51 protein-coding genes, 3 tRNA genes and 1 pseudogene (1 of these 55 running past the window's edge) are annotated in these 57671 nt (G+C 39.7%); 32 read left to right on the forward strand and 23 right to left on the reverse strand.

All coding sequences use genetic code 11. The annotated features are described in order from the left end of the window. Positions 1-538, reverse strand: a 538-nt coding sequence (locus PR800_RS07010; RefSeq protein ID WP_272530467.1) for a hypothetical protein, incomplete at its 3' end; no start/stop codon positions are given. A gap of 113 nt (positions 539-651) precedes the next feature. On the opposite strand from PR800_RS07010, the gene btuC reads away from it, so the two are divergent. The 11 genes from btuC to PR800_RS07065 all read left to right on the forward strand — a co-directional run bounded on the left by btuC (position 652) and on the right by PR800_RS07065 (position 11632). Next, positions 652-1653: a vitamin B12 ABC transporter permease BtuC gene (gene btuC, locus PR800_RS07015; protein ID WP_166265437.1), complete on the forward strand. Its 1002-nt coding sequence runs from the start codon at positions 652-654 to the stop codon at positions 1651-1653. Positions 1654-1658: 5 nt separating this feature from the next. Continuing rightward, positions 1659-2432 (forward strand): vitamin B12 ABC transporter ATP-binding protein BtuD, encoded by a 774-nt coding sequence (locus PR800_RS07020; RefSeq protein ID WP_229597570.1) that lies wholly within the window; start codon positions 1659-1661, stop codon positions 2430-2432. Between the two features lie 119 nt (positions 2433-2551). Continuing rightward, positions 2552-3697: a UDP-4-amino-4-deoxy-L-arabinose aminotransferase gene (gene arnB / locus PR800_RS07025; RefSeq protein ID WP_166265310.1), complete on the forward strand. Its 1146-nt coding sequence runs from the start codon at positions 2552-2554 to the stop codon at positions 3695-3697. Then, complete coding sequence (arnC, locus tag PR800_RS07030; protein WP_102140636.1) at positions 3697-4689, forward strand: undecaprenyl-phosphate 4-deoxy-4-formamido-L-arabinose transferase; 993 nt, start codon at positions 3697-3699, stop codon at positions 4687-4689. Before arnB ends, arnC begins: the two co-directional genes overlap by 1 nt. Beyond that, the gene (arnA, locus tag PR800_RS07035; protein WP_102140637.1) at positions 4689-6674 is read left to right on the forward strand and encodes a bifunctional UDP-4-amino-4-deoxy-L-arabinose formyltransferase/UDP-glucuronic acid oxidase ArnA; all 1986 of its coding nucleotides are present in this window, start codon (positions 4689-4691) and stop codon (positions 6672-6674) included. Before arnC ends, arnA begins: the two co-directional genes overlap by 1 nt. Then, positions 6674-7567: a 4-deoxy-4-formamido-L-arabinose-phosphoundecaprenol deformylase gene (gene arnD, locus PR800_RS07040; protein WP_166265307.1), complete on the forward strand. Its 894-nt coding sequence runs from the start codon at positions 6674-6676 to the stop codon at positions 7565-7567. Before arnA ends, arnD begins: the two co-directional genes overlap by 1 nt. A gap of 7 nt (positions 7568-7574) precedes the next feature. Then, positions 7575-9233 (forward strand): lipid IV(A) 4-amino-4-deoxy-L-arabinosyltransferase, encoded by a 1659-nt coding sequence (gene arnT / locus PR800_RS07045; protein ID WP_195698585.1) that lies wholly within the window; start codon positions 7575-7577, stop codon positions 9231-9233. After that, positions 9230-9577: a 4-amino-4-deoxy-L-arabinose-phosphoundecaprenol flippase subunit ArnE gene (gene arnE, locus PR800_RS07050; RefSeq protein ID WP_102140640.1), complete on the forward strand. Its 348-nt coding sequence runs from the start codon at positions 9230-9232 to the stop codon at positions 9575-9577. Before arnT ends, arnE begins: the two co-directional genes overlap by 4 nt. Next, entirely contained in the window at positions 9574-9981 is a 408-nt protein-coding gene (arnF, locus tag PR800_RS07055) for a 4-amino-4-deoxy-L-arabinose-phosphoundecaprenol flippase subunit ArnF (RefSeq protein ID WP_102140641.1), read from the forward strand. Before arnE ends, arnF begins: the two co-directional genes overlap by 4 nt. 82 nt (positions 9982-10063) lie before the next feature. Further along, positions 10064-10552, forward strand: coding sequence for a C40 family peptidase (locus PR800_RS07060; RefSeq protein ID WP_102140642.1), 489 nt, complete (start codon positions 10064-10066; stop codon positions 10550-10552). A 63-nt stretch (positions 10553-10615) separates the two neighbouring features. Further along, entirely contained in the window at positions 10616-11632 is a 1017-nt protein-coding gene (locus tag PR800_RS07065; RefSeq protein WP_166265298.1) for a lipoate--protein ligase, read from the forward strand. A 236-nt stretch (positions 11633-11868) separates the two neighbouring features. Here the strand turns inward: PR800_RS07065 and PR800_RS07070 are convergent, their stop codons facing one another. The 5 genes from PR800_RS07070 to ppsR form a co-directional block, all read right to left on the reverse strand. After that, the gene (locus PR800_RS07070; RefSeq protein WP_004910390.1) at positions 11869-12240 is read right to left on the reverse strand and encodes a helix-turn-helix domain-containing protein; all 372 of its coding nucleotides are present in this window, start codon (positions 12238-12240) and stop codon (positions 11869-11871) included. Positions 12241-12997: 757 nt separating this feature from the next. After that, a complete protein-coding gene (locus PR800_RS07075) occupies positions 12998-14047 on the reverse strand; it encodes a hemin-degrading factor (RefSeq protein ID WP_272530471.1) in 1050 nt (349 codons plus the stop codon). A 114-nt stretch (positions 14048-14161) separates the two neighbouring features. Beyond that, positions 14162-16318: a TonB-dependent receptor domain-containing protein gene (locus PR800_RS07080; protein WP_272530472.1), complete on the reverse strand. Its 2157-nt coding sequence runs from the start codon at positions 16316-16318 to the stop codon at positions 14162-14164. Between the two features lie 372 nt (positions 16319-16690). Beyond that, positions 16691-17740: a 3-deoxy-7-phosphoheptulonate synthase gene (locus PR800_RS07085; protein ID WP_102140646.1), complete on the reverse strand. Its 1050-nt coding sequence runs from the start codon at positions 17738-17740 to the stop codon at positions 16691-16693. A gap of 123 nt (positions 17741-17863) precedes the next feature. Beyond that, a complete protein-coding gene (gene ppsR, locus PR800_RS07090) occupies positions 17864-18727 on the reverse strand; it encodes a posphoenolpyruvate synthetase regulatory kinase/phosphorylase PpsR (protein WP_272530474.1) in 864 nt (287 codons plus the stop codon). A gap of 262 nt (positions 18728-18989) precedes the next feature. On the opposite strand from ppsR, the gene ppsA reads away from it, so the two are divergent. After that, the gene (ppsA, locus tag PR800_RS07095; protein ID WP_102140648.1) at positions 18990-21368 is read left to right on the forward strand and encodes a phosphoenolpyruvate synthase; all 2379 of its coding nucleotides are present in this window, start codon (positions 18990-18992) and stop codon (positions 21366-21368) included. Between the two features lie 704 nt (positions 21369-22072). Here ppsA and ydiK read toward each other — a convergent pair. Next, on the reverse strand, positions 22073-23188 hold the full coding sequence (gene ydiK, locus PR800_RS07100; protein ID WP_166265289.1) for an AI-2E family transporter YdiK: 1116 nt from the start codon (positions 23186-23188) through the stop codon (positions 22073-22075). 255 nt (positions 23189-23443) lie between these two features. Here ydiK and ydiJ point away from each other — a divergent pair, with 255 nt between their 5' ends. From ydiJ to PR800_RS07145, 9 genes are all read left to right on the forward strand, one after another. After that, on the forward strand, positions 23444-26497 hold the full coding sequence (gene ydiJ / locus PR800_RS07105; protein WP_102139711.1) for a D-2-hydroxyglutarate dehydrogenase YdiJ: 3054 nt from the start codon (positions 23444-23446) through the stop codon (positions 26495-26497). Continuing rightward, on the forward strand, positions 26497-26910 hold the full coding sequence (gene menI, locus PR800_RS07110; protein WP_272530475.1) for a 1,4-dihydroxy-2-naphthoyl-CoA hydrolase: 414 nt from the start codon (positions 26497-26499) through the stop codon (positions 26908-26910). The genes ydiJ and menI overlap by 1 nt, the downstream gene beginning before the upstream one ends. A gap of 413 nt (positions 26911-27323) precedes the next feature. Next, positions 27324-27692 carry a Fe-S cluster assembly scaffold SufA gene (sufA, locus tag PR800_RS07115; protein ID WP_102139709.1) on the forward strand — a complete coding sequence of 123 codons (369 nt, stop codon included), beginning with the start codon at positions 27324-27326 and terminating at the stop codon, positions 27690-27692. Positions 27693-27708: 16 nt separating this feature from the next. Next, positions 27709-29208 (forward strand): Fe-S cluster assembly protein SufB, encoded by a 1500-nt coding sequence (sufB, locus tag PR800_RS07120; RefSeq protein ID WP_102139708.1) that lies wholly within the window; start codon positions 27709-27711, stop codon positions 29206-29208. A 45-nt stretch (positions 29209-29253) separates the two neighbouring features. Beyond that, the gene (sufC, locus tag PR800_RS07125) at positions 29254-30000 is read left to right on the forward strand and encodes a Fe-S cluster assembly ATPase SufC (RefSeq protein WP_004263776.1); all 747 of its coding nucleotides are present in this window, start codon (positions 29254-29256) and stop codon (positions 29998-30000) included. Then, positions 29975-31282, forward strand: coding sequence for a Fe-S cluster assembly protein SufD (sufD, locus tag PR800_RS07130; protein ID WP_206275852.1), 1308 nt, complete (start codon positions 29975-29977; stop codon positions 31280-31282). Before sufC ends, sufD begins: the two co-directional genes overlap by 26 nt. 5 nt (positions 31283-31287) lie before the next feature. Continuing rightward, complete coding sequence (sufS, locus tag PR800_RS07135; RefSeq protein WP_272530476.1) at positions 31288-32526, forward strand: cysteine desulfurase SufS; 1239 nt, start codon at positions 31288-31290, stop codon at positions 32524-32526. Between the two features lie 33 nt (positions 32527-32559). After that, positions 32560-32976 (forward strand): cysteine desulfuration protein SufE, encoded by a 417-nt coding sequence (gene sufE / locus PR800_RS07140; RefSeq protein WP_239979300.1) that lies wholly within the window; start codon positions 32560-32562, stop codon positions 32974-32976. Positions 32977-33224: 248 nt separating this feature from the next. Then, positions 33225-34289, forward strand: a complete 1065-nt coding sequence (locus PR800_RS07145) for a L,D-transpeptidase family protein (RefSeq protein ID WP_272530479.1) — start codon at positions 33225-33227, stop codon at positions 34287-34289. Between the two features lie 96 nt (positions 34290-34385). Here PR800_RS07145 and PR800_RS07150 read toward each other — a convergent pair whose 3' ends face one another. The 6 genes from PR800_RS07150 to PR800_RS07175 all read right to left on the reverse strand — a co-directional run bounded on the left by PR800_RS07150 (position 34386) and on the right by PR800_RS07175 (position 38688). Beyond that, positions 34386-34622 carry a major outer membrane lipoprotein gene (locus tag PR800_RS07150; RefSeq protein ID WP_004263789.1) on the reverse strand — a complete coding sequence of 79 codons (237 nt, stop codon included), beginning with the start codon at positions 34620-34622 and terminating at the stop codon, positions 34386-34388. Positions 34623-35033: 411 nt separating this feature from the next. Continuing rightward, complete coding sequence (gene pykF / locus PR800_RS07155; RefSeq protein WP_166265271.1) at positions 35034-36446, reverse strand: pyruvate kinase PykF; 1413 nt, start codon at positions 36444-36446, stop codon at positions 35034-35036. A gap of 418 nt (positions 36447-36864) precedes the next feature. Beyond that, a tRNA-Val gene (locus tag PR800_RS07160) sits at positions 36865-36941 on the reverse strand. A 31-nt stretch (positions 36942-36972) separates the two neighbouring features. Beyond that, positions 36973-37049, reverse strand: a tRNA-Val gene (locus tag PR800_RS07165). Between the two features lie 30 nt (positions 37050-37079). After that, a tRNA-Val gene (locus PR800_RS07170) sits at positions 37080-37156 on the reverse strand. Positions 37157-37314: 158 nt separating this feature from the next. Then, positions 37315-38688, reverse strand: coding sequence for an MATE family efflux transporter (locus tag PR800_RS07175; RefSeq protein WP_102139702.1), 1374 nt, complete (start codon positions 38686-38688; stop codon positions 37315-37317). A gap of 275 nt (positions 38689-38963) precedes the next feature. On the opposite strand from PR800_RS07175, the gene PR800_RS07180 reads away from it, so the two are divergent. Then, positions 38964-39629 (forward strand): riboflavin synthase subunit alpha, encoded by a 666-nt coding sequence (locus PR800_RS07180; protein WP_102139701.1) that lies wholly within the window; start codon positions 38964-38966, stop codon positions 39627-39629. Positions 39630-39843: 214 nt separating this feature from the next. Here PR800_RS07180 and PR800_RS07185 read toward each other — a convergent pair whose 3' ends face one another. The 3 genes from PR800_RS07185 to punC form a co-directional block, all read right to left on the reverse strand. Then, positions 39844-40116 carry a putative quinol monooxygenase gene (locus tag PR800_RS07185; protein WP_102139700.1) on the reverse strand — a complete coding sequence of 91 codons (273 nt, stop codon included), beginning with the start codon at positions 40114-40116 and terminating at the stop codon, positions 39844-39846. Positions 40117-40140: 24 nt separating this feature from the next. Further along, positions 40141-40899, reverse strand: coding sequence for a helix-turn-helix transcriptional regulator (locus PR800_RS07190; protein WP_239979294.1), 759 nt, complete (start codon positions 40897-40899; stop codon positions 40141-40143). Between the two features lie 309 nt (positions 40900-41208). Next, on the reverse strand, positions 41209-42435 hold the full coding sequence (gene punC, locus PR800_RS07195; RefSeq protein ID WP_102139699.1) for a purine nucleoside transporter PunC: 1227 nt from the start codon (positions 42433-42435) through the stop codon (positions 41209-41211). 122 nt (positions 42436-42557) lie between these two features. Here punC and punR point away from each other — a divergent pair, with 122 nt between their 5' ends. Beyond that, the gene (gene punR, locus PR800_RS07200) at positions 42558-43463 is read left to right on the forward strand and encodes a DNA-binding transcriptional activator PunR (protein ID WP_102139698.1); all 906 of its coding nucleotides are present in this window, start codon (positions 42558-42560) and stop codon (positions 43461-43463) included. Between the two features lie 9 nt (positions 43464-43472). Here punR and purR read toward each other — a convergent pair whose 3' ends face one another. After that, positions 43473-44498 (reverse strand): HTH-type transcriptional repressor PurR, encoded by a 1026-nt coding sequence (gene purR / locus PR800_RS07205; RefSeq protein ID WP_166265265.1) that lies wholly within the window; start codon positions 44496-44498, stop codon positions 43473-43475. A gap of 442 nt (positions 44499-44940) precedes the next feature. Continuing rightward, a complete protein-coding gene (gene sodB / locus PR800_RS07210; RefSeq protein ID WP_102139696.1) occupies positions 44941-45519 on the reverse strand; it encodes a superoxide dismutase [Fe] in 579 nt (192 codons plus the stop codon). Positions 45520-46007: 488 nt separating this feature from the next. On the opposite strand from sodB, the gene PR800_RS07215 reads away from it, so the two are divergent. After that, on the forward strand, positions 46008-46355 hold the full coding sequence (locus PR800_RS07215) for a Grx4 family monothiol glutaredoxin (protein WP_102139695.1): 348 nt from the start codon (positions 46008-46010) through the stop codon (positions 46353-46355). A 102-nt stretch (positions 46356-46457) separates the two neighbouring features. Here PR800_RS07215 and rnt read toward each other — a convergent pair whose 3' ends face one another. Both rnt and gloA read right to left on the reverse strand, forming a co-directional pair. Next, entirely contained in the window at positions 46458-47102 is a 645-nt protein-coding gene (gene rnt, locus PR800_RS07220) for a ribonuclease T (RefSeq protein WP_102139694.1), read from the reverse strand. Between the two features lie 127 nt (positions 47103-47229). Continuing rightward, on the reverse strand, positions 47230-47637 hold the full coding sequence (gene gloA / locus PR800_RS07225; protein WP_036958666.1) for a lactoylglutathione lyase: 408 nt from the start codon (positions 47635-47637) through the stop codon (positions 47230-47232). Positions 47638-47804: 167 nt separating this feature from the next. Between gloA and PR800_RS07230 the strand changes: the two genes are divergently transcribed. Both PR800_RS07230 and slyA read left to right on the forward strand, forming a co-directional pair. Further along, the gene (locus tag PR800_RS07230; protein WP_102139693.1) at positions 47805-48044 is read left to right on the forward strand and encodes a DUF1289 domain-containing protein; all 240 of its coding nucleotides are present in this window, start codon (positions 47805-47807) and stop codon (positions 48042-48044) included. A 532-nt stretch (positions 48045-48576) separates the two neighbouring features. Beyond that, the gene (slyA, locus tag PR800_RS07235; protein WP_094961765.1) at positions 48577-49011 is read left to right on the forward strand and encodes a transcriptional regulator SlyA; all 435 of its coding nucleotides are present in this window, start codon (positions 48577-48579) and stop codon (positions 49009-49011) included. A 450-nt stretch (positions 49012-49461) separates the two neighbouring features. Here slyA and PR800_RS07240 read toward each other — a convergent pair whose 3' ends face one another. Continuing rightward, positions 49462-49929 (reverse strand): glycine zipper 2TM domain-containing protein, encoded by a 468-nt coding sequence (locus tag PR800_RS07240; RefSeq protein WP_036958672.1) that lies wholly within the window; start codon positions 49927-49929, stop codon positions 49462-49464. Positions 49930-50461: 532 nt separating this feature from the next. Between PR800_RS07240 and anmK the strand changes: the two genes are divergently transcribed. The 4 genes from anmK to pdxY all read left to right on the forward strand — a co-directional run bounded on the left by anmK (position 50462) and on the right by pdxY (position 54791). Continuing rightward, positions 50462-51583: an anhydro-N-acetylmuramic acid kinase gene (gene anmK, locus PR800_RS07245; protein WP_181489844.1), complete on the forward strand. Its 1122-nt coding sequence runs from the start codon at positions 50462-50464 to the stop codon at positions 51581-51583. A gap of 20 nt (positions 51584-51603) precedes the next feature. Beyond that, positions 51604-52257, forward strand: coding sequence for a pyridoxamine 5'-phosphate oxidase (gene pdxH, locus PR800_RS07250; RefSeq protein WP_102139692.1), 654 nt, complete (start codon positions 51604-51606; stop codon positions 52255-52257). Between the two features lie 161 nt (positions 52258-52418). Continuing rightward, a complete protein-coding gene (tyrS, locus tag PR800_RS07255; RefSeq protein ID WP_102139691.1) occupies positions 52419-53693 on the forward strand; it encodes a tyrosine--tRNA ligase in 1275 nt (424 codons plus the stop codon). Positions 53694-53927: 234 nt separating this feature from the next. After that, positions 53928-54791, forward strand: coding sequence for a pyridoxal kinase PdxY (pdxY, locus tag PR800_RS07260; RefSeq protein WP_272530481.1), 864 nt, complete (start codon positions 53928-53930; stop codon positions 54789-54791). 54 nt (positions 54792-54845) lie between these two features. On the opposite strand, the gene gstA is transcribed toward pdxY, so the two are convergent. Then, a complete protein-coding gene (gene gstA, locus PR800_RS07265) occupies positions 54846-55451 on the reverse strand; it encodes a glutathione transferase GstA (RefSeq protein ID WP_166265428.1) in 606 nt (201 codons plus the stop codon). Between the two features lie 304 nt (positions 55452-55755). On the opposite strand from gstA, the gene PR800_RS07270 reads away from it, so the two are divergent. Next, positions 55756-56622 carry a DUF817 domain-containing protein gene (locus PR800_RS07270; protein WP_210848775.1) on the forward strand — a complete coding sequence of 289 codons (867 nt, stop codon included), beginning with the start codon at positions 55756-55758 and terminating at the stop codon, positions 56620-56622. Here the strand turns inward: PR800_RS07270 and PR800_RS07275 are convergent. Further along, a complete protein-coding gene (locus PR800_RS07275) occupies positions 56619-56789 on the reverse strand; it encodes a hypothetical protein (RefSeq protein WP_195698595.1) in 171 nt (56 codons plus the stop codon). The genes PR800_RS07270 and PR800_RS07275 overlap by 4 nt on opposite strands. Positions 56790-56848: 59 nt before the next feature. On the opposite strand from PR800_RS07275, the pseudogene PR800_RS07280 reads away from it, so the two are divergent. After that, a pseudogene (locus PR800_RS07280) lies at positions 56849-57671 on the forward strand (IS3 family transposase); its annotated part runs 57 nt beyond the window's last position; the annotation flags it as partial.

The following is a 57671-nucleotide window of genomic DNA, read 5'->3' on the forward strand; positions in this document are numbered from 1 at the left end:
TAGCACCGCTCTTCCTGAAGATACCTTCTTGTTTAATATGTGTCGGGCTACTTAGTAAATCAAAAATCATCGTATTCATGGAATGAAATTCTGTTTTTTTATCCTCGGGTACGTCAGGATACTGGTTGATTAATTTCTGATTTTTTAAGTAGATCCTTTCGGCATCACAAGCCTCTTTTTTAACTGAGCTATGGTTTGACAAATTACTTATTTTAAGTTCGCTGTATTTCTGGGGCTGCTCAGTATGAGTTGGCACAAGATGTTGATTTACAGAGTTGGCAAGGGGGGGGTTATTGACAGATAGTGGTAAGCTTGTAGTATTTTTAACGTATACTGGGTTATCTATAATCTCAATTTTGTCAAACATATGTCTTAGCATGAATGTGAATTTTTGATAAGTAGATATAAAAAAATTCATTCCTGTATTTTTAATGGCCTTTATCGAATGAGTAAAAGACGTATTTTTTCTTTGCTCAGACGATTGTGCTTTATTAGGGTGTATAGTATTTGCATCATTATTTTTTTTAGAAAAAATCATATGTATTACTCCAAAGTAAAAAAAATCAAAATGAGTTTAGATTCATTCATATGCTATCTCTTACATAAAAAGCTATAATTCCTTAACCTAATGAAAAAACATTTATTATCATGATAACTAACCAACTGGAGCGTTTGAAAAAAATACAGAAGGTAACAGATTTACGCTTGATTATTATGGTGGTTATCAGTCTGTGTATCGTATCCGTTTTTTACCTTTGTGTTGGGGAAATATGGTATTGGCCAAACCAATTGGTAGGGGAAAGTGCCCAGCTTTTTGTTTGGCAAATTCGTTTTCCGCGCCTATTAGCCGTGATAATTGTCGGTGCTTCTCTTGCAGTCACAGGCGCTATCATGCAAGCCTTATTTGAGAACCCATTAGCCGAACCAGGATTATTGGGAGTAAGCAATGGTGCGGGTGTTGCTGTGGTATTTACGGTACTATTGTCTTCAGGCGTGACGCATTATTGGCTATTAAGTATTAGCTCAATTATGGGAGCACTATTTTTTACTTCCATATTGCTCTATTTTGCTCGTCGTAAGAACTTGAATAACTCCAGTTTATTGCTTGTCGGTGTTGCACTCGGTGTGATTAGTGGTGCCTGTATGACATGGATGGTGTATATGAGCAGTAATCTTGATTTGCGACAGTTATTGTATTGGATGATGGGAAGTTTTAGTGGGATTGGTTGGCATCAAATTGGCCTTGTTATTGGCTGTTTACCATTTTTAATTTGGGCACTTTTTCAAGGAAATATACTAAATTATCTTTCATTGGGAACGGTACAAGCCTATCAATTAGGTATCTCAATTCATAAATGGCGCGTTATATTAATTATTATTAGTGGTGTATTAATTGGTCTTAGTGTGGCGATAGCGGGGGCAATAAGTTTTATTGGTTTAGTTATTCCTCATATATTGAGATTAAGCGGTTTAACAGATAACCGCGTATTATTAATTGGTTCTGCTGTGGCGGGGGCGTTAGGGTTATTAACTGCAGATTTACTGTCTCGGTTATTAATTGCCAATGCTGAAGTTCCTATTGGTGTTATTACGGCAACGCTAGGGGCACCGATATTTATTTTCTTGTTAATTCGTCACCAACAATGGCGGTAAAAGTGATGGATAATAAACTGATTATTGATATTAAAAATATTACCATCGATACTCGACTAGTTAATGTTTCAACTCAAGTGCTGGCTGGACAACAAATTCATCTATTGGGTGCTAATGGTGCGGGGAAAAGCACATTGTTAGCTGCAATAAGTGGCTATTTACCTGTGGATGGCGATATTTTAATAGGTGGAAAAAGTATACGGCAGTATCGTATTGCTCAATTGAGCCAACAACGTGCTTATCTTTCACAATTGGTTAACTCCCCCCCTATACTTAAAGTTTTTCAATATGTTGGCCTGTTTTCGCCTAACACAATATTTTCTACAGGTATTTTTGAACGATTATGTACAGACTTTCAACTCACATCACTATTAAGTAAGCCTATTAGCCAACTTTCTGGTGGAGAATGGCAGAGAGTTCGAATTATAGCTGCATTTTTGCAGGTCTGGGACAGCCAGCAATGCGAAGGAAAATTTATATTATTGGATGAGCCAACCAATAATTTAGACATTATTCAGCAATCAATGCTTGATAAATGGATTAAATATTTTTGTGATTGCTTAGGAACCGTTATAATGAGTGGTCATGACCTTAGTCATTCGTATAAAAATGCATCTTGTATTTGGATGATGAAACAAGGGCAGTTAGTTGCAATAGGGAAACCAGAGTGCGTCATGACAGAAAAAAAATTATCTGACATATTTATGTCTGAAATTAAGTTAGCGCACAGCACATCTCACCGAGTATGGCAGGTTATAAATTTAGTCGATGCGCAATGAGTTGTTTGTATCACACCTTTTTGCATGATAATACCGCAATGTTTGCAGGTGTTGAGGTTCGGTTAAAGTATAATTAACTAGAATATTCTATTCACAATGAAAACTAGGCTATAAACAATATGAGCAATTTCTTACCATTTTCAAAACCGGCAATTGGTGATGAAGAGGTCAAAGCAGTAGAAAACGTTCTGCGTTCAGGCTGGATAACAACGGGCCCACAGAATCATCAGCTAGAAGACGATTTTTGTAAGCGCTATGGCTGCAAACATGCAATTGCATTGTCATCAGCAACAGCAGGTATGCATGTTGTATTAATGGCATTGGGTATTGGTCCTGGTGATGAAGTTATTACACCTTCTCAAACTTGGGTGTCAACAATCAATATGATTGAGTTGCTTGGGGCAACACCTGTCATGATTGATGTTGATCGCGACACACTGATGATCCAACCTGAAACGGTGGAAAATGCGTTAACGGAAAAAACCAAAGCAATTATTCCAGTACACTATGCTGGGGCACCTTGTGATTTAGACGCGTTACGCTTAATTGCTCAAAAAGCGGGTGTGGCTTTAATCGAAGACGCTGCGCATGCCGTTGGTACACGATATAAAAACGAGTGGATTGGTGAAAAGGGAACGTCTATTTTCTCATTTCACGCGATTAAAAACGTGACCTGTGCGGAAGGTGGGTTAGTTGCAACAGACGACGATGAGCTCGCTCAGCGTGTGCGCACACTTAAATTCCACGGCCTAGGCGTTGACGCATTTGATAGGCAAATGCAAGGCCGCAAACCACAAGCTGAAGTTGTTGAGCCCGGTTTTAAATATAATTTGTCTGATATCCATGCCGCAATAGCCGTAGTGCAGTTATCACGAGTAGAGCAATTGAATCAGCGTCGTGCTGAGCTTACGGCTCGTTATCGTGAGTTACTGAAAAACTCCCCTTTACAAATGTTGAGTGTCCCTAGTTACTCACATTTACATGCGAATCACTTATTTATGGTACGTGTTGATAAAGCCGAATGTGGCATTGATCGCGATACATTCATGGAAAAATTGAAAGAGCATGATATTGGAACAGGGTTGCATTTTCGCGCTGCACATACTCAAAAATATTATCGCGAAAAATATCCTGAATTAGTTTTACCAGAATCAACATGGAATAGCGCCACATTGTGTTCGTTACCTTTATTTCCCGATATGACTGATGCAGATGTTGAACGGGTTGTTAAAGCTGTAGAAGCAGTTCTTTTGGAGTCAAAATAGTGTCACACGCAGATGAATTTGATGAGATTAAAAAAGTCTCAGTAGTAATCCCTGTCTATAATGAAGAGCAGAGCTTACCACAGTTATTGGAACGTACTATTAAGTCATGTAAACAATTAACTCAATCCTATGAATTAATTCTAGTTGATGATGGTAGTAGCGATCGTTCAGCACAAATGCTTACAGAAGCAGCGGAAAATCCTGACAACCACGTCATTGCAATTATTTTAAACCGCAATTACGGTCAACATTCTGCTATTATGGCGGGCTTTAACCAAGCTGATGGCGACTTAGTGATTACTTTGGATGCAGACTTACAAAATCCACCAGAGGAAATCCCACGTTTAGTCCAAACTGCAATGCAAGGTTATGATGTAGTTGGTACGCGCCGTGCGAATCGCCAAGACTCTTGGTTTCGCAAAACAGCCTCTAAAATGATTAATGCGATGATCACGAAAGCAACTGGGCGTTCAATGGGCGATTACGGTTGTATGCTTCGTGCATACCGTCGTCATATCATTCAAGCGATGTTGCAGTGCCATGAAAGAAGTACATTTATTCCTATTTTAGCAAATACATTTGCACGTAGAACTATTGAAATTGATGTAGCGCATGCAGAACGTGAGTTTGGTGATTCTAAATACAGCTTTATGAAGCTGATTAATTTAATGTATGACTTATTAACTTGCCTAACTACGGCACCACTGCGTTTATTGAGTGTTGTCGGAAGTGTTATCGCGATTGGCGGTTTTTTATTAGCGGTATTGTTAATTGCATTGCGTTTAATTTTTGGCGCAGAGTGGGCTGCAGATGGCGTATTCACTCTGTTTGCAGTACTCTTTATGTTTATTGGTGCGCAATTTGTTGCCATGGGGCTACTGGGCGAATACATCGGTAGGATCTACAATGATGTGCGCGCGAGACCTCGTTATTTTATTCAAAAAGTCGTTGGAGCAGATGCGAAATCCGACAAAAATCAGGAAGAAGACTAATGAAAGCTATTGTTTTTGCCTATCATGATATTGGCTGCGTAGGGCTAAAAGCGCTTGAAAAAGCAGGTTTTGATATCCAAGCAGTGTTTACACACACTGATGACCCAAATGAAAACCACTTTTACTCCTCAGTTGCGCGTTTAAGTGCTGACATGGAACTTCCTGTTTTTGCGCCTGAAAACGTTAATCACCCATTGTGGATTGAACGTATTCGCGAAATGAAACCCGATGTCATTTTCTCTTTCTACTATCGTGATATGTTAAGTGAAGAGCTGTTAGCTATCGCGCCTAAAGGTGCGTTTAATCTACATGGCTCATTGCTACCTAAATATCGCGGCCGTGCACCTATTAATTGGGCATTATTAAAAGGTGAAAGCGAAACAGGTGTAACCTTACATAAAATGGTCGCTAAGGCAGATGCTGGCGATATCATTGCTCAAGAAAAAGTGGTTATTACCGATACAGACACTAGCCTGACTTTACATGCGAAAGTCCGTGAAGCAGCGGAAGTTTTATTGGATAAAACACTGCCATTAATCGAAGCAGGTAGTTACAAAGCCGTTGCGCAAGATGAAAGCCAAGCAACGTACTTTGGTCGTCGTACCGCTGAAGATGGCTTGATTAACTGGAACAACAGCGCAAAAGAAGTTAACTGCTTGATTCGTGCAGTGACTGAACCTTATCCAGGTGCGTTCACTTATTTAGGTGCACGTAAAATGGTTATCTGGCGCGCACGCGTTTTAGATGACAACCAAGGTAAACCGGCAGGTACGGTACTTTCGAGTGACCCACTGCGTATCGCTTGTGGCCAAGGTGCTATCGAAGTTGTTAGCGGTCAAAGTGAGACCGGTTTATATATGCAAGGTAACCGCCTTGCTAACGAAATGGGGATTGTGACTGATGTCCGCGTTGGTGCGAAACCAACAGCACAAGTTAAGCGTCGCACACGTGTTCTTATTTTAGGTGTGAATGGCTTTATTGGTAACCATTTAACAGAACGCCTGTTAAAAGATGGTAACTACGATATCTATGGTATGGATATCGGCTCTTCTGCAATTGAGCGTTTCATTGGTAACCCACGTTTCCACTTTATTGAAGGTGACGTTAGCATCCATACAGAATGGATTGAATACCACATCAAAAAATGTGATGTTATTCTCCCTCTGGTTGCGATTGCGACGCCAATTGAATATACCCGTAACCCACTACGCGTTTTCGAATTAGACTTTGAAGAAAACTTGAAAGTTGTACGTTACTGCGTGAAATATAACAAACGTATCATCTTCCCATCGACATCTGAAGTTTATGGTATGTGTGATGATAAAGAGTTTGATGAAGATGAGTCACGTTTAATTGTTGGTCCAATCAATAAACAACGTTGGATTTACTCAGTTTCTAAACAATTACTTGACCGAGTGATTTGGGCATACGGTGCGAAAGAAGGTTTGAAATTCACCTTATTCCGTCCATTCAACTGGATGGGACCTCGCTTAGATAGCTTGAATTCTGCACGTATTGGTAGCTCACGCGCTATTACTCAGTTAATTCTAAACTTAGTTGAAGGCTCGCCAATTAAACTGGTTGACGGTGGCGCACAAAAACGTTGCTTTACAGATATTAAAGACGGTATCGAAGCATTGTTCCGTATCATCGAAAATAAAGATGGTAAATGTGATGGCCAGATCATCAATATCGGTAATCCAACAAATGAAGCGAGTATTCGTGAATTAGCAGAAATGTTGTTGGAAAGCTTCGAAAAACACCCACAACGTGGAAAATTCCCTCCATTTGCGGGCTTCCGTGAAATCGAAAGCAGCAGCTATTATGGCCAAGGGTATCAAGATGTTGAACACCGTAAACCAAGTGTTGAAAATGCACGTCGTTTACTTGATTGGGTTCCAACTATCGATATGAAAGATACCATTGAAGAAACATTAGATTTCTTCTTACAAGGTGCAGTTGAAGAGTTAGGTAATAAAGACTAATGAAAAAAGTTGGCTTGAGAATTGATGTGGACACCTACCAAGGTACTTTAAAAGGGGTTCCACAGTTACTCAAAGTGCTTAAAGAGCATAATATTCAGGCCAGCTTTTTCTTCAGTGTAGGACCCGATAACATGGGGCGCCATTTATGGCGCCTTTTGCGTCCTAAATTTCTGTGGAAAATGCTTAGGTCGAACGCAGCATCCCTTTATGGGTTAGATATCTTATTAGCGGGCACAGCATGGCCGGGTAAAAAAATTGCTAAGGATTTAGGCTACTTGATGAAACAAACTTTGGATGCTGGCCATGAAGTTGGCTTACATGCATGGGATCATCAAGGTTGGCAGGCTAAAGTTGCCAAATGGAGCAAATCACAGCTGACTGAGCAAGTTAAGTTAGGTGTTGATGCGTTAGAGCAAGCCATTGGGCATCGTGTGACTTGTTCGGCCGTTGCTGGTTGGCGAGGTGATGAGCGAGTGTTAGAAGTTAAACAAATGTTTAACTTTGACTACAATAGTGATTGTCGTGGTAAATATCCATTTAGGCCAATTTTAGCCGATGACTCACTTGGGACAGTTCAAATCCCTGTCACACTGCCGACTTACGATGAAGTTGTAGGAACAGTCGTGAGTGATGACGCATTTAATGATTTTATTCTTCAAGCAATTAAAGAAGATCAAGGCGTTCCAGTTTATACTATCCACACAGAAGTGGAAGGAATGTCCAAATCGGAACAATTTTCACAATTATTGGAACGAATTACTCAAGAAGAAATCCAATTCTGTACATTAAGTGAATTACTGCCAGATGATTTGAATTCATTGCCAAAAGGGCGTGTGGTGAGGGCACCATTCCCCGGACGTGAAGGCTGGTTAGGCTGCCAAGAAGAGGAATAAGCAACCTATGTTGAATAACCGAGCGAGCAAAGTAGGAGCCTCTCTGCTGGCTCTTTTTTTTATCTTAACCTATTTGTTGCCGTTAGATAGCCGTTTACTTTGGCAACCAGATGAAACACGATATGCAGAAATTAGCCGTGAAATGTTACAGCGTGGAGATTGGGTTGTTCCTTACATGCTGGATGTGCGTTATTTTGAAAAGCCAGTAGCAGGTTACTGGATAAACAATATTAGCCAAATGATCTTTGGTGAAACTAACTTTGCTGTTCGTTTTGGCTCGGTTTTTTGTATTCTTCTTAGTGCATTACTTGTCTATCGTATGGCAAAAATGATGTGGCGTAATAACCACGTTGCTTATGTTGCAAGCCTCATTTATATCTCGATGTTCTTAGTGTTCTCCATCGGGACCTACAGTGTGCTCGACCCAATGTTGTCCTTATGGATAGCAGCAAGTATGTTTTGTTGCTTATGGGCAATGAAGTCGAGGGAAGTCAAATCTAAATTAGCGGCATGGCTTTGCCTTGGGCTAGCATGTGGCATGGCATTTATGACTAAAGGCTTCTTAGCCCTCGCTATTCCAGTGATTGTCATGCTTCCTGTCACAATCTACCAAAAGCGGTTCCTTGAGTTACTTAAGTATGGGCCTCTCGCAATCATTTCTGCGGTTATTATCAGCTTGCCATGGGCCTTAGCAGTTGCAAAACAAGAGCCTGATTATTGGCATTATTTCTTTTGGATTGAGCACATTAAGCGTTTCACGGCAGATGACGCTCAGCATATAGCACCGTTTTGGTATTATATTCCAATTATTATTCTTGGTGCGATCCCATGGGCAGGCTTGCTACCGGGTGCGATCATGAAAGGCTGGAAAGAACGGAAATCTAGCCCCGATATGTTTTTCTTACTGTGCTGGTTTGTTGTCCCAGTTATCTTTTTCAGTATTTCCCGTGGTAAATTACCCACGTATATGTTGCCGTTTATGGCACCACTGGCATTGCTTATGGCGAAGTATGGGGTTGACTGTGTCCGTAATGGTAAAATGAACGCATTGAAAGCCAATGGGGTCATTAATGTTGTATTAGGAATTGCGGCTGTTATAGCGGTAATTGTCGTGAGCACGGTGATCAAAAAGCCACTGTATGAACCTGATGAATGGTCAAAAATGGTATTGGGGGTTGTGGCATTTTCTATCTGGGCGATTATTGGTTACCTATGTACAGTATTAAATGCAAAGTATTGGCTATGGGCAGCATCATGTTCTTTAGCTGTAAGCTTGTGTATTGGTAGTGCTCTACCGAACAACACCATTGATTCTAAATTGCCTCAAAACTTTATTCATCAAAATCATGATCTACTGATGAATAGCAAATATTTGATGGCGAGTAATGTTGGGGTCGCAGCAGGCCTTGCGTGGGAAACGCAAAATTCCAATATCTATTTATACAATAGCAGTGGAGAGCTAAGGTATGGTTTGGAATACCCAGATAGCCAACATCGCTTAATTAAACCAGATCAATTTGCACAGTGGTTAGAAAAAGCACGCAAGGAAGGGCAGGTAACCGTTGTCTTTTTATTAGGCCGTAAAGAAGGGTTACCGGATATCCCTAAGCCAGATGAAGTCATTAAAAATTCACGTATGGCGATTGTGGTATACCATCAACAATGATTGCACAACTATTGCTGTTATTGCTGGTTAGCGTTTTGACCTGTGTTGGGCAAGTTGCTCAAAAGCAAGCCGTCGTCAATTGGCAGAGTAATAAAACCAATAAAACAGCATCAGCCCTTCGGTGGCTGGTGCTGGCAGTTTTCATGCTAGGACTTGGCATGTTGTTTTGGCTGAAATTATTGGAAACCATGCCGTTGAGTATTGCTTATCCAATGCTAAGTATTAATTTTGTATTAATTACACTAATTGGCCAGTTTGTGTATAAAGAGCAAACAGGGCTTAACCACTGGTTAGGGGTTGTGGCCATTATGTTTGGTATTTTGCTAATGAGTATCAGCGTATGAATAAGGGGTATTTATGGGTGATTGGCAGTGCGTTATTAGTCACAGTCGCTCAACTGAGCTTAAAAGCAGGGGTAGTTGAACTACCCTCATTCACACTTGGCTGGCATTGGCTACAATTTGATTGGTTACTCGCTAATATTGCTAGTTTAGGAATTATTTTTTTAGGGTTAGTTTGTTATGCGTTATCGATGTTATGTTGGCTATTAGCATTAAAATACATAGCATTGAATAAAGCTTACCCGCTTATTAGCCTAAGCTATGTTTTTGTTTATTTATTAGCAGTTTTCTTACCTTGGTTTAATGAACCCGCTACAGGGTTAAAGGCCACTGGTATTGGCTTTATTTTATTAGGGGTATGGCTAATTAGCCGGCCCAATAAATCATCAAGTGATAGAACAGAATAATTTCTTAGTTGCTTATATTATCGTCATCACGCACTATAATATAAGCAAGTTATCGTAATGAGATAGATAAATAAGGTGCTTTATGGTTATTAAAATACAACACCTACCACTATTACTGTGTTTAGTTTTAATTGGTTGTTCATCAACGCCTGTTAAAAGAACGCCACCACCACCGTTAAAAACACAGTTATCAGATCCAATCATGACGATAGCACAATTAAAAGACCAGCTAGAGCAGTGGTATGGCACGCCTTATCATTATGGTGGAATGAATCAAAACGGTGTTGATTGTTCCGGCTTTGTCTATCGCACATTTAATGATCGCTTCGCCATTCAACTACCTCGCACAACGGTGGATCAAACTCAATTAGGCACACGTATTGATAAATCTGATTTGATGCCAGGGGATTTAGTCTTCTTTAGGACGGGCTCAGGAGAGAATGGGCTGCATGTGGGTATTTACGATACCGATAATACATTCATTCATGCGTCAACGAGTAAAGGGGTGATCCGCTCATCAATGGATAACGTTTATTGGCGAAAAGTGTTTTGGCAGGCAAGGCGCATCTAAATTCACTATTTTATTCAGTGATTATGTTATCTTAAGAGCAAGTTTTGTTTTAAGGATAACTTAATGTCAACAGTACGTTTACTCATCTCTGGATCCTACGACCCTTGGTTTAACCTTGCGGTTGAAGAAACTATTTTCCGACAAATGCCAACTGACCAACGTGTTATGTTTCTCTGGCGAAATGCTGACACGGTAGTTATAGGGCGTGCGCAGAATCCGTGGAAAGAGTGCAATACTCGAAAAATGGAAGAAGATAATGTCCGTTTAGCCCGGCGTAGCAGTGGCGGTGGCGCTGTTTTTCATGATTTAGGTAACACGTGTTTTACGTTTATGGCAGGAAAGCCGGAGTATGACAAAACGGTTTCTACACAAATTATTGTCGATGGGCTAGCACTTGTCGGTATTAACGCAGAAATATCAGGTCGTAATGATTTAGTCTTAGATACTGAAAGTGGCCCACGAAAAATTTCGGGTTCTGCATACCGAGAAACGAAAGATAGAGGTTTTCACCATGGAACCTTACTGATTAACGCAGATTTAGGTCGCTTAGCAAATTACCTGAATCCGGATCCTAAAAAATTACAGGCAAAAGGGATCACATCTGTACGTTCTCGAGTGGCTAATTTATCTGAGCTTGTCCCCCATATCTCTCATGAAATTGTTTGCGAAGGAATCATTAAGAGTTTTTTTAATTACTTCGGTGAAACGGTCGAAGCAGAGTATATCTCCCCTGAAAAATTACCTGACTTGCCAAATTTTGCAGAAACCTTCGCTAAACAAAGTAGTTGGGAGTGGAATTTTGGACAAGCACCCGCTTTCTCTCACTATTCTGATACCCGTTTTCCTTGGGGAGGAATTGAGTTTCATTTTGATATCGAAAAAGGTGTGATAAATCGCTGCCAGTTTTTTACAGATAGCTTAGACCCATCCCCTTTGGAGTGGTTAAGTGAGCAATTATCGGGTAAAGCCTATCAAACAGAAACGATACGCTCTTTGAGCAAAGAGATGGCCGTTAAATGGCCACAATTGCAGGAGCAGTTAGCTGATTTGGAAAACTGGCTAGTCCATGAGTTAAGTTAAAAAAAGAGCCGATATAATCGGCTCAGACTGGCGACAAACATTTATGTTTAGCGGCAGTCTAATAGGTTATTGAAAATAAAAGAGGAAAATCAATTTGTTGATTTTCGACTGATAACACAAAGCGGGAAAAATCACACTTTTATCTCGCTTTGTCAACAACCTTGAGCCGATATAATCGGCTCAGACATAGACTACAAAATTGCAAATAACTAATAGGAAGGGACGTTCTAAAATAATCAGTTATGACAGCTACAAGTCATAAAGTTTTTGCATTCAGGTAATTCACCCGATTGGCGAAATTTTGCAGGCGTTGTATCAAAGTGCTTTTTAAAGATACGGGTAAATGTTGCCTGTGAACTGAAGCCATATTGCAATGCGATATCAAGAATAGGTAAGTTGCCTTCACGTAATGATTTGGCCGCTTCTAATAAACGACGTTTACGGACGTATTCGCCAAGCGTGCAACCTTTCATTTCTTTGAAAACACGCTGTAAATGCCATTTTGAATAACCGCTTTTATCGGCAATTGTGTCGATTTTGATGCCTTCATTGCGCTGCAACTGGCTTTCAAGCCATTTAACAATATCGTTGACTACACTTTCTGACATATTTACCTCCTACTCAAGTAGGCTATTGTTCATTAATAACTAATAATAACTCACGAAATTAGGGTCTATTCTTCCTGTTTTTCCGATATATCGATAGGCTAAACGTGCGGTTTTTTAATGAGAATAACTATCAGTACAATAGATGTTGAAAAAATTAACATTTTAAACATTCATCATTGTATGTTTAAAGTTGTTTTAATTCAAGTGATTATATTATTTTGGTGTTTTGTTTAGGTGATGACAAGGCAGACGTCTTATTACGTTCAAGAAAATTGATTAAGCCATTCGAAATTATTAACCAAGTAAATAATTGAAAAATTATTGTTTCATTTATAATCATTTTTCTATAACAATAAACAGGAAATTCCGAGGTAATTGTTTTGGTGGGAGAAGACCATAATTGTATTTCGGGGAGTAATAATCAATAGAATACGGTAAGTATGATGTACTATACTCGTCATATTTCAAGTTGCAGCGTTGTTGACCGCGCTCAGCTCGCCGGATCACATACTCATGTATGCTCATCGGTCTCTCTTCACTTGTCGCCTAGCTGCAACTCGAATTATTTAGAGTATATGTGAGTAGTAGACAATGATGTTATTTCTATACCGCAAAAGCGGTTTATATTGTTGCTATGAATAAATCAGGTAAAGGGTTCTATGGCAAATTTCATCTCTAGCTTAATCCACTATCTCTGATAGGAAAGGATCCAGAAAATTACCATTAGAAGCCCGTTTATCTTTTTATTATTCTTTTATCAAATACGTGATATAGAAAGAATTTGTTTGCTCCATTCTATTTGTTCTGGTGTGCCTTCTATGCGCTGGCCATACATTTGAATAATTTGGTTACCTTGGGTATCAAAGACCTCAAGGCTTGTTACAAAGCCATCTTTAGTTGGCTTACGTGTGACCCAGCACTCAGAAATGCCGCTTTCAATGAGATGAAGTTTAAAGTTTGTACTTGAAATATTTAACCAATCAGTTTGAGAGCTTTCAATAGAGAGTGATGATAGTTCATTTATTTTTCCTGTAAATATTTGCACGCATCCACGGTTTCCTACAAAGAGCATCACTTCATTTTGTGCTTGGTATGCAAGGGAAAGCAGATCAGATAAGGCCGTTGAAGGTACTTGCCATGCTAATTCTTTGCTAACTACACGAAAAACTTGCTGACGACTTAAATTGTGTTTCTTTAATATGCCAAAAAACTGATGAACATTTGTCATCTCACGCCATTGTTGTTCTAATTGAGAGGCGAGTTCTTCGCTGATTTTCTGTTCTGAAAATGGCGAAATTGTTTTAGGTTCGATAGGCGGATTTTCTGATGTGTTGTAGCGTTCTATTATGGCTTGCCAAGCAGCCATATCCGTGTTGTCGGTGGAAAAGACTTTGTGTAAAGAATCACCATATTTATCGAAAAATTGAATACTGTGGCGAGTTCCCTCTGGCGTTTCTTCAGTGAGTGCAAAAATTGAACTCCACTGCGCAAAGAACATACGTAAGTCTAATGCTTTAGGGTTTAGAAATAGCCCACCATGGCTGCTAAATTTCGGGTTATTATATGCGCCCGTTTGAATACTAACAGCATACTGATTGCGAGTGATCCCTATAGCTTTCCCTATCGTGGTTAAATCTTGCAAGATATCAACGGGTTTGCTGACCAATCGTTGAACATTATCTTTACCGACACGACAATGAATTAACTGGGCTTCAGATACGCCAAGTAAGGCCGCTATTTCTTGGGAGTGCTTATGAGTGTACGTTTTTTTAGCTTGTAGGTAATCATGATAGAGGTTTGAATTCACAAATTTTTCCTTAATGAAATGACAAGACACAGTGAAACGTTATCAACTGATTTATTTTTATACTATTGATAAAATTAATAAAATCAGTTGATAACATGGCTTTTTACTACTTAACTACCAGTTGTAATTCATGTTGAGATAAAAGTTTCGGCCTTCTTGAGGAACTCCCATTGAAGAAACATACGGCTTATCGAATGCATTCTTCATTGTGAGAGTCGAACTTAATCCTTTTATGAATTGATCTGCTTGGTAATTCACATAGAAATCATGAATGCTATAGCCAGCATGCTGAATGACTTCTTTATGATAACGATCTAAACCTTGGCCTGATTTGTGATGCCACTTTTTATATTTATCATTACCTTGAAGTTGCGTTCTTGCAGAGAATTCCCCTATCCAACCTAGAGTAAAGCCGGTACTAGCAACTGGTACATTGAATCGAGTCGTTAGTGTTTCAGGGCGTATAGACGAAAGAGAATAATGATAGCCGTCTTCTCTACCTGTGGTTTTATTGTGATTGATATTTAATTCAAACCACGGTGTTCTGTAGCTTATAAAGCTATCGATGCCATAAATGGATGCGCTGGGGATATTGATATAATAAAGTTCATCGGGGAACCATTGGCCATACCTTGGCGTATAGAGGCCTTCGAGGGCAATATGATTTTTAGATTTGGTCTTAAAGTAGGTTGAACCAAATTGAAGGTCGCTATTATCAATAAGTACCCCATCAAAACTGAATTTTACGCCTGTTTCGAGGGTTTTATTCGTTTCTGGAAGTAAATCAGGCGATGGGCGAAAGTTCGAGGAAGTGCCAAAAAAGGGTATAGTGAAATGGTTTGAATTGTTATAAAGCTCGGACATACGTGGGGTACGGTATGCTTCAGCGTATGATGAAAAAAGATTGAGCCAATGGGTTGGAGTAATACTAACAGCCATACGGGATGACAAGTTGGTATGTTTACTTTCAGGGAAATTATCCCTCGATGCACGGTATTGTGTAAAGCGCGTTCCAATTGATAAAGTTAACGGTAATTGATGCAATGTCATGTCATTGACCAACCAGCCTGACATGTTGTCGAGTTCTGCCGGTGGATAACTTATTGCATACTGATTCGACGTTTGCTTTTGCTGATAATATTCGAAACCACTTTGAATATGATGATTTACCCAGTTATACATAGGTAACGTGAAGCTATTAGTAAATTTAGTCCCATAGGTATATTGATTTCGCGCTTCAGAGCCATACTCTTTTGGTTTGCTCTTGACCTTAATTGTATCAGTTTGATCTAAATATAAATCTGTATAATAAACATCCCACTGAGCTTGCCAATTTATCTCATTTTTGGGTGTAAAAAATTGGCTAATGGCAATATCTCGCTGATGGCTTTGCCTTTCATGCGGTGTATTTGGATATCTATTTTTTTCTGAAGGTTTAGCGGGTTGTTTTACCCCTAAACTGTTGTTGCGGTATTCTTTTAATTGTAACGTCAAGTTATATGAAGGGTGGGCAAGCCAACTACTTTTGAGCATCCAGTTGCTTAGCTGTTCAGTATTATCAACTTCTTCAAATTCGGGTGAGCCGAGTAGGTACTTTTTACGTTGACTATAGCTGAATAGGGTATCCGTTGATTCAGTTCTGCCCAACAGCGTTGCACCTGCATAGTAACCGTGGTCATTACGGTTAATACCGCTGAATACCTGGCCACCGAGTTTTTGCCCTGGTTTTAATATGTCAGCTGCGTTTATTGTTTTGAATGAGACAACCCCAGCTAATGCACCGCCGCCATGATGTACAGATGATGCGCCTTTATGGACGTAGACTTTTTTTATTAAGGTGGGGTCAATAAATGTGGCTTCATATAAGCCGGAATAAAAGTCTTGGGTGATATTATCAACAGTGACTTTAACACCTCGTGAATCATAACCTCGCATTTGAATGCCCTGGCCATAAGTGCTATTGGAACCAGAAACAAATACCCCAGCTTGGCCTTTTAGTAAATCTAAGGCGGATGTTGCAGATTGATATTCAGGTGCTTTTGCATCAATTACATCGACTTGTTCTGCTACAGCGATATTCTCTAAACTAAGAGGTGAGGTAGAAACGTGAATAATGTCGCGGGTATCCGTTTTTGACATTGCTTTTGGAGTCGATGAATTTTCAGCCAAGACTGTGTGGCTAAACCCGGTCATTACGACAGTAGCAGTAAGAGCTGAGAGTGATATTCTATGATTTTGATGGAGTGATGCAGGCATCGATTTAAACAGCATAGGAAATCCTTTCCTTTGGTTTCAGAATTTGCTGGCTGCCTGGATAAGTTATCTGGGTGGCATGCAATGAGTATTTGTACAGCGTATTTGTTTATTTGAACTAGTTGGCTCTGTAATGTTGCAGCGAATAGCAAGGGCTAGGCTACGGGTTACCTGACAGATAAATTAGTTCGTAGTGAGAATTATTATCGTTAGTGAGAGGTGGGTCAAGAATTTTTTAGATTAAAATGCTGTTTTTGTTTGAATGATTAAATTATTATATCGTTTTGGTTATATTTAAATGATAATTATATTTATTATAAAATATAAAAGCCCTTTAGTTTTTACTTCACTAAAAGGCTTATTGTAAGAAATAGATTGGCGTTATTAAGCTTATTTGAAGCGTGACTCAACAGCTTGAGCAAGAATTTCAATAAGTTGTTCGGTATCTTCCCAACCAAGACATGGGTCGGTAATAGATTGGCCATAAACTAACGGTTGGTCAGAAACCACTTTTTGTGTGCCTTCAACTAAGAAGCTTTCTGCCATCACTCCACTGATAGCGGTCGAGCCATCTTTTATTTGCTCCGCAATATCTCGTGCAACTTCGAGTTGGCGACGATGAATTTTTTGACAATTACCATGGCTGAAATCGACCACTAAATGCTCTGGTAATTCAAATTTACGTAGTTTGTCGCAAGCTGCGGCTAAGTCACCGGCAGTGTAATTAGGCTGTTTACCGCCACGCATAATTATATGCCCATGCGGGTTACCACTAGTTTGGTAAATCGTCATTTGCCCGTTTTTATCCGGTGATAAAAACATATGCTGTGCTTTTGCCGCTCTTATCGCATCAATAGCAATATTTATATTACCGTCAGTCCCATTTTTGAAACCAACAGGGCAAGACAGTGCGGATGCCATTTCACGATGGATTTGGCTCTCTGTTGTACGGGCTCCAATAGCTCCCCAACTAATGAGGTCTGCAATATATTGTCCAGTAACCATATCAAGAAATTCGGTTGCTGTAGCTAGCCCTAATTGGTTAACTTCAATCAGTAACTTGCGTGCTAAGCGGATGCCTGTATTGACTTGGCAAGAATTGTCGAGGTTAGGGTCTGAAATTAACCCCTTCCAGCCAACGACAGTACGCGGTTTCTCAAAGTAAGTTCGCATGACAATTTCTAAACGGTCTTGATGACGTTCTCTTAATACATTTAATTTTTTCGCGTATTCAATAGCGGCATCGATGTCATGAATCGAACAAGGGCCGACAATGACAAGTAGACGAGGATCTTCACCAGATAGAATCTGTTCAATTCGTTTACGTGACGTTGTCACGTTGTCAGCAACTTTTTGGGAAATAGGAAATTCATCAGCGAGAGTTTGTGGGGTAATTAAGCTATCCACTCTCGCAGTACGTAATTCATCAGTTTTGTGCATTTTCTTTCTCAAAAAACTTTAATAGGCATATGCCCTATAAGTGATTAAGATCACAATAAACGAATGTGGCTTAATTTCAACCTCCAACTTAGCAGGAATGAATATTTTTTTTATTAGTATTGATTAAAATATTCGTCTTTGTAAGCCCATGGTATCAATCACTTTTGCAGAAATCTCTTCAACAGAATAGTTCGTTGTATTTAAGTAATTGATTTTATTTTGTCTAAATAAAGCTTCCACTTCCGCTATCTCAATACGACATTGCCTGATGGATGCATAACGGCTATTTTCACGGCGCTCTTCACGAATGGCCGCTAACCGTTCAGGGCTGATAGTTAAACCGAATAACTTATGAGTATATGGGCGCAACGCTACAGGTAACTGTAAGTTATCCATATCATCAGCCGTGAATGGGTAGTTTGCGGCTTGGATACCAAATTGCATCGCTAAATAGAGACTTGTTGGCGTTTTACCACAACGTGAAACACCAATAAGTATCACTTGGGCTTGGTCTAAATTACGTAAAGAAATCCCATCGTCATGAGCTAGAGTGTATTCAATGGCAGCTATACGTGCATCATATTGATTCATATTCTGCATAGACAAACCATGAGTTCGGTTGAGTTTCGGCTCGGGTTCTAGGCCAACTTCCTTTTGAATTGGGGCGACTAAACTTTGGACGATATCTTGGCAAAATCCGGCACTTTGGGTGATGATTTGCTTTACTTCAGGGGAGATAATCGAATAGAACACTAAAGGGCGCAACTGGGTTTCTTGGAAAATAATATCAATTTTTTGTTTAATTTCCTGGGCGCGGGCTTCGCTTGTCACAAACGGCAGAGTATAAGAAATAAATGACAGAGGAAATTGAGAAAGTACGGCGTGTCCCAAAGTTTCAGCGGTGATTGCTGTCCCATCAGAAATAAAAAAAACAGTGCGTTGAACTTGGCTTGCCATATTATTCATTGCTCCTAATTCGGTCATCATTATTCGTCTCTTATTGTATTTATCACTGGATATTGGGAGATATTATCTTTGTTTAAAGTTTAAAAATTAGTTTGTAGGGGGAACTATAGCCATTTTTTGAACGATTTTTAGAACAAAAAAGTTTTCTTCAGTGATGGAACGATTCACCAGTCCATCTTCTCTTATCGTCTGTGCTAGTCTATTTCACGAGGCGAATTTTCGCCAACGAGATTTTTTACGATTTGTACTCTGTCACTAAATTGCTATAAAAGGATCGCTTTCAATGTCCACAAATGGCCTCACTCCGTGTAATGTACTTTGGTATAACCAATTAGGGATGAATGATGTTGACCGTGTAGGAGGCAAAAATGCTTCTCTCGGTGAAATGATCACTAACTTATCTGATCTGGGAGTATCCGTACCTAACGGTTTCGCGACAACCGCACAGGCGTTTAATGATTTTCTGGAGCAGAGCGGTGTAAATCAGCGCATTTATAACCTGCTAGATGAAACGGATATTGATGATGTGAACCAACTGGCTGTAGCAGGTGCTCAGATCCGTCAATGGGTGATTGATACCCCACTGACGAAGGAGTTGGAACAAGATATTCGTGATGCATTCGCGCAATTGTCAGAAGGTGAAGCGGAAGCCTCATTTGCTGTCCGTTCATCGGCAACCGCTGAGGATATGCCTGACGCTTCGTTTGCAGGGCAACAGGAAACATTCCTTAACGTTCAAGGGATAGACGCAGTATTAGTTGCGATTAAACACGTTTTTGCTTCACTGTTTAATGACCGTGCGATTTCATATCGTGTTCACCAAGGTTATGACCACCGCGGTGTAGCGTTGTCCGCGGGCGTTCAACGTATGGTACGTTCAGATTTAGCCTCATCGGGTGTTATGTTTACGATTGATACTGAATCGGGTTTCGACCAAGTCGTATTTATCACCTCTGCGTATGGTTTAGGTGAGATGGTGGTGCAAGGCGCTGTGAACCCAGATGAATTTTATGTTCATAAGCCAACACTAACCAATAACCGTCCCGCGATTGTGCGTCGTACACTGGGCTCTAAAAAATTACAAATGGTGTATGCCAACAGTAAAGAGCACGGTAAACAAGTACAAATCGAAGATGTGCCAGAAGCGCTACGCAATCGTTTCTCTTTAACTGATCTCGAAGTGGAAGAGCTTGCACGCCAAGCTATACAGATTGAAAAGCACTACGGTCGCCCAATGGATATTGAGTGGGCAAAAGATGGTCACAATGGGCGTTTGTATATTGTCCAAGCAAGGCCAGAAACCGTTCGCTCTAATCAACAAGTGATGGAGCGTTATCAATTAAAACAACAAGGACAAGTTTTAGTTGAAGGACGTGCAATTGGTCATCGTATTGGTTCTGGGGTTGTTAAAGTCATTCATAACTTGAGTGAGATGGATAGAATTCAGGCCGGTGATGTACTCGTTACCGATATGACTGACCCTGATTGGGAACCTATCATGAAAAAAGCCGCTGCGATTGTCACGAATCGTGGTGGACGTACCTGCCATGCCGCAATTATTGCTCGCGAATTAGGTATTCCAGCTGTTGTAGGATGTGGTGATGCAACTGACCGTTTGCACGAAGGCCAAGAGGTGACCGTTTCTTGTTCAGAAGGTGATACGGGCTTTGTGTATGAAGGAAAACTGGCGTTTGAAATTCACAGCTCTGAAGTGAGTGATATGCCAAATCTAGATGTCAAAATCATGATGAACGTCGGCAACCCTGACCGTGCATTTGATTTTGCTTGCTTACCTAATGAAGGCGTGGGTTTAGCGAGACTTGAGTTTATCATCAATCGTATGATTGGTGTTCACCCAAGAGCGCTGCTGGAGTTTGATAAGCAATCTCCTGAGCTACAAGCAGAAATTCGCCAAATGATGGCAGGTTATGATGACCCAATTGAGTTCTATATTGGCAAATTAACCGAAGGAATTTCGACTCTAGCCGCGGCTTTTTGGCCAAAACGCGTTATTGTTCGTCTATCTGACTTCAAGTCAAATGAATATGCCAACTTAGTCGGTGGGGATATTTATGAGCCTGAAGAAGAGAACCCAATGCTAGGTTTCCGTGGTGCTGGCCGTTATGTGTCTGACAGCTTCCGCGCCTGTTTTGCATTAGAGTGTGAAGCGGTTAAACGTGTTCGTAATACTATGGGCCTAACGAATGTTGAAGTCATGATCCCATTTGTGCGGACAGTTGCACAAGCGGAGTCAGTGATAGCAGAACTGGCGAAACATGATTTAAAACGTGGTGAAAACGGCCTAAAAGTCATTATGATGTGTGAAATACCATCAAATGCTTTACTGGCTGACCAATTCCTCGAACATTTTGACGGGTTCTCTATCGGTTCGAATGATATGACTCAGTTAACATTAGGCCTTGATAGGGATTCAGGTGTTGTTTCTGAATTATTCGATGAACGAAACGATGCAGTTAAAGCGATGTTATCCATGGCAATACAAGCTGCAAAACGCCAAAATAAGTATGTAGGTATTTGTGGTCAAGGGCCATCCGACCATCAAGACTTCGCCCAATGGCTGGTCGATGAAGGTATTGATAGCTTATCTTTAAACCCTGATACTGTCGTACAAACGTGGCTAACAATAGCTGAAAATCAATAGTTATCTCGTTTATTAATTATCAGGCTGAATGTGAATTACATTCAGCCTTTGCATTTACTTGATTAAAACTGCCTATTATAGAAATTGATAAATACTATTATAAGTAGATTAATATTAAACAGTTCTGGATAACTGTCTGCATAATACTTTTTAGGTATAAGCTAAGCGTAAATAAAATATAATTACTCCCATTGTGAGTATTAAGTTTTAAAAGGATAGCATATCCTAAATAAGTGTAACGAAGATTAATTAATTATATAACGCTAAAAGAGTAAGATTACTGATAATAATGTCAGAAATTGATGTTAATCAATAATTATAAGCTGATATTCTGATTGGGACATGAATAGTATTCATATTAAATTAAGATAAAAAAAAAGCCTATCATGGGCTGACAGGCAAAGACTACACACAGCAATTCAGTTAATAAAACCACGCCTAAAAGGGGATGGCATAGCTTTGTAGATCTATATGATTGAATAATCAAATGTTAAACTATTCATATTATACAATCATTAAGAACACTCTCAATATTAATCATTGTTACTTAAAGAGAATTAATTCAATAGATTTATGTTAACATAAATTAGCCTAAATACTAACGTTAGAATGTTAAATATTGTTTCTAAATATTAATGAAACGGGATTTATTAAGTTAGCAGGCATGTATTGCTTGAACATGCCTGCAACTAATTAGTGGTATGCTACTTTTTAATCAAAAACTCTTCTTCTAGAAACTTTTCAGTTTCTGTTAAGTCTTCATTTGGAACTGCGACTTCGTTCATCCAAGCTTTTAGTAAGCTATATGAAACTGCTAATACAACTGGACCAATAAACAAACCAATCATACCAAATGATAGGATCCCACCAATAACACCAATAAGGATCAGAACCATTGGTAAGTCTGCGCCCATTTTAATTAACCATGGGCGTAGAACACCATCCATGGTAGCAACAACAGCGGCCCATATCGCAAGAATAATTCCCCAGGTTGTATCACCCGTCCAAAACAGCCAAATGACAGATGGCACCATGATGAGTAGAGGCCCCAACTGTGCCACACAGCAAATAAACAATAAGACAGTCAAAATTGCCGCATAACCGATACCTGACAGGGCGAGGCCAATTCCACCGACTATGGCTTGAATTAGTGCAGTCACGACGACACCAAGGGCAACAGCTCGAATAGATTGTGCTGCTAATACGACGGCAGCATCCCCACGGATCCCTGCGAGACGAACAGCAAAGTGACGGATGCCAACCATGACAGATTCGCCTTTAAGGTAGAGCAAGCCACTAAATAGCAACATTAGCATCAAGTGAAAAATAAATCTTCCTGCGCTAATGGCCTGCGTAGCAAACCACCCCGCAGCTTGGCCAAAGTAGGGTTGAATTTTAGCCAGTAAAGCATTACCACCACTAGCGACTAAACTATGCCACGCATAGTAAATTTTCTCACCGACCATTGGGATGGTATTTAGCCATTCTAAATCAGGTAATGTTAGGCTTGACGGTGATTTGGCTAAATCAATGAGTGGGGTGCTATTTTCAATAATACTGCCGATTAGAATACCTAATGGGATAACGAATAGCAGTAATATAAGAAGAACCATCACTAATGCCGCTAACCAGCGCTTGTGCCATAAGCGAGCTTCTAGTCTTAATAATAGTGGCCAAGTAGCAATGACCATCATTCCAGCCCATACAAAGCCAAGAATAAATGGATTAAGTACCCAAAAGCAGGCTGCTATCATTAAAACGATGGATAATAGGCCGAAAATAAGTTTGGGAAGATCCAAGCGTTTTTGCGATTTTTCCATTAATGATTGATCCTTTACAAATGAAAATTCTGCGTGTGTGGCAAATTTTTAGGTGAAAATAACGTAATTATTTTTCACGGTTAAAAAAAACAATATTGTGGTATGGTTCATGATGGCAATGTCATCAGCGGCTGTACTGTCTTTACAGGCTGTGGGGTAATTCATCATAGACCTCAGACACTATTGTGCAACTTAAAATAAAGATAGTACATAACGAGTAATGCGAACACTAAACAACAAGAGTCATCGTTAATAATGATCCCGCGTATATCAGAAGCTCCTCATCTTAGTCATTTAGTCATTGAGTTCTTGCATGAGCTACAAGAACAGGGTTTTACTGGGGATAACGGCACCAGCTATGCTGAGCGTTTATCCATGGCGACAGACAATAGTATTTACCAATTATTACCTCAAGCGGTTGTGTTTCCACGTTCGAGTGCAGACGTACAAATTATCACTCGCCTTGCAGGGCAAGCAAAATTTCGTGAGCTTAGCTTTACACCTCGGGGAGGGGGAACGGGAACCAATGGGCAATCCTTAACCGAAGGGATTGTTGTGGATATGTCCCGTTATATGAACCGCATTCTAGAAATAAATCCAGAGCAAGGGTGGGTTAAAGTTGAGGCTGGGGTTATCAAAGACCAATTAAATCAATACCTCAAACCTTACGGTTATTTCTTTTCACCTGAATTATCCACTAGTAACCGAGCAACATTAGGTGGGATGATCAACACTGACGCATCAGGCCAAGGCTCATTAGTTTATGGAAAAACGTCTGATCACGTATTAGGCGTCAAAGCCATGGTGTTAGGTGGGGAATGCTTAGATACACGCGCTATGCCTATCGAACTCGCCCAAACGATTGCGTCAGAAGATTCTACGGTGGGACGCATTTATAAAACGGTGTTAGAACGCTGTTTAGAACAACGTTCATTAATTGAAGAAAAATTTCCTAAGTTAAACCGTTTCCTAACTGGTTATGATTTACGTCATGTATTTAATGATGCATTAACTGAATTTGACCTTACCCGTATTTTGACTGGGTCTGAAGGGTCTTTAGCTTTTATTACCGAGGCGACACTGGACATTACACCTTTGCCAAAAGTACGGCGCTTGGTAAATGTAAAATATGACTCTTTTGAGTCCGCATTGCGTAATGCACCTTTTATGGTTGAAGCGAAAGCATTGTCTGTTGAAACCGTGGATTCAAAAGTACTTAACTTGGCAAAAGAAGACATCGTTTGGCATTCCGTCAAAGCCTTAATTACGGATGTGCCAAATAAAGAGATGTTAGGGTTAAACATCGTTGAATTTAGTGGTGACGATGAAGATGAAATCAATCAATTGACTGAAAGCTTGTGCCAACGCTTAGACGAATTAATGGCGAATAATCAAGCCGGAGTGATTGGCTATCAAACTTGCCATGATCTTGAAGATATTACGCGCATTTATAATATGCGTAAAAAAGCGGTTGGGTTATTGGGGAATAGTAAAGGCGCAGCGAAGCCAATCCCATTTGTTGAGGATACCTGCGTTCCCCCTGAGCATCTTGCTGACTATATAGTAGAATTTCGTGCATTATTAGACAGTCATAACTTGAATTATGGCATGTTTGGCCATGTAGATGCAGGTGTCTTACATGTTCGTCCTGCACTTGATATGTGTGATCCGCAACAAGAAGTATTGATGAAACAAATTTCTGATGAAATTGTGGCATTAACCGCGAAATACGGTGGACTACTGTGGGGGGAGCATGGGAAAGGTTTCCGTGCACAATATAGCCCTGAATTTTTTGGTGATGTGTTATACGCTGAACTGCGTAACATCAAAGCCGCTTTTGACCCCGATAACCGCTTGAATCCAGGTAAAATTTGTCCACCTGCGGGGCTGGATGCACCGATGAAGCAGGTTGATGATATCAAGCGAGGAACGTATGACCGGCAAATTCCAGTCCAAATGCGCCAAGAATTCCGTGGTGCAATGGAGTGTAATGGCAATGGGCTGTGTTTTAATTTTGATGTGAAAAGCCCGATGTGCCCGTCGATGAAGGTGAGTGGTCAACGAGTCCATTCCCCGAAAGGCCGCGCGACACTTGTTCGCGAATGGTTAAGGTTACTAGCGGAACAAGGCATTACACCAGAACACCTTGAAAAAGGTATAACACAAAGCCAACCATCATTGCGTGGTCTTATAGAGAAAACACGTAATACTTGGCGTGCGAAGCAAGGCGATTATGACTTCTCTCATGAAGTGAAAGCATCAATGGCAGGGTGCCTTGCCTGTAAAGCCTGCTCAACGCAATGCCCGATCAAAATTGATGTCCCTTCATTTAGAGCGAAATTTTTAGCGCTGTACCATGGGCGCTATTTACGTCCTATTCGGGACCATATTGTTGCAAACGTTGAAGCGAGTGCGCCATTACTTTCCAAAGTACCGGGGGTATTTAATTTCTTTTTACGTCAACCGATGGTGCAAAAATTGAGTCAACACACGATTGGCATGGTAGATTTGCCGTTGTTTTCTCAACCAACGTTGAAACAAGAACTTTCAGGACATGCCGCGGTTTCTGTCACGCTTGAGCAACTTGAAAGTATGACGAGTTCACAGCGTGAAAAGTATGTGCTGGTGGTTCAAGACCCTTTTACCAGTTATTACGATGCCAAAGTAGTGGCAGATTTTGTCCGCTTAATCGAAAAATTAGGCCTTAAACCTGTATTGTTACCGTTCTCACCGAATGGAAAAGCACAACACATCAAAGGTTTTTTAGCGAAATTTGCGAAAACAGCGCGTAAGACTGCGGACTTTTTAAATCGAGTGGCAAAGTTACAGTTGCCAATGGTCGGTGTTGACCCTGCACTGGTACTTTGTTACCGCGATGAATATCATGAAATTTTAGGCAAAGAGCAGTGCCAATTTACGGTGATGTTGGCACATGAGTGGTTAATGACATTGCCTGAACCACACAATGTACAAACGGCTTCGGCACAACCGTGGTATTTTTTCGGTCATTGTACGGAATCAACGGCTTTACCTAATAGTGCGAACCAATGGGCAGCGTTATTTGCTCGCTTTGGGCAAACATTGAATAATGTTAGTGTTGGCTGTTGTGGCATGGCAGGGACTTATGGACACGAAGTGGCCAATCTTCAAAATTCAAAAGGTATTTATGACTTATCGTGGAAAGGCGCGATGTCTTCTTTGCCTAAAGATCGCTGTTTAAGTTCAGGTTATTCTTGCCGTAGCCAAGTTAAGCGAATGGAAAATGTATCGATAAAACATCCGATTCAAGCCCTGTTGGAGATAGTTTAATGATTTGGAAACGTCAATTTAATTTGCAGCAACTCGCTGAAATGTCAAAAACCTGCATGTTAGGGCATCTCGGTATTGAAATCACGGCAATTGGAGATGATTATTTAGAGGGAATAATGCCTGTTGATCATCGTACCAAACAGCCTTTTGGGTTATTGCATGGCGGCGCTTCTGTTGTGTTAGCCGAATCTTTGGGTTCAATTGCGGGTTATATGTGCTCGGAAGGGGAACAAAAGGTGGTCGGGTTGGAAATCAATGCCAATCATGTTCGTGCTGCTCGCTCAGGGGTTGTGAGAGGTATTTGTAAACCGATTCATTTAGGACGTCGCCAGCAAGTGTGGAATATTGAAATTTTCAATGAACAAGGCAAATTGTGTTGTACTTCTCGCCTGACAACTGCGGTATTATATTGAATAATAACCATTCTAACTGTAGGGTTTTTTGGCTAATCAAAGGCTAAAATGCCCTATAAAACCCTTATATTTATGTGGTTTTATGACCGTTCTTTCTATAAATTCATTTTTATCAAGTTAATTAAGTTGTATAATAAATGCACCTTTATTAATTTGTGTCATTTAAGTGTATTATTTAGTACAAATTTAAATAAAAAATACAACTCTATTTATTTATTGCTTATCAATGAGTTAGACTTGTTTTTCTAGGGTGATGTTTGTTTTTTAATCTAGTAGTGAGCAAGAAAAGAGCTAAAATAGCTATAACCTCTTAAAACAAATGGTTGAAGTCAATTAGCTAATCATTACCATAGGGTAGGCAGAGTTAATCTCTTGATAACAGGCTGAAAAGCCATAAGAAATGTGGGGTCAATATGACTGACGGTGTAGAGACATTTTCATTTGATGAAAACAATTGGCAGGGAGTTAACCTGACACAAAGCGCTGCAAAACAAATCAAAAAATTGATGGTGCAAAACCCAAACACAAAAGGGCTTTCACTCGGCGTAAAACAGTCTGGCTGCGCAGGTTTCGGTTATGTGTTTGAGATGATCGAAAACCCAACAGACCAACACCTGTTATTTGAACTCGATGGCGCACACCTTTATGTGCCAAAAGAAGCAATGCCATTTATTGATGGCACAGTCGTTGATTTTGTCCAAGAAGGGCTGAATCAAATTTTCAAATTTAATAACCCGAAAGCCCAACATGCCTGTGGGTGTGGTGAAAGCTTCGGCGTTTAACATGTGAAGTCAGATTATGTCACAGAGCAATGTAGAAGTTGGCGATGATGTTCAAAGCTGGCTTGATGACCAGCGTTATAAAGAAGGCTTCTTTACTGAAGTCGCAACTGATGAAATGGCGAAAGGTATCAACGAAGATGTGATCCGTGCCATTTCAGCAAAACGTAATGAGCCTGAGTGGATGCTTCAATTTCGTCTTGATGCCTTTAATCACTGGAAAGGCATGGAAGAACCTCATTGGCTGAAAGCGAATTACCCAAATCTCGATTATCAGGACTACAGCTATTATTCTGCGCCATCTTGTGGCTCATGCGATGATACTTGTGGTTCGCAAACTGGTGCGACACAAGGCACTGGTGTGGCTGAAACCAATAACTATTTAACAGCTGAAGTTGAAGAAGCCTTTAACCAGTTGGGTGTTCCTGTCCGTGAAGGGAAGGCCGTTGCGGTTGACGCAATTTTTGACTCGGTCTCGGTATCAACAACTTACCGTGATGACCTCGCGAAACATGGGGTGATTTTCTGCTCATTCAGCGAAGCTATTCAAGAGTACCCTGAACTGGTACAGAAGTATCTAGGGTCAGTCGTTTCGAGCCATGATAACTTTTTTGCTGCATTGAATGCGGCAGTGGCTTCAGATGGCACATTTGTGTATATACCAAAAGGTGTACACTGCCCAATGGAGCTATCAACGTATTTTAGGATCAACGCAGCCAAAACAGGCCAATTTGAGCGTACGATTTTAATTGCCGATGAAGGTAGTTATGTCAGCTATATCGAAGGGTGTTCTGCACCTGTTCGTGATAGCTATCAGCTCCATGCAGCGGTTGTTGAAGTGATTATTCATAAAGATGCTGAAGTTAAATATTCAACTGTCCAGAACTGGTTCTCTGGTGGGGATAGCGAAGCGGGTGGGATCCTGAACTTTGTGACTAAACGCGCATTGTGTGAAGGTGAAAATTCAAAAATGTCATGGACACAGTCAGAAACTGGCTCTGCCATCACATGGAAATACCCAAGCGTCATCCTTAAAGGGGACAACTCAGTCGGTGAATTTTACTCCGTTGCATTAACAAACGGCAATCAGCAAGCGGATACCGGAACGAAAATGATCCATATCGGGAAAAATACCCGTTCCACGATCATTTCTAAAGGTATTTCTGCGGGTAAAAGTCAAAACAGCTATCGCGGTTTAGTGAAAATTTTACCAAGTGCACATAATGCTCGTAACTTTACCCAATGTGACTCTATGTTAATTGGTACACAGTGTGGTGCACATACTTTCCCATATGTGGAAGTGAAAAATAATACGGCACAGCTCGAACATGAAGCAACAACCTCACGTATTGGGGAAGACCAGTTATTTTACTGTTTACAACGTGGTATCAGCGAAGACGATGCAATTTCAATGATTGTAAATGGTTTCTGTAAGGATGTGTTCTCGGAGCTTCCATTAGAATTTGCCGTAGAAGCACAAAAATTACTGGCGATCAGCTTAGAGCACAGCGTTGGCTGATCCTAATCGAGTTTATTTGCGCTAAAGCGCTAAAGGCATGTAAATATGTTAAGTGTTAAAGATTTACACGTGAGTGTAGAAGGTAATGAGATTTTAAAAGGGTTATCTCTGGAAGTAAAACCAGGGGAAGTTCATGCCATCATGGGGCCAAATGGTTCAGGTAAAAGTACATTATCAGCCACACTTGCTGGCCGCGAAGAGTATGAAATTGATAGCGGTGAAGTGACGTTTAAAGGTAAGGACCTGTTTGAATTAGATCCCGAAGAGCGTGCAGGGGAAGGTGTTTTCCTCGCATTTCAATACCCAGTCGAAATTCCAGGGGTCAGTAACCAATTTTTCTTGCAAACAGCCGTTAATGCGGTCAGAGAATATCGTCAGCAAGAAGCATTAGATCGTTTCGATTTCCAAGATTTTATTGAAGATAAAATTAAATTATTAGAAATGCCAGAAGATTTACTTGCTCGTTCTGTCAACGTAGGTTTCTCCGGTGGTGAGAAAAAACGCAATGATATCTTGCAGATGGCAGCTCTAGAACCTCAATTGTGTATCCTCGATGAAACTGACTCCGGTTTAGATATTGATGCACTGAAAATTGTGGCTAACGGGGTGAATTCATTACGCTCGCCAGAGCGTTCATTCATCATCGTCACTCACTATCAGCGTATTTTGGATTATGTAAAACCTGACTTTGTCCATGTGTTATATCAAGGGAAAATCATCAAATCAGGTGATTTCAGTTTAGCGAAAAAACTGGAGGAGCAGGGTTATGGCTGGCTTATTGACCAACAGTGAAAGAGCACAAAAGCGTGCAGAAGTTGCGAAGCTTAATGAGCAAGCAATGTCACGTTTTTCTGAATTATTTGAGCAACGACACGGTGCGAATTCCCAACATGCTAAAACGCATTGGGAAATGGCAAAACAAGTTGGCTTACCTGTGTTCCGCCATGAAGATTGGCACTATACACCACTAAATACGGTACTTGAGGCTCAGTATCGTTTTAGCGATAGTGATATTGAAGCAAAAGAGTGTGAAGCATTGGCTCTGCCAATTGACGCATATCGCCTTGTTTTAATTGATGGGCGTTATAGTTCAGCACTAAGCTCCATTGATATGGGGCCATTCCAAGTGTCTTTGCTTGATAACCAAGACTTGCTGCCTTCGCCTGTAAATAGTGAGATTTTCTTGCATTTAACAGAAAGCTTGGCGGTACAACCGTTAGTTGTTTATCTTGCAGCAAATAAAATAGCAGAGAAACCATTGTATTTGCTGAATATCTCAACGGGTAGCAACGATAAGCAGGCCACGAATATTAGCCAGTATCGTTACCATTTAACGTTAGATGCAAATAGCAAAGCCCAAGTCATTGAGCATTATGTTAGTTTGAATGACCAAATGCACATGACTGGCAGCCGTTTAACAGTTGAAGTTGGTGATAACGCAGACTTTAGTCACTTTAAGTTAAATGTTGAAAATGGTCAGTCTCAGCATTTTGCTCACAATGATATTGTTATTGGTCGCGATAGCCGTGTGAAAAGTACGAGTTTTTTACTTGGCGCATTATTAACGCGTAACCATACAAGTGCTCGCCTTGATGGTGAAAATACTGAGTTTGAACTTAACAGTATATTGCTGCCTAAAGGCAATGAAATTGCAGATACGCGTACGTATTTAGAGCACAATAATAGCTACTGCAATAGTCGCCAATTACATAAAGTCATTGCAATGGATAGCAGTAAAGCTGTCTTTAATGGCATGATTAAAGTGGCACCGAACGCATTAAAAACGGATGGCCAAATGACTAACAACACATTGTTGTTAGGTGAAAAAGCAGAAATTGATACCAAGCCTCAGCTTGAGATTTATGCTGATGACGTAAAGTGTGGTCACGGTGCAACAGTCGGTCGTATTGATGACGAACAGTTGTTCTATCTGCGTTCAAGAGGAATTGAGGGGAAAGCAGCAAAACATATGATTATTATTGCATTTGCTGCAGAACTTACAGAATCTATTGAATCGGAAGAATTAAAACACGCTGTGATGGCAAACATCCGCCAGCGCTTAGCGGAGGTTTAAAATCCATGCCATTCAATGTCGCATCAGTCAGGCAGGATTTTCCTGCCTTATTTCAGTCAGTCAATAATCATCCGCTGGTCTATTTAGATAGCGCAGCAAGTGCGCAAAAGCCTTTGCAAGTTATTGAAAAAGAAAGTGAGTTTACACTACATCAATATGCCGCGGTTCACCGCGGTATACATACTCTTAGTGCAAACGCGACGACAATGATGGAAGAAGTTCGTCAAAAAGCAGCGGCTTTTATTCATGCCGCTTCAAATGAAGAAATCGTGTTTGTCAAAGGTACGACGGAAGGCATTAACCTTGTTGCAAACAGTTTTGGCCGGAAGTATTTCCATGAAGGGGACAATATTGTCATCACTGAAATGGAACACCATGCGAATATTGTACCTTGGTATATGTTAGCTGAGGAAATTGGCTTTGAAATCCGTGTTATCCCAATTTCCGATGATGGTAGGCTGCAATTAGATGTATTAAATGATGTCATTGATTCACGTACGCGATTGCTGAGTTTTACACATATCTCTAATGTATTGGGAACAGTTAATCCCGTACAGGAGATAATCAAGCAGGCACGAGCAATTGCTGCCTCAAAAGGCAGTGAAATCACGGTATTGGTCGATGGTGCGCAAGGTGCAATGCATCAGCAGGTTGATGTGCAAGCCTTAGACTGTGATTTTTATGTGTTTTCAGGTCACAAGTTATATGGCCCGACAGGTATTGGTATCCTTTACGGTAAAAAAGCTATTTTGGATATGATGCCACCATGGGAAGGCGGTGGGGCGATGATCCGCCAAGTTAGCCTGACCAAAGGGATCACTTTTGCTGATGCACCATGGCGCTTTGAAGCAGGAACACCGAATGTAAGCGCAATTATTGGTTTAGGGGCGGCATTCGATTATTTAAATGCACTAAATTTATCTGATGTATTTGCTCATGAAGCTGAAGTGATGGCTTATGCGTCTAAGAAATTACAAGAAATACCTTCAATTATATTATATGGCAATGACCAACGGGAAGGTGTTCTGGCCTTCAATCTAGGCCAGCACCATGCTTATGATGTGGGGTCTTTTCTTGATAGGTATGGCATTGCAATCCGTACTGGGCATCACTGTGCTTTACCATTAATGGAACATTACCAAGTGCCCGCTATGTGCCGTGCTTCTGTGGGGATATACACGACTAAGGAAGAAGTTGATTCCTTATTCAATGCGTTACAGCGCATCAAAAAATTGTTAGGCTAAGCACATAAGAAACACATAGTAAAGGAAATGAGCATGCCCGCATTACCCGATGAAAATAAGTTATTACGTAATTTCTCTCGCTGCCAAGACTGGGAAGAACGCTATCTTTATATGATAGAACTAGGAGGGCGTTTACCTGAACTCTCTGCGGTGCAAAGAAGCGATGATAATTTAATCGCCGGTTGCCAAAGCCAAGTGTGGATTGATATGCAAAAACAAGCAGACGGTACCGTTACGTTTGCCGGTGACAGCGACGCTGCGATCGTTAAAGGGTTAGTTGCTATTGTGATCATTCTTTTTCAAGGTAAAACTGCCCAACAAATATTAGCACTGGATGTTAAGTCATTTTTTGAGCAATTAGCATTGGAGCAGCATTTAACACCTTCACGTACTCAAGGCTTAAATGCAATGATCCGTACGATTTTATCGCGCGCGGCACAGTTCGTGTGATCCTACCGAGGGAGCGTTATGCTCCCTTACCTATATTTTACTTCTTGGGTATTATTCTTTATCTGAGTAATCCATTAAAGCCATCGTGTTTAACTATATCTAACTATATTTAACCATCATAAAAAGACTGACTTCATATTAATACTTAATAAAAATATTTATTTAGTATTAAAGATATGAAAGATAGTTGCTATTATGAACAATAATTATTGAATTATTGTAAGAACATTATTTTCCTTGGAGTAGATATGAAAAGAGTTTTGACGGTGGCAAGTTTGTTTGTCATGAGCGCCTTATTAGCGCCAGCTCAAGCAAAAGAATACCCATTACCTGACAGTAACACTCGTCTTATCGGGGAAAATTACACGTATATCGTCCCCAATGATGGGCGGCCGTTGGAGGCCATTGCCAGTGATCACCAAATTGGCCTACTTGGTATGCTTGAGGCAAATCCAGGAACAGACCCGTATCTTCCCGAAGCGGGTAAAGAACTTATCATTCCAGCACAAATGCTATTACCGTCGACACCAAGAACGGGAATTGTGATTAATCTGGCTGAGCTACGTTTATATTACTACCCAGCGAACAGTGAAGAAGTGATTGTATATCCTATTGGTATTGGCCAATTAGGTCGTGATACACCTGAAATGGTAACTTCAGTAAGCCAATCAATTAAAGATCCAACATGGACGCCAACGGCGAACATCCGTAAAAATTATGCTAAAGAAGGTATAACGCTTCCTGCAGTCGTTCCCGCTGGCCCTGAAAACCCAATGGGTTTGTATGCATTACGACTAGCATATGGGCGTGGTGAATATCTGATTCACGGTACTAATGCAGATTTTGGTATTGGTATGAGGGTGAGCTCCGGTTGTATTCGTTTACGTCCTGATGATATTGAAGCGTTATTCAAGACAGTACCAAAAGGAACTCGTGTCCAAGTTATTGATCAGCCTGTAAAATACTCCAAAGAAACTGATGGCAGTTATTACATTGAAGTACATCAGCCATTGTCACGGACAAACAGTGATGATCCTCAAACCATGCCAATCAAGCTATCTGACGATTTCAAGCGTTTTCTGGAAAATGAAGGGGTTGATAAGGCTTTAGTAGAAAAAGAGCTAGCAAGGCGTTCTGGGATGCCTGTGCGTGTGAATAATGATCAGGGTAATAGTTCTTCAGACTCTGAAACGCAGCACGAAGGGTTAGTGCCTATTGAACCTTTTACTATTTCACAGCCTGAACCTATCTATGATGGTAAAGTTGGTGCTTTGTTACCTGCGAAATACCGTTCTTCTGTTGTAACTCAATAATCCTGACAAATAATAAGGGCCTATTTTCATAGGCCCTCATAAATACTATTAGCTTCAAAGAAGCGTCGTATCAGCTAGATAACGACCAAATTGAACTTATTTTTTGTAAGTACGAACTTGGTTATCTAAACGCTGGTTAGCGCGCGCTGCTTCTTCTTGAGCTGTCTGTACGTCAGAACGCAGAGACTGAACGTCGTTGCTCAGTTGATCAACTTTACCATTCAGAGTTTGCACGTCTGAAGAGAGTTTTTGCACTTCAGTGCTGTTAGAACAACCCGCTAGTAATGCTGAAGCTAATACGATAGAGCCCAGTACAATTTTAGTACGAATCATTATTTTACCCTCTAGATTGATTTATCTTGAAAATATAAAAAAGCAAGTCACCAAACAATAGAGCTAAGCTTGTTATCTTAAAGCTTGCTATATCCCTTTAAAACAACCTAATGAAAATTAGGGTATGGCACTTACTATGTCTTATGCTAGTACTAAATATAAAGTTTTGCTAGAAATACTTTATATTTAGTACTAGGAAAAAGGAGAAAAATTTAAATTAAGATTAATAAAGGTTGTTATTTGACCAATCTGAGCGTGTTTTATGATATTACTCTTAAATCGCGATAAGATATTTACTAGAGAAAAGGAAATAAAGGAATAGTTACATCAAGGCAGCACTTAATGTTAAATCTAAATAAAAAGGCCGATAGCTAAAATAGTCACTATCGGCCTCTAGAAGACAATTAAAAATTAAAGTACATGAACTGAAGATGTGTTGGTTGTACCGCTTTGTACTAATGCACCAGAAACCATCACAACAGCATCACCAGAAACCGCTAAACCACTTTCTAGCGCTGCGCGTTTACCTTCACGGTAAAAATCATCTGTGGATGTAAAACCACCGACAATCATTGGGATCACACCTTTGACTAACAGTAACTGGCGTGCAGTTTCTTCATTGGTAGTCAATGCTAGGATTGGTGCTGTAGGGAAATATTTACGTACAGATTTAGCCGATTTACCACCGTAGGTTGCAACAACGATCAATGGAACATCTAATTTTTCAGACATTTCCACAGCACCACGACATACAGCTTCAGTGACACGTAAGCGTTGGCTTGGTTTTTGGTTATCAATGCGAGTTTGCATGACACGGTCTGTACGCTCACAGATAGTTGCCATAATGGTAACGGCTTCTACTGGATATTTACCTTTAGCACTTTCACCAGACAGCATAACTGCGTCTGTGCCGTCTAAAATAGCGTTGGCAACGTCGCCTGCTTCTGCGCGGGTAGGGCGTGGGTTTTTGATCATTGAATCTAACATTTGCGTTGCAGTGATCACGACTTTGCGTGCTGCGACACATTTTTCAATCATCATTTTTTGTGCAAAAATAACTTCTTCAACAGGGATCTCAACGCCTAAATCACCACGAGCAACCATGATGCCGTCTGAAGCTTCTAAAATCTCATCAAAATTATTTAAACCTTCTTGGTTTTCAATCTTAGAAATAATTTGGATGTTCTCGCCACCATGTTTTTTCAGGTGAGCACGAATTTCTTCAACATCAGAGCGCTTACGGATAAAAGAAGCAGCAACAAAATCAACACCTTGTTCGCAACCAAAGACTAAGTCTTCTTTATCTTTTTCAGCTAACGCTGGAAGGCCAATTGAAACGCCTGGCAGATTAACCCCTTTTTTCTCACCGAGGTCACCGTTATTTAAAACTTCACAAACGACTTCAGTAGCAGTGACATTAGTCACTTTCATGCCAATTAAGCCATCATCAACTAATACAGTATTACCAACTTTTAAATCTGAAGTTAAGCCTGCATAGGTCACTGCAACTTTATCTTTGTTACCTACAACTGAAGTGTCGGTAGTGAATGTAAAAGTTTGACCCGCAACGAGAGAAACGTCGTTACCACCTTCCAATTTCATGGTGCGGATTTCAGGACCTTTAGTATCTAACAGAATAGCTGCTTGTTTACCCGTTTTTGCACAAACAGAGCGAAGGTTTTTGATACGTTGACCATGTTCTTCATAGTCACCGTGAGAAAAATTGAGGCGCATGACGTTCATGCCAGCATCAAGAAGTTGAGTCAGTTTTTCTTCTGATTCGGTTTTTGGACCGATAGTACAAACAATTTTGGTTTTTTTCATGGCAGTCTATCTAATGTTATAAAGGAAATCGGAATTGCCGCCGATGCTTAGTACATTTAATAAATCGTGCGCATGAAAAATTTTGTTGCGCAACTCATTTATAAGAATAGGCGACAGTCTGGTGTTTAATGCATTTTTACACTTAAATTTGTCACATTTTGATTCTTATTATAGTGTAGATGACAAATTGAATTAAAGCTAACGTATTGATTTGCTACTGTTGAAACCTTTCAGCCAGCGCGAGTATTATAGACAACAAAAAACTGTGAGACAAATCAAATTTTATAAAATTAAAAGAAGAGACCGTTCAGATCAAAAATTCAGTTAATATTAAGTCATTTAATTTGTTGCGCAACAAGGTAAGGGAATAATAATAGACAATCAAGAGAAATTTTAGCGGGTGGGAAGATAAATAAAATGGTGCGTCCGAGTAGACTCGAACTACCGACCCCCACCATGTCAAGGTGGTGCTCTAACCAACTGAGCTACGGACGCACTGAGAAACTTGGCTTGTGTTAATTTGAAATGGTGCGTCCGAGTAGACTCGAACTACCGACCCCCACCATGTCAAGGTGGTGCTCTAACCAACTGAGCTACGGACGCGCTGAAAATTAACATTGTGTTCACTAGAAATGGTGCGTCCGAGTAGACTCGAACTACCGACCCCCACCATGTCAAGGTGGTGCTCTAACCAACTGAGCTACGGACGCATTTAAAAGTTATCTAGGTGACAACGGGGATGAATATTAACGTTATGAGGTTCATCTGGCAAGGGGAAAATGTATTTTCGTGATAGTTTGCTCGTATTTAAAACTATCTGGTGCGAAATACATCTTCCCCCATAATAAAAAGCTTAAAAAACCGTCAATTAGCGGGCAGAGCGAAGTAGAATAACATCCTCTGTTTGCTTATGGATCCACATAATCCGTGTCGCCATTCCTACTGCTGCTGCGCTTAAACCAATAATAAAGCCAATCCAAAAGCCTTTAGGTCCCATGGCCGGTGCGATAATATCAGTTAATGCTAAGATATAACCGGAAGGTAAGCCAAGTAACCAATATGCCGTGAAGGTAATAAAGAAAATAGAACGTGTATCTTTATAGCCACGTAAAATTCCCGCACCAATAACTTGCACAGAGTCTGAAAGCTGATAAATAGCGGCATATAGCATTAAACTACTCGCTAAAACAACCACCTCTGGGTTTTTGTTATACATCATCGCAATTGGCTCACGGAAGACCGCGGTGAGAACTGCGGTAAAACAAGCGACCATTAAGCCAACAGCAATACCAGTATAAGATGAAACTTTAGCGGCTTCAGTTGAGTTCTGCCCTAAGTTATAACCTACGCGAATGGTTGCTGCTATTCCTAATGATAATGGGAACATAAACATCACAGAACTGAAATTCAACGCAACTTGGTGACCAGCTACTGCGACAACACCTAATGGGGCGACTAGCAGTGCAACGACAGCAAATAAAGTGACCTCAAAGAAAAGTGCCAGACCAATAGGGGTACCTAATACGATAATTCGCTTTAAGATTAATGGATTTGGCGATGTGAAAGAGAGTGTAGGGCGAATATCGCGCTGCGCAGTAGCACGTTTCACATACCATCTCATCATCAGACACATAGCCCAATACACTGATGCAGTGGCGACACCACAACCCACACCACCTAAAGCAGGTGCACCAAAGTGACCATAAATAAAGATATAGTTAATAGGAATATTAATCATTAGGCCAAGAAAACCAATCACCATCCCCGGTTTGGTTTTTGAAAGCCCTTCACATTGGCTACGATACACTTGATAAAATAAGTAGCCCGGTGCTCCCCACATAATGGCATGTAAAAAACGGACAGACTTATCCGCCAATTCTTTATCAATATGGGGCATATTGCTAATAATAAGCTGGCTATTATAAAGAAGGCACATAATGCCTAAGGCTAAAAGTAGCGCTAACCATAGCCCTTGTTGAATTTGGTCGCCAATTAAGTTACGACGGCCTGACCCATTCATTTGTGCAACGATTGGGGTTAACGCCATCAAAATGCCTTGGCCAAAAAGAATAGCTGGCAGCCAGATGGAAAAACCAACTGCAACTGCGGACATCTCAATTTCACTAACACTTCCAGCCATAACGGTATCCACAAACCCCATTGCAGTTTGTGAAAATTGAGCTAAAACGATAGGAATACCAAGTGCCAACAAGCTACGCGCTTCTGTAAAATATTTCTGCACGCATACACCTTTGTAATAAAAGCAAGTAAGAGGAAAAAATTAGAAAAATAAATGAGTTACTAAAATCTCATTGATTATTAAAAACCGCTCATTCTATCCCTTTTCTATATGGATTCCAATAATGATATGGTAACAAACTATAAAAGAGCATTTTAGAACCTAAAATATTGCTAAATACTAGGTTTATTATCGCTTTGTTTACCACTCAAATAGGATAGATCTCTAAAAATTCTGATGTAAACTGAGTCTATTAATCCACTACACTGAGAATCATTATGTTTACAGGCATTGTTCAAGCGACTGCTCCTATTATTGAAATTACAGAAAGAGCCAACTTTCGAACTCATGTAATGAAATTTACCCCAGAATTACTTAAAGGTTTAGAAACAGGGGCTTCCGTTGCACATAATGGTTGTTGTTTGACGGTAACAAACATTGACGGTGAAAGAGTCAGTTTTGATCTAATCAAAGAAACTCTAAGATTAACTAACTTAGGGGAATTACAAGAAGGTGATGTTGTTAATATCGAACGCGCCGCAAAATATGGTGACGAAATTGGTGGCCATGTTGTTTCTGGGCATATTATGACAACAGCTGAAATTAGTAAAATTTTTACATCTGAAGATAACCACCAAATTTGGTTGTCAATTCATGATAAGGCTTTGATGAAATATATTTTGCATAAAGGCTTTGTGGCGATTGATGGTATCAGTTTAACGGTGGGTGATGTAATCAATAATCGGTTTTGTGTCCATCTTATCCCAGAAACATTAGAAAGAACAACATTAGGTAAAAAACGCTTGGGTGATAAAATAAATATTGAGATAGACCCTCAAACGCAGGCAATTGTTGATACGGTTGAACGCGTTTTAAATCAAAAAGAACAAGAAAAGTTATTACAGCAAGCAGAAGAGTTGGCTAATGTAGCGAAAACAGAGTGAATAGGCATAAAAGCTAGCAATTGCGTTATTTATGTTAAAGATAAATAGCGATATAAGCAATCAGGTAGGCTATAGCAATGGTAGTTTATGCTATAGCCTGAATAAAGCATGGTTGGATTTTGTTTATTGAATGTAGGTTATGGAGTTCTATTAAATAAAGAAGGTTAAAATTGCTTAAAAAATACAATGAGCTCTAGTTTTCATTATTAATAGATCATTTTTCACTAAAATTGACAGAAAAGCTAGCGTTATCACGTTCAATTGCTTCAACTAATCGCTTGAAATGTGGGCTGTTTTTATGCATCTCTAATGCCTGAGTGTCTTCCCATTCCTCGAAAACAATGTAACCATTTTCTTTAGCCATAAGATCATATTGAATGCATCCTTTCTCTCGGCGGCTTAGTTTTGCTAAGTCACGAACGATTTCTTTCGTTAAATACCCATCCGTCCTTTCTGTTGTAATTTGGGCATACACAACAATACTCATTCCGTTCTCCTTATGTATTAAGAACTATCTTAATGGGTACTTAGTTTTTGTATTGTAAAAAAGCGAATAACTCGATTTTAAAAATGCCGACGGCGTCATAGTAAAGTATCTTTTAAAATCACGGTAAAAGTGGGATTGATCATAATAGCCTGTTTCAAACCAACGGTAGGTATCTGGTTCTACTACCATACTTTTTAAAACGTGCTCTAAGCGGCAATTGATCTGGTATCTTTTTGGCGTAATACCGTATTCTTTTAAAAACTCTTTTTGAATGACTCGGAGGTGTAAACCTGTCTCTTCGGCAATTTCAGTGATTTTTTTAGTTGGGTTACGATATAGCAACTCTAAAATTTCATCTGTGAAATGAGACTTTTTCTTGGCTTTTGTCCTATTAAAGCAATCCAACAACTCTTTGAATGAAGAATTAGCTAAAGCTTCAAACCAACGGTCTTTCCATATGTCATTCAGAGCGATGGGTTCATCAGTATAATTTAGTGTTCTTTGAGGCAGAAGAAAACGCAATGCATCATGACGAATACGTAATACCATGACTTTTGAATCATTAGGGCTAGCGGTAAATGTATTGACTCTAGGAATAATGAGTTGATAAGGGGCTACGACTGAGTTGCTTTCAGTTGTCATCTGAAATGTATCTGATGAAACCCAGATTTCAGCACCCGTTCCAGGAAAAATTTTAATTGCCTCTGTAAACTCTTTGATTATTAAAATAGAGCTAACAAAGGATTTTAATTCATCTGGTGGATAATACTGTTTTAACATCATTCTTGAGCACTCATTATTTAATGTCGCAATGATAACGTTTTTTAACAAAAAAATTAACCATGAAATATCTATATCTTAGTAGATAACAAAATAAAAGCCTTATTTATTAGTGAAATCCGCTTTGAATAAAGAAACGTGATAAGAAAGTTCAGGTTTTGTGAGCTAAGAATAATGGGCGATATAGAAAAATACTTAATAAGTATTACGGTATAGTCACAAGTGCTATACACTGGAAGACGTTTTTCTTAAATTTATTAAATAACAATCATGCCGATAAAATACGGCATGATTGATTCGATAAACTACATTTTATGAATTCGCCTGGCAGTCGACCTGCTCAAGAGTTTGACTGTTTTTTTTGTCACAGCGTTGCATAAAATAACCAATAGCCATTGGGATAATTGTAACTGCCATTACACCAGTTGTGGCTAACAATGGGTCGAAGGGCAGGGCAGAAACAAGCAGGCTTGCTAAAAAACATAGGCCTAACTGTAAAGCATTTTGCAACGCAGCTGCTTTACCACTCGCACTAGGAAATGTATTTAGTGCTTTGGATACTGCAATAGGGTAAGAGGCCCCGTTCATTGCCGCCATAAAGCAGAATGGGATCAATATCATGGTTAATGATGGCGTGGTATAGATGGCCATGATGAATAAAATAGACATGCTTACCGCGTAACCAATCAGTAACAATGGAAATAACGCTTCTGCACGAATTTTTGCTAATAAAATACGGCAGCCATATCCACCAACAATAAAGGCTAAAGTTTGTGGAATATAACTCAGACCAATATCAGCAGGGTTGAACCCCATGTTACGTAAGATAAAAGGTGATCCTGTTAACCAAGCGAAGAAACCCGCACTACAGGATGCATAAACCAGCACGTTACCGCTGAAAACAGGGGAACTGAGTAAGTTTGAGAAAGAAATCTTAGCCTGCGGTTGGCTGTCATCAGTGATTGTTTTAACTGAGACATTTTTCAAAAAGAGTGTTGGTAATAAAAGTAATATGCCCACAGCCATTAGGATCAGGAAAATTGCTTCCCATGTTTGGTGCTCTAGAACCCATGCACCTAATAATGGCGCTAAAGCAGGGGATAGCGCGACTAGCGGCATAATAGAAGCAAAGACTTTTTGGGTATTTGCTTCATCATAGCGGTCGATAACAAGCGCTTGCCATAAAACCGCAGCGGAGCAGACACCAACCGCCTGTAAAAAACGTAGAGTTAACAGCTGTGTTGCGGTTTCTACCCAATAAATGGCTAAGCTACTTATAATGAAAATAGTTAAGCCCACAATGAGCACAGGCTTACGGCCAAGTTTGTCTGATAATGGCCCCCACAACAGTTGAGCGAAGGCAAAACCAGCTAAAAATATACTGAGAGAAGCACTGATAGCGCCTTCAGATGTATGCAAGGTGTTTTGCATAGCACCAAATGCAGGTAAATACATATCAATGGCTAAAAACCCTAGCATGCTAAGTCCTGCAAGGTAAACCATAAAACCAGGGGAATTTTTTTTCACAGTATTCGACATAATTATTACTTATCTGATATTTAAAAAAATGTTAATGATGACTCCATTGTATAGGCTATTTTTTTAGGTTGTGAAACGGTAATATTTGGATCTTGCTATCAAAATTTTTGAAAGGAGAAGTTATGTGGTCTGCGCATGCACTCGAAGTGATTGATGCAGTTGCTCGAACTGGGAGCTTTAGTGGTGCTGCTGAAGAATTGCACCGTGTACCTTCTGCAATCAGTTATACCGTAAAGCAAGTTGAAGAATGGCTTGCGGTTCCTCTATTTGAACGCCGACATCGTGATGTTGTTCTGACAGAAGCAGGAGCGATATTTATTAAGGAAAGCCGTTCTGTTATCAAAAAAATGACAGATACCCGGCATCAGTGCCAGCAAGTTGCAAATGGCTGGCGCGGGCAATTTAGTATTGCCGTTGATTGCATTGTTAAACCTCAAAGGACGGAACAGTTAATTATTGATTTTTATCGTCATTTTCCTGATATTGAACTTTTTATTCATCCAGAAGTGTTTAATGGAGTGTGGGATGCACTGGCTGACGGGCGCGTAGATGTTGCGATTGGTGCGACTCGAGCGTCCCCGATAGGTGAAAGATACAGTTTCCGTGATATGGGGTTTATGCCGTGGATGTGTGTCGCAAGTCCGGAACATCCATTAGCAAAAATAGGTGAAAAACTGACTGATGACCAAATGAGAGAGTATCCGAGTTTGTGCCTTGAAGATACCTCTCGTAACCTTCCCAAACGTGATACTTGGGCACTTGATAACCAACGTCGGCTTGTCGTGCCTTACTGGGAAAATGGTCTAGCTTGTTTAGTTAACGGGTTATGCGTTGGAATGGTACCTGAGCATCGAGCAGCTCCGCTTTGTGAAAAAGGCCAATTAGTTGAGCTAGCATTAGCCCAGCCATTTCCACCCAGTCCTTGCTGTTTAACTTGGGTGGAAAATAACACATCACCCGCGCTCCGTTGGTTATTAGATTACCTTGGCGATAACGAAACGCTCAACGCAGAGTGGCTTTCAACTTAACTATTTGTCTTATCGACGGTAATCGATAAATGGACCGTCAGCGACAGAACGACGTTCTACAAGGCGAGGGTGGACTTCAATTGTTTGAGCATCTTCGCGCTTATTTACGATACGATCGAGCAGCATAGTGAAGGCCATTTGGCCTAAACGCTCTTTTGGTTGGTGGATAGTGGTCAATGCTGGGGTAAAATAGCGCGCATTTCGTACATTATCATAACCAATGATTGAAATGTCTTGTGGAACACGTAGCCCCATTTCATCAGCCGCACAAATGGCTCCCATCGCCATGATATCGCCGCCACAAAATACCGCGGTAGGGCGTTGTTTATGGCTTAAAATTTGCATCATTGCTTTATAACCAGACTCAGGTTCGAAATCACCTTGCACTATCCACTGGTCTCTCAGTGTGATCTTTGCCTCTTCCATTGCTTTTTTGAAGCCTGTTAAGCGGCCGATACCGGTGTTTCTTTCAAGCGAACCTGGGATCACACCAATATCACGGTGCCCACGATCAATTAAATAGCGGCCTGCAAGGTACCCACCATGGAATGAATTATCAATAATACTGTCTGTAAAATCACCTCGGGAGGTTCCCCAATCCATCACCACCATTGGGATATTGCGATAATCTTCAAGCATACTAATTAACGTATCTGGATATTCAGAACACATCACGAGTAGGCCATCAACGCGCTTTTGCGCTAACATTTGCAAATACGCTTTTTGTTTTCCCAAATTATTATGGGAATTACAAAGTATAAGCGTGTAACCTTTTTCATAACAACTATTTTCAACTGATTCAATGACTTCCGCAAAGTAAGGCGCTTCACTTGAGGTTGCGAGTAAACCAATCGACTTTGTATGATTAACTTTTAAACTACGGGCAACTGCACTCGGTGAATAATTGAGCTCTTTAATCGCAGCCCAGACCGCTGTCTTAGTATCATCGGCCACAAAGCGCGTTTTATTAATAACATGGGATACAGTCGTGGTAGATACGCCAGCGCGTTTCGCCACATCTTTAATCGTTGCCATGGGGAAAAAAAACTCCTGACCAATAACCGGTCTCAATAAGAATTCTTGTTAAAAAATTACCTGCATATTGATGCATTGATCCTTTGCTGGCAATAATTTAGCGATTTGTTGTCGATTTTGTCTGATCTAGCGCAAAAACGAAAGAAATAATTGATGTTATAACATGTGATATAGACACTAGTTTTACTTTTTTGGATATGTATACTTAATAACCTTAATTATTGCATGGTTATTTGTTAATTCAATTACATTAGAATGAGAGGAACTCATGGATACAGATGTTAAATATGGATTGCTTGCTGCATTGGGCTCATTAGCAATGATTATCTTTCTTGCTGCACATATTTTCTGATTTTATTTCAGCCTCAAGTAGGGTGAAATAAAAGGGCGAGTGTATCTCGCCCTTGTCTATTTATGCTTTGTTTCAATACTTGCTAGGTGACTATGCTAAGTTTTCTTCCACAAATTTCCAGTTAACCAGTGCCCAGAAGTTTTCTAAGTATTTAGGGCGGGCGTTGCGGTAATCGATATAGTAAGCATGCTCCCAAATATCAACGGTTAACACGGGTTTATCATCACCAGAAATTGGGGTCGCAGCATTCGATGTATTTACGATTGCAAGGCTACCATCTGCTTTTTTCACTAACCAAGTCCATCCAGCACCGAAGTTTTTGGTTGCTGCATCAGTAAACTGAGCTTTAAATTCAGCAAAAGAACCGAATGCTTTATTAATAGCTTCCGCAACTTTTCCTGTCGGCTCGCCACCAGCGTTTGGCGCTAAGCAATTCCAATAGAAAGTGTGGTTCCAAACTTGTGCCGCGTTGTTAAAAACCCCTGCTTCAGAAGTTTTGATTATTTCTTCTAAAGATTTTCCTTCAAAGTTAGTACCTTTGATGAGGTTATTTAAGTTAACAACGTATGTGTTGTGGTGTTTACCATAGTGATATTCTAAGGTTTCTGCAGAGATATAAGGTTCTAAAGCATCTTTTGCATACGGTAAAGCGGGTAGTTCAAATGACATTGCGTACTCCTTGATTGCTTTTATATCAAAATACTCAGGGTGTTTGCTCTTAAAGTGAGCGAAATAATATGTCACAGCTTATCATTAGAGTTTCGCCTATTGGCGATATGATACTTAATATATTAATGATAGCACGATCAACCTTACAAAGGTAAGGTAATGAGACGACTAAGATGCTAACAGATAAATAGAGAAATTACAGATAAAAATCATATAGATATTGTAGGTGAGGAACCTAAGCACATTAAATTTCAGTTCTTACTTAGAAATAGCTACTTGTTTGACTTAGGTAAAGAGAAGATAGAAAAGGTGCCTTTTTACTTTTTGGGATGCTATAGTAATGCCCCTATAAAACTGGCATATTGTATGAAACAATTCAGTTTCTTATTATATCAGTCAATCAGTCAATGTATTCTGTTAAGTTGCGGTAGACTCTCAGTTACCGGCTGACTGCAAAACCTGCATCTTTGTTTTAAGGAAGTTAAAAAATGACAACTATTGAAAGAATTGAGCGCCAAATTAAAGAAAACCCAATTTTATTATATATGAAAGGCTCTCCTAAACTTCCGAGCTGTGGTTTTTCTGCTCAGGCAGTACAAGCTCTGTCTTCTTGTGGTGAACGTTTTGCCTATGTTGATATCTTACAAAATCCAGATATTCGTGCGGAATTACCAAAATATGCAAATTGGCCAACTTTCCCTCAACTGTGGGTTGATGGTGAGCTGGTCGGTGGCTGTGATATCATCATGGAAATGTTCCAGCGTGGTGAGCTTCAATCTCTAATTAAAGAAACGGCTGATAAATACCGTTCAGCAGATGAAGCTAGTGCAGACTGAATTAAGCCATAATTAAAAGACTGAAAAACCGTATTTGGTGAAAGCATTGATGACTTTCTACTAAACACGGTTTTTTTTATGTCATGACTATTGATAAAAAGATTATTGAGAGTCTTCAATAATTGGCCAACCACCCAATTTCTTCCACTTATTAACAATTTCGCAAAATAGCAGAGCCGTTCGATTCGTATCATACAAAGCGCCATGAGCTTGTTTGCCATCAAATGGGATACCTGCGGAAACACACGCTTTTGCCAAAATGGTTTGACCAAATACTAAGCCACTTAATGCCGCTGTATCAAAGGTTGCAAATGGATGGAAAGGATTACGTTTTAAACCTGCTCGTTCGGCAGCATTCATGACAAAGCTGTGATCAAAATTTGCGTTATGAGCGACAATAATTGCGCGATTACAATCTGTATTCTTCATGCCCTTGCGGATGACTTTGAATATCGCATGAAGAGCCTCATATTCGCTAACAGCACCGCGTAGAGGGTTAGTTGGATCAATTCCCGTGAAGGCAAGAGCGGATGGCTCAAGATTTGCGCCTTCAAAAGGTTCTACATGAAAATGTAATGTTTCATCCATGGAGAGCCAGCCGTCTTTGTCCATTTTTAAGGTGATGGCAGCAATTTCTAACAGGCCGTCAGTTTTTGCATTAAACCCACCTGTTTCAACATCAATAACGACAGGATAGTATCCCCTGAAGCGGTTCACTAGGGCATTTGGATTGTTTTTTTCAGACATTAGGACTTTCAGTTTTAGTTTTCTGGTTGGGTGACATTATGCCAAAACCAGTAAAAATTTGCAGGTAAACGGTGATAAAAGTTTAGGCGATGAGTTAGGCGCCTAAACTTTTAAATTATATCGCTAATTAATGGCCTAGGCCTTTACTTGCGCTTTTGTTTTCGATCAGCTCAATTTTATAGCCATCTGGATCTTCGACAAATGCAATCACAGTTGTTCCACCCTTAACAGGGCCCGCTTCACGAGTTACGTTACCACCCGCACTACGGATATCATCGCACGTTTTTGCAACATCATCGACGCCTAAGGCGATATGACCATATGCGTTACCCATGTCATATTGGTCAACACCCCAGTTATAGGTTAACTCTATGACAGCGCCTTCACTTTCATCGCTGTAGCCAACAAATGCGAGAGAGTATTTATACTCTGTGTTTTCACTGGTTCTTAATAAGCGCATGCCTAACACTTTTGTGTAAAAGTCGATAGAACGCTGCATATCAGTAACACGTAACATAGTATGGAGTAAGCGCATTTTTAAACCTCTTGGAATCAGCCTGAATCGATTTACCTATTAATATAACGTGCTTAAATTAATAAATACAATGATTACAGTTTGTTTTTTGAACAAATAATGGTAATACTCATTTCTAGGAGTATATCATACATTTATGGTGATTTTTTCTTTTGAAGGGGAAAGTTATGGCTGAACAACTTGAATTTTTTGAGATCCCCAGCCCTTGTCGTGGTATTTGCCAAAGTAATGAACAAGGCTATTGTCGAGGTTGTTACCGCACTCGTGATGAACGCTTTAACTGGTTAAAATTTTCGGATAGTGAAAAACGAAATGTCCTTCGTTTATGTCACCAACGTTATTTAAGAATATTAAATAAAAAAATAGCTCAAGAGAAAACCATCGATACACAACAACAACTTTTCTAGTCTCCTGTTTAAAAATAATGATAAAAAAATCAAATGTTTTATTTTTAATGAAAATTAATTCATAATAAATTATTAGCATGCTATTTATTTCCGAGTTTATATTTCAATGAAATTTTATTTATTCAAAATTATTATAGATTAAATTTAAATGACTGTAATTAACATGATTTTAAGATTAACTATATTTGTTTGTTTTTTAAAGGTTTATGTGACATTGTTTTTTTTATTGTTATTCATGACTGCTATAAGAGCTAAAATAGATAGATCAAAAAGGAGAGTGCGGCTATTCTTATTAATAAGATAATTGATAGGTTATCTTATTAAGCTTAGGTTGAGAAAATGTATGAATCAACGACATATTAATTAGAGTTATATCGCATAATAAATCAGCTGTTGTAACTAGATATAGGTATTTAATAGCTAATATATAAATAAAAAGTTGTAAGTATAAAGGGAAATTAATATATAATTCAAAAAATAATATGAAGATGGTATATTTTTTTGACATTATAATTATATAAAGGAGGGTAAATTGGAATCACAAATTGGGACAGAGTTATCACGTGTTGTTCGCATGTGGAGAGCATTAATCGACTATCGTTTGAAGCCTCTTAAACTTACACAAACACATTGGGTTACATTGCATAATATAAGTCAACTACCGCCTGAGCAATCTCAAATACAGTTAGCAAAAGCGATTGGTATTGAACAGCCTTCACTAGTAAGGACTCTAGATCAGTTAGAGGAAAAAAAGCTTATTTCCAGACATACTTGTACAAATGATAGGAGAGCTAAAAGGATAAAGTTAACGGAAGAATCTGAACCCTTTATTAAAACGGTAGATCAAGTCATAAACAATACGCGTATAGAGATATTGAACAATATTAGTAAAGATGAACTTTATCAATTATCACAGTTACTTATGAAACTTGAAAAAAATATTTTAAGATTACAAAATGATTCTTGATATGAAAATAATATACCTAACTAATAAATGGTGTGCTAATCATTAAACTAGCAATTAAGTAATCGGGCTATGTAATTTGTATGATGGTGATATAGGAATAGGTCAATGGAAATAATAATTACACCCAGTTATGATTCTTGATAAGTCATTACCTTTAAATATAATTAATACTGTTAATTATATTTACCTACGGTATTTCTAATTGTTAGCTGGCTAATTTATTAGTGCGTATTAATTAATAATAAACGATTTATTAAAGGGGGGAAGTTAAGTGCCTTTTTGGGTTCGAAAGCAAGGCATTTATTTGTAAGCAAGAAACTGTATTACCTAAAAGCTATGTATGATAAATATAATTATATATCATAAAGTAACTATATTATTCAGCAATATTATTTTAAGGCATACTCACCGGCATTGGCCAGTGAGTATGCCTAATTTCGTATCGTAAGATTACCGAGGAGACACAGTCACTGTATTTCCGCTATTTGCAATCATAACACGTTGGCCATTACGGAAGGTGCTAGGGTCTTGTTTTTGAACAACAACAATGTTTTTGCCGCTATCGAGGCGGATCTCTAATTGAACACCTTGGCTTCTATTTAATGCGCCTTGAGCTTCCTGACCGGCTAAACCACCGGCAATAGCACCTGCAGCTGTTGCTAATGTGTTACCTGTACCACCACCGATGGTGTTACCTAATAACCCACCAAGTACAGCACCACCAATTGCGCCAATTACGTTACCGTCTTCACCAGCTTGAATAGTCACAGGGCGAGCATTCAGAACAGTACCATAAGTCACAGTCTGTACCTGTTTCGCATCCTTGGCAGAAATAGTATCACCAGAAAGCGTACTGGTATTGACACAGCCTGATAAGGCTGCAACTGCTACAACACCTACAAAAACTTTCTTAAGCATAAGAACTCCTATGAGATTTGCTGTCTGTGGCACTAACATAGCATCGTATATTTGTTTTCACCATAAATACAACAAGTATCAAAATAATGGTATTAAAAAGCGATGGTTAGATTACCGATTCTGATTTAAATAGAGCGTAAACACTAGGTAAAATATCTCAAATTCGTGATTATTTCATTCAATAAGGCACTCTTTGTTAAATATTCACATAGGGTAGTCAATTCATGAGCATCATTTCGCACAAGTTGCCAAACAGGGTAAGGCTTTAAACTTTAACTGAAGCGCGAAACAGTTATGCTGAGCTGATCAATGCATTATGTACCATAATATTGAAAATGAAAATTTCAGACATTAAAAAACGACTTTTTTATTTGGTTTGTCTAGCAATTTTTAGTTTTAAAGTACTTATTTATTATTCCTGCGAAGCGCTCCGAGAAATTGCATCGAATTGTTGACAAAATTTGTCATCAAAGCACAATCTTTTGTAGCTGAATATTGTAAAGTTAATGTGCACTCTGAAGGAACAAGAATAATGATGAAATCGGGTCGTTACATAGGCGTTATGTCAGGAACTAGCCTAGATGGTGTTGATGTCGTTCTTGCCGCAATCAGTGACAAATTTGTCGCAGAGCAATCCAGTTTGAGTGTTGCGTTTCCCATCGAGTTAAAAAAACGAATTCTAGATATATGCCAAGGGCAGGCAACAACGCTATCAGAGGTTGGTAAAATTGATAGAGAGCTTGGCTCTTTATATGCAGATGCGATAAACCAACTTCTTATTCAAACAGGGCTAACAGCCGAAGATATCATTGCGATTGGTTGTCACGGTCAAACTGTTTGGCACGAACCTGATGGCGAACAGCCTTTTACTATACAGTTAGGTGATAACAACCGTATTGCAGCTTTAACAGGGATCACAACGGTAGGGGACTTTCGCCGAAGAGATATGGCTTATGGTGGGCAGGGAGCGCCTTTAGTTCCCGCATTTCACTTAGCTGTTCTAGGGCATTCTACAGAAAAGCGAATTGTACTGAATATTGGTGGAATTGCTAATGTGACAGCTTTATTACCAGGGGCTTACGTCAAAGGCTACGATACAGGACCGGGAAATATGTTAATGGATACCTGGAGCTGGCGTATCCAACAAAAAGCATTCGATAAAGATGGTGAATGGGCAAGTCGTGGTCAAGTTAACCATGTATTACTAAAAGCCATGTTAAGTGACCCATATTTTAGACGTTCCTCGCCGAAAAGTACGGGGCGTGAATATTTTAACATGCAATGGTTAGAACAGCATTTAGTTCATTTTCCATCAATCTCAGCGGATGATGTGCAAGCAACTCTGTGCGAATTGACTGCGGCCTCTATCGCAGAGCAAGTATTACTATGTGGTGGTTGTGAGCGCTTAATAGTCTGCGGTGGTGGAGCAAAGAATACTTTTTTAATGCAACGAATGGCCGCTTTGCTCCCGGGAACTGAAGTGGCGCCAAGTGATAAGTTTGGTTTAAGTGGGGATGATATGGAAGCTTTAGCATTTGCATGGCTAGCAGCACGAACGATATCAGGTCTTCCTGGAAATTTGGCATCCGTTACTGGAGCAAGTCAAGAAACTGTGCTTGGGGCAATATACCCTAAAAATACCGATAAAAAATAACAGTGGTGAAGGATATAAAAATGAACGAGCTAGGTGAAATAGATCTTGCATCGGTACGTCGTGAATACACCAAAAGTGGGTTGAGGCGTAATGACTTAACACCAAACCCACTGACGCTTTTTGAACTATGGATGAAGCAGGCATGTGAAGCTCGATTGAGTGATCCAACAGCCATGTGTGTTGCTACTGTAGATGAAACCGGGCAGCCCTACCAACGTATTGTACTATTAAAACATTTTGATGATAAAGGCTTGGTATTTTATACCAACTTAGGTAGTCGAAAAGCACAACATTTAGAGAAAAATAATAAAATTAGCCTACATTTTCCATGGTATCCATTAGAGCGCCAAGTTAATTTCACTGGGGTTGCTGAGCGTTTGAACCCTATTGAGGTTGTCAAATATTTTCATAGTAGGCCAAAAGACAGCCAGATTGCAGCATGGGCATCAGCGCAATCTTCTAAAATTTCAGCGCGTGGTATTTTAGAAGGGAAATTTTTAGAACTAAAACAAAAATTTAAGAATGGCGATGTCCCATTACCGAGTTTTTGGGGGGGGTATCGAGTGGTATTTGATAGTGTTGAATTTTGGCAAGGTGGGGCGCACCGTCTACACGACCGTTTTTTATACCAGCGAGAAGGCGATGGCTGGAAAATTGATAGATTAGCCCCTTAGGATCATGTTTTTTAGCTGGCACTTAATTGATATGCGCTTTATGCTATAGCTTCATTTAAGAAAATTGACAAATTACACTGGTGAGTTTTTGACAAGCCTCTCAAACTTACTGGTCATTCAAACTAATATAGATAGACAAAATACAACTGATGGAGTCATTGATGTCTAGCAATAACCTGATTAAACAATTGCAAGAGCGGGGCCTCGTTGCCCAGGTAACGGATGAGGATGCGTTAGCAGAGAGACTGGCGCAGGGCCCTATCTCTCTCTATTGTGGCTTCGATCCTACCGCAGATAGCTTGCATTTGGGACATCTGGTTCCTTTGCTGTGTTTAAAACGATTCCAACTAGCCGGGCACAAGCCTGTGGCGTTGGTAGGTGGCGCAACGGGCCTTATTGGCGATCCGAGCTTTAAAGCTACTGAACGTAAATTAAATACCGCAGAAACCGTTCAAGAGTGGGTAGGAAAAATCCGTAACCAAGTTTCACCGTTTTTAAGTTTTGATTGTGGTGATAACAGTGCACGCCTTGCTAACAACTATGATTGGTTTGGCAAAATGGATGTACTGACTTTCTTACGTGATATTGGTAAGCACTTTTCTGTTAACCAAATGATTAACCGTGAGTCTGTTAAGCAACGTTTAAATCGTGATGACGTTGGTATCTCTTTTACTGAGTTTGCCTATAATCTTTTACAAGGTTATGACTTCGCAAATATGAATAAAGAGATGGGTGTAGAACTGCAAATCGGTGGTTCTGACCAATGGGGTAACATCACTTCGGGTATCGATTTAACTCGTCGCTTACACCAAAACCAAGTATTTGGTATGACGGTTCCTCTGATTACTAAAGCAGACGGTACTAAATTTGGTAAAACTGAAGGTGGCGCAGTTTGGTTAGACTCCAAAAAAACCAGCCAATATAAATTCTACCAGTTCTGGATCAACACGGCAGACGCTGACGTTTATCGCTTCTTAAAATTCTTCACATTTATGGAAATAGATGAAATTAATGCACTGGAAGAAGAAGACAAAAATAGTGGTAAGGCGCCTCGAGCTCAATATGTATTAGCGGAATTGGTTACTAAACTAGTACACGGCGAAGAAGGGCTAGCAGCAGCGAAGCGTATCACAGAAAGCTTATTCTCTGGTGCAGTATCTGATTTAACTGAAGCTGATTTTGAGCAATTAGCTCAAGATGGTATGCCTTGCATTACATTAGAAGCAGGCGCTGATTTACAGCAAGCCTTAGTTGATTCAGAGTTGGTTCCTTCTCGTGGGCAAGCAAGAACGGCTATTAGCTCTAATGCGGTATCTATTAATGGCCAAAAACAAACAGAGCCAATGTATGTATTCTCTGATGCAGACCGTTTGTTTGGTCGTTATACATTGATCCGTCGTGGTAAGAAAAACGACTGTTTAATTAATTGGAAATAGCTCTGACTAACCTTTGTAATATCAGCCCGGAATTTTCCGGGCTATACTCGTCCTATTTCAAATTGCATAGGTGTTGATTGCGCTGAGTTCTCCGCATTACATACGGATCTACGCTCGTCGGGTCATCTTGCCATGTTACTTACATGCAATTCGAATTATTTGGAGTATATTCATATTTGCAACGGGTAATCACTGATTTCTCTTCATTCGACATAACAATTCTTTGGGTTCTCAATGAAAAGCGTATTATCAATTCAATCCCATGTTGTTTTCGGCCATGCAGGAAACAGTGCCGCCGCATTTCCTATGTGCCGGATGGGCGTAGATGTGTGGCCACTTAATACCGTACAATTTTCGAATCACACACAGTATCCACAATGGACTGGAAGTGTTTTTCCTGCCCAGCACTTAACTGATATCGTTGATGGATTAGCTAAAATCCATAAATTAGAGATTTGTGATGCTGTATTAAGCGGTTATATCGGCTCAGCTGAGCAAGGAGATGATATCCTTGCGATCGTGAAAAGAGTGAAGGCAGCCAACCCGCAAGCCCTCTATTTTTGTGACCCAGTAATGGGGCATCCTGAGAAAGGTTGCATTGTGGCACCTGGTGTTGCTGAATTCCTTTGTGAGCGAGCGCTGGCTGCTTGTGATGTCATCGCACCAAATATACTAGAGTTAGAAACATTAACGAGTAGAACAATTAAAAGTGTAGAAGAAGCCGCTCAAGCTGCTCGCGAATTGTGTCACAAAGGCCCTAAAATTGTTCTTGTTAAGCATTTAAGTCGTGCAGGGTATCGTGCTGATCGTTTTGAAATGATCCTTGTAACAGCAGAGCATACTTGGCATGTTAGCCGTCCTCTCGTTGATTTTGGTGAAAAGCAACCTGTCGGTGTTGGTGATTTAACCAGTGGTTTAATGTTGGTTAACTTATTGAAAGGTGAGCCCTTAGATAAGGGGCTAGAGCATGTTGCAGCAGCAGTATATGAAGTGATGATAAAAACCAAAGAAATGGGCGAGTATGAGTTACAGCTCGTTGCGGCTCAAGACAAAATGGTTAACCCTGAACATAATTTCTGTGCAACACAATTAGATTAAATTGATTTGTATTATCGAAAATAGCGCTCTATTGGAAGAGCGCTATTTTACCGATTAAATTAAACCTTCCGCTTTTAATGCATCTTGAACATTAGGGCGTTTAGCGATTTTAGCAATGAAATCTTGCAGGTGAGTCAGGCTAGTTAAATCAAGCCCTACGTGTTTTGCCCAGTTACTCACAGTGAATAAATAGGCATCTGCGACACTAAAAGTATCACCAGCAAAGAAAGCTTGCTTAGCGAGTACGCTATCAACATACTCAAATTTATTAAACAATACCTTACGTACAGTATCTTTATACTCTTCTGGCGTTCCTGGTGTGAATAAAGGTGAGAAAGTTTTATGGAGTTCTGTCGAAATAAAATTCAAAGCTTCTAACTGGTGATAACGTTTCATCGAACCTGGAAGCGCGATTAGGTTACGATCTGGTTTTTGATCTGCAATATATTGAACAATAATTGCACCTTCTGTAAGTTGTTCACCATTATCCAGCACTAAAGTGGGTACTTGACCTTTCGGGTTTATCGCTAAAAAGTCTTCACCTTTCTCTGTTTTTTTCTCTTTTATATTCACTCGTTCAATACTGAAATCTAAACCAGTTTCACGCAGAATGATGTGGGGAGAAAGTGAGCAAGCACCGGGAGCGTAATATAATTTCATCATAAAACTCCTAAATTATTGAGTTAGCATTCATATGGCAGATAAACACATATCACTTAAGTATATCATCACTTTCTGTTAACGAATTGCCATCAAGTGTGAGTTAAAAAATAAAACCCAAAATCGGACTGAAATTATCGTTAATATAAACAAGCAGAGTACAACCAGTGTTTAAAACTATAAATGATAAAAATACATAAATCTAAGATAGTTACCTTATGTAAGGAAATACTATTTTGTTAAACTCCTCGCCTTGTCTTATGAAAAAAATAAACCGAATAATAAGTAACAGGTGAGTAAATAAATGACCAGCTTGTGTCAAAAATTGAATTTTTTAGGAAAACTAGACCAAATTTTAATGGCTCATCAGCCAAATAAGAGCCATGGGATTAAACGTTTTCTATTAGAGTTTTGGTTTTTCGGTTTAATTAATGCTCGTTCCTGTTTATTCGCTGGATTTTTCTTTTTAGCACTATTCTTGGTACCTGCTAAAGGGCTAATTGGCATACCTCGCTATGATGTGCTACTAATTTTTGCGTTTATTTTTCAAGGATTGTTGGTTTGGTCAAAACTAGAAACTTGGGATGAATTAAAAGCGATTTGTGTTTTTCATTTAGTCGGTTTTATGATGGAACTGTTTAAAACATCAGCAACCATTGGTTCATGGCAATACCCGGATGAAGCCTACACAAAACTTTGGGGGGTTCCTTTATTTACTGGCTTTATGTATGCGGCAGTAGGGAGCTATATCATTCAGTCTTGGCGGTTTTTTAAAGTAAGAATTGAACACTACCCACCTTACTGGATGGCAACAGTAGTCGCTCTGGCTATTTATATTAATTTTTTTAGTCATCACTATATTGATGATTATCGCTGGTATTTAGCTGCATTTATTATGGGATTGTATGCACGTAGTATGGTTTTTTATACTCCGCTTGATAAAGAACGAAAAATGCCATTATTGCTCGCATTTATGCTAATTGGCTTTTTTATTTGGCTGGCTGAAAACTTTGGGACATTTTTTGGTATTTGGCAATATCCAAACCAAATTGGTGCTTGGTCAATGGTACATGCAGGAAAATGGGGTGCATGGTCATTGTTAGTGATTGTCACCTTTACAATTGTTGTGCATCTTAAACATATTAAAGCTAATGTGACGATAGCACGTTAATATTGGGGGCAGTTTTCTCGAATATAAATATCAAAACGGGTAAAGCCATCGATAGGTATTAGCATTTCGTCGCGTTTAAAATGGGAACTTAGGATATCCATTACGCGGCGAACTTCCTGTTGTGGGTTTTGATCTAAAATAGCGTCGATGACGCCCTCACGTAACATTTGTATGCGTCTATCTGATAATTCATGAGTAATTAATGTGACTGCATTATGTAATTGAGGACGTCAGCCTTGAAAATCAAGCGATGAAGGAGCTTTTCGTAAAAGAAGTTGGTAGTGACTGAAAAGAAGTCCTGTACTCAGGCTTTAAAAGAGGCCGGTTTATCAGTCATTAAAGCGTGCCAATTAACCTCATTTCCATGGGCAACATTTATCGTCAGCCGCTAAATTGGGGTGAAAGAGATCGTGTTGTAATTGATGCTATTCAATCTGTTTTAGAGAAATCACCACAATCTGGATTCTTGGAAAAGCTATTTTCGACTACGATTCTTTAATCATAAACGAGTGTATCGCGTTTATTGTCGATTAGAATTGAATCTGAAACTATAAGTTAAAAAGGTACTTCCGATGCGTGAAAAAAGACCATTAGTAATTGAAAAAACTAATATTCAATGGGCATTGGATTTTATGCACGACAGTTTATATTGCGGCAAGCGCTTCAGAACCCTCAATATTATTGATGAAGGAACACGTGAATGCTTAGCGATCGAGGTTGATACATCATTACCGGCTGAACGTGTCATCAGGGTGCTTGAACGTTTAAAAGCCGAAAGAGGGTTGCCGAAATAGATCCGAGTCGATAATAGCCCTGAACTTATTTCAGTTAACTTATTGAATTATTGTGAAGATAACCAAATTTCGTTGTGCCATATTCAACCTGGAAAACCGCAACAAAATGGGTTTATCGAGCGTTTTAATGGTTCGTTCCGTCGTGAATTTTTAAATGCGTATTTATTTGAATCGTTGAGCCAAGTTCGAGAATTAGCGTGGTTTTGGCTGCAAGATTATAACCAAAATCGAACTCACGAAAGTTTAAATCACCTT

This window comes from Providencia sp. PROV205, from assembly GCF_028479505.1.
GTDB lineage: Bacteria > Pseudomonadota > Gammaproteobacteria > Enterobacterales > Enterobacteriaceae > Providencia > Providencia huaxiensis.

Excerpts from the sequence above, each read along its gene's own strand:
- PR800_RS07020 (WP_229597570.1), top strand. The coding sequence starts at position 1,659 with ATGGATAATAAACTGATTATTGATATTAAAAATATTACCATCGATACT.
- arnB (WP_166265310.1), top strand. The coding sequence starts at position 2,552 with ATGAGCAATTTCTTACCATTTTCAAAACCGGCAATTGGTGATGAAGAG.
- arnA (WP_102140637.1), top strand. The coding sequence starts at position 4,689 with ATGAAAGCTATTGTTTTTGCCTATCATGATATTGGCTGCGTAGGGCTA.
- arnD (WP_166265307.1), top strand. The coding sequence starts at position 6,674 with ATGAAAAAAGTTGGCTTGAGAATTGATGTGGACACCTACCAAGGTACT.
- arnT (WP_195698585.1), top strand. The coding sequence starts at position 7,575 with ATGTTGAATAACCGAGCGAGCAAAGTAGGAGCCTCTCTGCTGGCTCTT.
- arnE (WP_102140640.1), top strand. The coding sequence starts at position 9,230 with ATGATTGCACAACTATTGCTGTTATTGCTGGTTAGCGTTTTGACCTGT.
- arnF (WP_102140641.1), top strand. The coding sequence starts at position 9,574 with ATGAATAAGGGGTATTTATGGGTGATTGGCAGTGCGTTATTAGTCACA.
- PR800_RS07060 (WP_102140642.1), top strand. The coding sequence starts at position 10,064 with ATGGTTATTAAAATACAACACCTACCACTATTACTGTGTTTAGTTTTA.
- PR800_RS07065 (WP_166265298.1), top strand. The coding sequence starts at position 10,616 with ATGTCAACAGTACGTTTACTCATCTCTGGATCCTACGACCCTTGGTTT.
- PR800_RS07070 (WP_004910390.1), bottom strand. The coding sequence starts at position 12,240 with ATGTCAGAAAGTGTAGTCAACGATATTGTTAAATGGCTTGAAAGCCAG.
- PR800_RS07080 (WP_272530472.1), bottom strand. The coding sequence starts at position 16,318 with ATGCTGTTTAAATCGATGCCTGCATCACTCCATCAAAATCATAGAATA.
- PR800_RS07085 (WP_102140646.1), bottom strand. The coding sequence starts at position 17,740 with ATGCACAAAACTGATGAATTACGTACTGCGAGAGTGGATAGCTTAATT.
- ppsR (WP_272530474.1), bottom strand. The coding sequence starts at position 18,727 with ATGATGACCGAATTAGGAGCAATGAATAATATGGCAAGCCAAGTTCAA.
- ppsA (WP_102140648.1), top strand. The coding sequence starts at position 18,990 with ATGTCCACAAATGGCCTCACTCCGTGTAATGTACTTTGGTATAACCAA.
- ydiK (WP_166265289.1), bottom strand. The coding sequence starts at position 23,188 with ATGGAAAAATCGCAAAAACGCTTGGATCTTCCCAAACTTATTTTCGGC.
- ydiJ (WP_102139711.1), top strand. The coding sequence starts at position 23,444 with ATGATCCCGCGTATATCAGAAGCTCCTCATCTTAGTCATTTAGTCATT.
- menI (WP_272530475.1), top strand. The coding sequence starts at position 26,497 with ATGATTTGGAAACGTCAATTTAATTTGCAGCAACTCGCTGAAATGTCA.
- sufA (WP_102139709.1), top strand. The coding sequence starts at position 27,324 with ATGACTGACGGTGTAGAGACATTTTCATTTGATGAAAACAATTGGCAG.
- sufB (WP_102139708.1), top strand. The coding sequence starts at position 27,709 with ATGTCACAGAGCAATGTAGAAGTTGGCGATGATGTTCAAAGCTGGCTT.
- sufC (WP_004263776.1), top strand. The coding sequence starts at position 29,254 with ATGTTAAGTGTTAAAGATTTACACGTGAGTGTAGAAGGTAATGAGATT.
- sufD (WP_206275852.1), top strand. The coding sequence starts at position 29,975 with ATGGCTGGCTTATTGACCAACAGTGAAAGAGCACAAAAGCGTGCAGAA.
- sufS (WP_272530476.1), top strand. The coding sequence starts at position 31,288 with ATGCCATTCAATGTCGCATCAGTCAGGCAGGATTTTCCTGCCTTATTT.
- sufE (WP_239979300.1), top strand. The coding sequence starts at position 32,560 with ATGCCCGCATTACCCGATGAAAATAAGTTATTACGTAATTTCTCTCGC.
- PR800_RS07145 (WP_272530479.1), top strand. The coding sequence starts at position 33,225 with ATGAAAAGAGTTTTGACGGTGGCAAGTTTGTTTGTCATGAGCGCCTTA.
- PR800_RS07150 (WP_004263789.1), bottom strand. The coding sequence starts at position 34,622 with ATGATTCGTACTAAAATTGTACTGGGCTCTATCGTATTAGCTTCAGCA.
- pykF (WP_166265271.1), bottom strand. The coding sequence starts at position 36,446 with ATGAAAAAAACCAAAATTGTTTGTACTATCGGTCCAAAAACCGAATCA.
- PR800_RS07180 (WP_102139701.1), top strand. The coding sequence starts at position 38,964 with ATGTTTACAGGCATTGTTCAAGCGACTGCTCCTATTATTGAAATTACA.
- PR800_RS07185 (WP_102139700.1), bottom strand. The coding sequence starts at position 40,116 with ATGAGTATTGTTGTGTATGCCCAAATTACAACAGAAAGGACGGATGGG.
- PR800_RS07190 (WP_239979294.1), bottom strand. The coding sequence starts at position 40,899 with ATGATGTTAAAACAGTATTATCCACCAGATGAATTAAAATCCTTTGTT.
- punC (WP_102139699.1), bottom strand. The coding sequence starts at position 42,435 with ATGTCGAATACTGTGAAAAAAAATTCCCCTGGTTTTATGGTTTACCTT.
- punR (WP_102139698.1), top strand. The coding sequence starts at position 42,558 with ATGTGGTCTGCGCATGCACTCGAAGTGATTGATGCAGTTGCTCGAACT.
- purR (WP_166265265.1), bottom strand. The coding sequence starts at position 44,498 with ATGGCAACGATTAAAGATGTGGCGAAACGCGCTGGCGTATCTACCACG.
- sodB (WP_102139696.1), bottom strand. The coding sequence starts at position 45,519 with ATGTCATTTGAACTACCCGCTTTACCGTATGCAAAAGATGCTTTAGAA.
- PR800_RS07215 (WP_102139695.1), top strand. The coding sequence starts at position 46,008 with ATGACAACTATTGAAAGAATTGAGCGCCAAATTAAAGAAAACCCAATT.
- rnt (WP_102139694.1), bottom strand. The coding sequence starts at position 47,102 with ATGTCTGAAAAAAACAATCCAAATGCCCTAGTGAACCGCTTCAGGGGA.
- gloA (WP_036958666.1), bottom strand. The coding sequence starts at position 47,637 with ATGCGCTTACTCCATACTATGTTACGTGTTACTGATATGCAGCGTTCT.
- PR800_RS07230 (WP_102139693.1), top strand. The coding sequence starts at position 47,805 with ATGGCTGAACAACTTGAATTTTTTGAGATCCCCAGCCCTTGTCGTGGT.
- PR800_RS07240 (WP_036958672.1), bottom strand. The coding sequence starts at position 49,929 with ATGCTTAAGAAAGTTTTTGTAGGTGTTGTAGCAGTTGCAGCCTTATCA.
- anmK (WP_181489844.1), top strand. The coding sequence starts at position 50,462 with ATGATGAAATCGGGTCGTTACATAGGCGTTATGTCAGGAACTAGCCTA.
- pdxH (WP_102139692.1), top strand. The coding sequence starts at position 51,604 with ATGAACGAGCTAGGTGAAATAGATCTTGCATCGGTACGTCGTGAATAC.
- tyrS (WP_102139691.1), top strand. The coding sequence starts at position 52,419 with ATGTCTAGCAATAACCTGATTAAACAATTGCAAGAGCGGGGCCTCGTT.
- pdxY (WP_272530481.1), top strand. The coding sequence starts at position 53,928 with ATGAAAAGCGTATTATCAATTCAATCCCATGTTGTTTTCGGCCATGCA.
- gstA (WP_166265428.1), bottom strand. The coding sequence starts at position 55,451 with ATGAAATTATATTACGCTCCCGGTGCTTGCTCACTTTCTCCCCACATC.
- PR800_RS07270 (WP_210848775.1), top strand. The coding sequence starts at position 55,756 with ATGACCAGCTTGTGTCAAAAATTGAATTTTTTAGGAAAACTAGACCAA.
- PR800_RS07275 (WP_195698595.1), bottom strand. The coding sequence starts at position 56,789 with ATGTTACGTGAGGGCGTCATCGACGCTATTTTAGATCAAAACCCACAA.